This is a genomic window from Streptomyces sp. NPDC051909, from assembly GCF_040681095.1.
GTDB lineage: Bacteria > Actinomycetota > Actinomycetes > Streptomycetales > Streptomycetaceae > Streptomyces.
On record NZ_JBFAYA010000001.1, the window covers coordinates 555,677 to 596,418 of the forward strand.

Here is a 40,742-nt window from a genome sequence, read left to right on the forward strand (position 1 = left end):
CTGCGCCCCGCAGGTCGCCGGCGCCGGCCGCGACACCATGGCGCACGCCCGCCTGGTCGCCGAGCGCGAGCTCGCCGCCTCCGTCGACAACCCGATCGTGCTGCCCAGCGGAGAGGTCCGCTCCAACGGCAACTTCCACGGCGCCCCCGTCGCGTACGTCCTCGACTTCCTCGCCATCGCCGCCGCCGACCTCGGCTCCATCGCCGAGCGCCGCACCGACCGGCTGCTCGACAAGAACCGCTCGCACGGCCTGCCGCCCTTCCTCGCCGACGACGCCGGCGTGGACTCGGGCCTGATGATCGCCCAGTACACGCAGGCCGCCCTGGTCAGCGAGATGAAGCGGCTCGCCGTCCCGGCCTCCGCCGACTCCATCCCGTCCTCGGCGATGCAGGAGGACCACGTCTCCATGGGCTGGTCCGCAGCCCGCAAGCTGCGCAGCGCGATCGACAACCTCACCCGGATCATCGCCGTCGAGCTCTACGCCGCCACCCGCGGCATCGAGCTGCGCCACGGCCTGAGCCCGGCCCCGGCCTCCGCCGCCGCCATCGAGGCGCTGCGCGCCGCCGGTGTCGCCGGTCCCGGGCCGGATCGTTTCCTCGCGCCCGACCTGGCCGCCGCCGACGCCTTCGTACGGGCCGGCCGCCTGGTCGCCGCCGTCGAGCCGGTCACCGGCCCCCTGGCGTAACCCCGAGAGTCAGGTAAGGGCCGCCCCCGTCCGACGGGGGCGGCCCTTCGCCGTACGTCCACGCTCACGGCCTCAGGAGGCCCGGCCGCCCCGGCGCATCGCCAGCGTCACGAAACCGGCCCCCACGCCCAGGAACAGCGTCCCGCCGAGCAGATACGGAGTGGTGCTCGGGCCGCCCGTCTCGGCGAGCCGCGTCGTGGCCCCGGTCTCCTCCGCCGCGGCGGACTGCGTGGTGGCGCCGTCTCTGCCCTGCTCCCCGGTGGCGTTCGCGTTCGGCACGAACCACAGCGCGCAGAGCAGTGTCCCGGCGGCGGTGGCGGTGAGCAGCGGGCGTCGAGCGACGGACACGGGTATTCGATCCCCCTTGCGGAAACCGCGAATTGGTAGGTGCGCTGATGGTATTGAACACCGCGGGTCGCGGGAAACCCGAGGCCCTCCCGCGCTCTACGCTCCGCCCATGAGCACTTCCGAGACATCACGTTATGTACGTCTTCGGGTCGATCTCGTCCTGGAGATCGACGGGCCCGCCGAGGTCACCGAGGCCGCGCTCGGCCGGATCGACGCCGACACCTCCATGCCGGAGGAGGAGCGGACCCACGCCCGCGCCGCCGTCGCCGAGGACAGCGCGGAGGCCCTCGCGTATCTCGTCGAGCCCTTCGACGTGGTCGCCGGCGTGCCCGGCGTCGACCTCGTCCAGGCCTCCTGGAGCACCGAGGAGGTCGACTACGACCCCGATGCGAAGGAGTGGGACCTCGACGACGAAGATGAGGGGTGGGAAGACGACGACGAACCGGCGCGCGCCGACGACTGACCGGCGCCACGGCCGCCCCTGAGGGGCCCCAGGACGCCGGCGGCCCGGCGTCCCGGGGCCTTTTTCGCGTCCACGCACTCTTTTCCGGCCCTTTGCCGGGGTAGGGGAGCGGGTCGGGAACCGAACGCTCCGCCGGGACGTGTGGATCAGTGGGCGTGTGGATCAGTGGTGTTCCCCACATACCCGCCGGTTATGGAACCGGACGGGTTCTCATGGGTGTTTCAGTGGGAAATGGCAGGTAGTCGGCGACGATGGAGAAGCGTGTGATGACGGACGGCAAGCGCCGTAAGAGCCTGGCGGCCGCCGCCGCGGTGCTCGGCGGCGTGCTGGTGCTCTCGGCGTGCAGCGACAGCGACAAGGGCGGCAGTGCCGCCGACGCCTCGCAGAGCGCCCAGTCGCAGGCCCAGGTCGACGAGGCCGCCGCGCAGAAGACCTCCAAGGCGCAGATCACCATCACGCCCAAGAACGGCGCCCAGAACGCGTCGATCAACGACGACGCCAAGGTCGCCGTCACCGACGGCAAGCTCACCGAGGTCACCATGACCTCGGCCGAGGGCAAGACCGTCGAGGGGCGGATATCGGCCGACGGGCTGAGCTGGAAGCCCACCGGCCAGCTGGAGCGCGGCACGGTCTACAAGATCGCCGCCACCGCCCAGGACGCCGACGGCCTGGAGGCGCACGAGAACGCCTCCTTCACCACCGTCACCAAGGCCAACAGCTTCATCGGCAACTTCACGCCGGAGGACGGCTCGACGGTCGGCGTCGGCATGCCCGTCTCGATCAACTTCAACAAGGCGATCACCGACAAGAAGGCCGTGCAGGGCGGCATCACCGTCAGCTCCAGCTCCGGCCAGGAGGTCGTCGGCCACTGGTTCAACTCGACGCGGCTCGACTTCCGCCCGGAGAGCTACTGGACCGAGGGCTCCACGGTCACCCTGAAGCTCGACCTCGACGGCGTCGAGGGTGCGAACGGCGTCTTCGGCGTCCAGCAGAAGACCGTCACCTTCAAGATCGGCCGCAATCAGGTCTCCACGGTCGACGTGAAGACCAAGACGATGACCGTCACGCAGGACGGCCGCACGATCAAGACCATCCCGATCTCCGCCGGTTCCCCGGACAACACCACCTACAACGGCCAGATGGTGATCTCCGAGAAGTTCAAGGAGACCCGGATGAACGGCGCCACCGTCGGCTTCACCGACGACGACGGCAAGGGCGAGTACGACATCAAGGACGTGCCGCACGCCATGCGCCTGTCCACCTCCGGCACCTTCATCCACGGCAACTACTGGGGTGCCCGCTCCATCTTCGGCAGCGTCAACACCAGCCACGGCTGTGTGGGCCTCGCCGACGTCAAGGGCGCCGGCGACCCGAACCAGCAGGCCGCCTGGCTGTTCAACAACTCGATCGTCGGTGACGTCGTCGTCGTCAAGAACTCCGCCGACAAGACGATCGCCCCCGACAACGGCCTCAACGGCTGGAACATGAGCTGGTCGGCCTGGAAGGCCGGTTCCGCGGTCTGATCCGCCCGTACAGCACGCGAAAGGCGGCCCCCTCGTTCCGACGAGGGGGCCGTCGCGTCATTCCGGCCTTCCCGTCATTCCGGCCTTCCCGTCATTCCGGCCTTCCCGTCATTCCGGCCGTCGCGTCATTTCCGTACGTCCACGGGCTCGTCCACACCCCACTGCGCGAGCAGCCGCAGCGCGTCCGCCGACGGCGAGCCCGGCTCCGCGTGGTACGTCACGAGCACCAGGTCCGGGTCGTCGCCGGACACCTTCAGCGACTCGTACTGCAGCGTCATCTCGCCCACCAGCGGATGCCGCAGCCGCTTCATGCCGTGGCCCTTGTCCGTCACCGTGTGCGCGGCCCACAGCGAGCGGAACTCCTCGCTCCTGACCGACAGTTCGCCCACCAGGGACAGCAGCTCCTGATCGTCCGGGTGCAGCCCCGCGTACAGCCGCAGGATGCTCACCACCTCGACCGCCTTGCACTCCCAGTCCACGTACAGATCACGGGCGTTCGGGTCGAGGAACACCATCCGCGCCATGTTCCGCTCGTGCGGCTCCCAGGCCGGGAAGTCGCCCATGAGCGCCCGCGCCATCCGGTTCCACGCCAGGAGGTCGAGGCGTCGGCCGACGAGGAAGGCCGGCACCCCCTCCAGCGCGTCGAGCAGGTGCGCGAGGCCCGGCCGGACCTGCTGCGGGCGGTTGGCCGCCCGCTGCCGCTTCTTCACGGTCGGCTTCGCCAGGTGGGTCAGATGCGCCCGCTCGGTGTCGCTGAGCCGCAGCGCCCGCGCGATCGAGTCCAGGACCTCCATGGACACGTTCTTGCCGTTGCCCTGCTCAAGACGCGTGTAGTACGCCACCGAGACCCCGGCCAGCTGCGCCAGCTCCTCCCGGCGCAGGCCCGGCACCCGGCGGTGCCGCCCGAACTCCGGCAGCCCGACGTCCTGCGGCTTCAGCCGGGCCCGGCGGGTGCGGAGGAATTCGCTGAGTTCGGAGCTGAGGTCCATACCTCCCCAGTATTCCCGTTCGCGGCCGGGACCGGACATCCGTTCCTGACCCTGCCAGTGGTAGGCACACGGGTCGTAGGCAGAACAGTGGTCTGGGTGAGTCCGGAATCCTTCGGCAGTCTTGCCGGCATGACCACCCACGTTTCCGCCATCGCCGCCCCCGCCCCCGACGCCCCGCTCGCGCGCACCACCGTGCCGCGCCGCGCCGTCGGCGAGCACGACGTGCTCATCGAGATCAGGTTCGCGGGCATCTGCCACTCCGACATCCACCAGGCCCACAACGGCTGGGGAGAGGGCATCTTCCCGATGGTGCCGGGCCACGAGATCGCCGGCATCGTCACCGAGGTCGGCCCCGGCGTGACCAGGCACCAGGTCGGCGACCGGGTCGGCGTCGGCTGCTTCGTCGACTCCTGCCGCGAGTGCGAGTACTGCGAGCAGGGCCTGGAGCAGTACTGCGTCACGGGCGGCACCGCCACGTACAACAGCATCGACAAGGACGGCGAGCCGACCTACGGCGGCTACTCCACCCACATCGTCGTCGACGAGAACTACACCCTGCGCATCCCCGAGGGCATCCCGCTGGACGCCGCCGCCCCGCTGCTGTGCGCCGGCGTCACCCTCTACTCGCCGCTCGCCCACTGGCAGGCCGGCCCCGGCAAGAAGGTCGCCATCGTCGGCCTCGGCGGCCTCGGCCACATGGGCGTCAAGATCGCCCACGCGCTCGGCGCCGAGGTGACCGTGCTCAGCCAGTCGCTGAAGAAGCAGGAGGACGCCCTCAAGCTGGGCGCCGACCACTACTACGCCACCAGCGACCCGGAGACCTTCACGGCCCTGCGCGGCAGCTTCGACCTCGTGATCTCCACGGTCTCCGCGCCGCTGAACTTCGACGCCTACCTCAGCCTCGTCAAGACCGACGGCGCCCTGGTCAACGTCGGCGCCCCGGAGGAGCCGGTCAAGGTCGGCCTCTTCTCCCTCATCGGCGGCCGCAAGACGCTGGCCGGCTCGATGATCGGCGGCATCAAGGAGACCCAGGAGATGCTGGACTTCTGCGCCGAGCACGGCCTGGGCGCCGAGATCGAGCTGATCACCGCCGACCAGGTCAACGAGGCGTACGCGCGCGTGGAGGCCTCCGACGTGCGGTACCGCTTCGTGATCGACGCGTCGACGATCTGATCGTCCTCCGCTGTGCCGTCGCCGGGGCATGACCTCCGGGGTAATCGACCCCGGAGCCGTGCCCCGGCACGCTGTTCCCATGACCGCATACGCCATCGGAAACCTGCACCCGAAGCCCGTCCTCGACGAGGAGGTCTTCGACTACATGGAGCGCATCCAGGACACCCTGGACCCCTTCGGCGGGCGCTTCCTCGTCCACGGCGCGCCCGAGCGCGAGGTGCGCGAGGGCAGCTGGCCCGGCGCCGTCGTGATCATCGGCTTCCCGACGTACGAGGACGCCCGCGGCTGGTACGACTCCGCCGCCTACCAGGAGCTGATCCCGCTGCGCACCCGCCACATGAACGGCGACGTGCTGCTGATCGACGGCGTGCCCGAGGGATACGAGGTCGCCGCCACCGGAGCCCGGCTGCGCGCCGCGGCCCGGCCCTGAGGGCTCAGCGCTCCCGGGGCTCCCGCTGCCGGCGCCGCTCCGCGCGCTGCCGCCGCTGGATCTCCTCGGCGACCTGCCAGCCGTCCGCCACCGGCCCGACGTGGTCGAGCTTGTCGGGATTGGTGATCGAGCGGACCGTCCGGACCTGCCCGTCGAGCACGTCCAGGGACCAGATGAACAGCACCCGGCCGTCCCGGTCCCGGAACACCGCGCCCGGGCGCCCGTTGACCTCGCGCGCCTCGAAGGACGCGTCCACCAGGGACAGCCGGCCGATGTACGAGGTGAGCAGCCGGGCCACCGGCTCCGCGCCGACCAGCGTCCGCGACAGCGCCGGAGCCTTGCCGCCGCCGTCCCCGACGAGCTGGACGTCGGCGGAGAGCAGCGCCCGCAGCCCGTCCACCTCGCCCGCCTGCAGGGCGTCGAAGAACCGCGCCGCCAGCTCCTCCCGCTCGACCCGGTCCGCCTCGAACCTGGCCTGCCCGGCCGCCATGTGCCGCCGCGCCCGCACGGCCAGCTGCCGGCAGGCCGCCTCCGAACGGTCCACCGCCTCCGCCACCTCGGGAAACCCGAAGCCGAACACCTCGCGCAGCACGAACACCGCCCGCTCCAGCGGACTCAGCCGCTCCAGGAGCAGCAGCGCCGCCATCGACACCGAGTCGGCCAGCTCGGCCGCGCGCTCCGGATCCTCGTACGGATCGGACAGCAGCGGCTCCGGCAGCCAGTCCCCGACGTACTGCTCGCGCCGCACCCGGGCCGAGCGCAGCACGTCGATCGAGATCCGGGTGACGGTCGCGGACAGAAAGGCCTTGGGCGAGACGGGCGGGTTCGGCGCGGTGGCATAGCGCAGCCAGGTCTCCTGCACGGCGTCCTCGGCCTCGCCGACACTGCCGAGGATCCGGTACGCGATGGAGAACAGCAGCGGCCGCAGTCCCTCGAAGACCCGTACCTCCTCGGCCTGTGCCGCCGGCTCCGTGCTCCCGCTCGCCCCGCTCATCCCGGCTCCTCCTCGCCCACGCACACCGTTCGCCCCCACTCTTCCCCAGAGGTGACGAGACGGCCCGGCGGTCTGTGACATCCCTCCGGGAGCGGGCGCCGCCGACGACGGCCCTGGTGCTGATGCGCCGGTCAGCCGACCCGGCCGACCACCGCGCCTTCCGCGCGGTCGTCGCCGTCGCGCAGGAGGCCGGATTCCCGGCCGCCTGCTCCGCCTTCGTTACTCCGCCTTCGCCACCCCGATCGGGCACGACACGCCCGTGCCGCCGATGCCGCAGTAGCCCGCCGGGTTCTTGTCCAGGTACTGCTGGTGGTAGGCCTCGGCCGGGTAGAAGGGGCGGTCGTCGGCGGGGAGGACGTGGGTGGTGATCTCGCCGTAGCCCGAGCCGGTCAGGACCTGCTGGTAGGCGGCGCGGGAGGCCTCTGCGGTCGTCTGCTGCCCGGGGGTGTGGGTGTAGACGGCCGAGCGGTACTGGGTGCCGACGTCATTGCCCTGGCGGAAGCCCTGGGTCGGGTCGTGGGACTCCCAGAACAGCTTGAGCAGGCGCTCGTACGACACCTTCGACGGGTCGAAGACCACGCGGACGACCTCGGTGTGGCCGGTGAGCCCGGAGCACACCTCCTCGTACAGCGGGTTCGGGGTGTAGCCGCCCTGGTAGCCGACGAGGGTCGTGTACACGCCCTCGGTCTGCCAGAACTTGCGCTCGGCGCCCCAGAAACAGCCCAGGGCGAAGTCGGCGACCTCCAGGCCCTCCGGGTAGGGGCCGAGCAGCGGGGTGCCGAGGACCGTGTGGCGCTCCGGGACGGCGAAGGCGGGCTCGGGGCGGCCGCCCAGGGCCTGGTCCGGGGTGGGGAGGACGGGGGTGCGGGACAGGAACATGCGGCATCTCTCCTCGACGGTGGCCTCAAGAAGAACGCGGCGGGCCCCGGGGGGATTCCCCCCGGGGCCCGCCGCGTCCCGTCCCGGGAAGCGCGCTCAGGAGGCGTTGGCCACGCACTCGTCGCGCGTGAAGCAGTAGTGCTCGGCCGGGTTCGCCCGGTACGACCACGGCAGCACCCCGACGTGCCCGTCCACCTGGCGGAACTGCTCCACGGCCTCGTCCCACCGGCCCTGCAGGTTCAGGAAGTACGCCGCCAGATGACGGGCCTCGGGAAGGCGCGGGTGCGCCGGATCGGCGGCGGCGATGTCCGCGAGCAGCGCGTCGACCGCCGCGTACATCTCCGGCGTCCGGTCCACGTCCGTGGTGTCGGACTTGTCGTGCTCGAAGTGCGCGATCAGCGGGAACACCGTCATCAGGCTGCCCGTCGGCGCCTCCGCCGCCGCCCGCACGGCGAACGCCCGGGCCAGCTCCTCCGAGCCGCGCCACTTGGCGCACCAGAACTGCAGTGCCGTCCAGTGCGCCTCGTAGTGGTGCGGAGCCCGGCCGGTGATCTCCTTCCAGATCCGGTGCATCTCGTCGTGGCCGCGGCCGAGGCCGATCGCGCTCCACATCTCGCCGATGTACGGCGTCGGGTCGTCCTGCGGCGCCAGCGCGGCGGCCCGGACGTGCTGCTCGTCCGCGAGCGGCAGCGTGCGGTGGAAGCCCGCCGCCTGCTCGGCGGTGGTGTACCGCGCCCGCTTCGCGCCGCGCAGCTTCCAGGCGAGCTGGACGGTGCCGCGCGCCCGGACCAGTGCCGCGCCCGGGTCGTCGGGGCGGGCCGACTCCCAGGCCGTCAGCCAGGCGTCCTCCTCGGCCGCCGCAATGCCCAGCTGCCCGGCGAGGAAGGAGCGCCGCTCCCAGTCCCGGGCCGCGGCCGTCTCGTCGAGGAGGGCGGCGGCGGGCTTCCAGTCCCCGGCCCTGGCGTCGGCGAGCGCCACCGTGAGGGCCGGCTCCAGCGGTGCGGCGAGCTCGGTGTTCTGGCGCTCGGCGGGCAGCAGGCCCAGCGTGCCGAGACGCTCGGCGAGCAGCGCGGCGGCGGCCTCGTCCTCCGGAGACACGGAGCCGGACCGCCAGCCCTCGATGGTGCCCTGCACGATGGCCTTGAGGAAGTACAGCCCGAGGCCGAGCAGGCCGAGGACGAGGGGGGTCAGTACGACCCACAACAGGATGATCACGGTGCCCCACGGAATTTCGATGCGTGCTTCGATGCGTGTTCGATCGGCCCGATCGGTTCGATCGGTTCGAACAGTGTGAGGGGAGCGGCCGGCGCTACTCCCCGCGGGTCTTCAGGACCTGCGCCGCCGTGTAGTCGCGCACGTTCGTGTAGCGGGCCTTCGGGTCGCCCGCGTAGCTCCAGGGCGCGGTGCCGATGTAGCCGTCGACGAGCCGGAACTGGGCGAGGGCCGCCTCGTACCGGTCCTGCCAGTACAGCATCCAGGCCACCATGTGCCGGGTCTCCGCGAGCCGCGGGTCGGCCGGGTCGAGCAGGCTCTCGGCCGCCGCCAGGTCGACGAGGGCCGCGTCCGTGGCCGCCACGACCTCGGGCCGGTTGTAGAACTCCTGCGGTTCGAGGTCGGAGTCGTACGACTCCTGCTCGAAGTACGCCTCGAGGACGAAGTTCGTCAGCAGCTGCCCGGGCTGCGCGCGCTCGGCCCCGCGCCGGGCGAACGCGAGCGCCGCCTCGTGCGAGCCCTGCCACTTGGCGCACCAGTACTGCAGGGCGCTGGAGTACGCGAGGTAGTTGAGCGGGTCACGCTTCTCGATCTCGGCCCAGATCGCCTCGACGGCGTCACGCGGGTAGCCCAGGCCCATCGCCAGCGGCAGCTCGCCGATGAACGGGCTCGGGTCGTCGCCCGCGAGCTCCTGGGCGTGCGCGAAGGTCTCGCGGGCCTGCTTCAGGACCCGGTGGAACGAGGCGAACTGCTCGTCCGTCGTGTACTTCGCCTGCTTCGAGCCCCGGATCTCCCAGGCCAGGTACACCAGCGAACTGGCCTGCACGGCGGCCGCCGCGGGGTCCTCCGGCCGCGCCGCCCGCCAGGCGAGCAGCCAGGCGTCGTCCTGCACGGCCGCGTCCGCGAGCCGGCTGATCCGGCGCCGCCGCTCGTACCAGTCGCGCCCGGCCTCCTCGACGTACGCGGCCCCGGCCGCCCAGTCGCCGGCCTGCACGGCCTCCTTGGCGGCGGTGTGCACGGCGGACGGCGGGGTCAGGTTCTCGGTGTCGAGCCGGTCCGCGGGCAGCAGGCCGAGCCGGGCGGCCGCCTCGGCGTTCTTGGCGCGGGAGCCGCCCGAGCCGCCCGAGCCGCCGCCCTTGGCGGCCCGGCGGTTCTTGATCCAGAAGTAGAGCGCGATCGCGATCACGATCAGCGGGATGAGACGGGCCATCGGCGGTCGGAGATCCTTCCGGGGGTACGGGGGAGGGGAAGCGCGGGCGGTACGGGCGTCAGCGCGCCGCGAGCGGTGCGAGCAGGGCCCGCAGCGGGGCCGTGTCCGGGAGGTCGGCGGTGGCCGCGTCCAGGGCCGCGGTGAGCTGCTCGGGGGTTCCGTCCGGCAGGTCGAGGGTGGCGGGGCCGGTCCAGGAGAGCTGCCAGCGGGCGCGCCCCGAGCGGAGGAGTTCCTCGGTGACCATGGCCGACAGGCCGCGGCGCAGCCCGGGGCGGGCGAACTCGCGGGCCGCGCGGCCGGTGGCGGCCGAGGCCTCCTCGGACCGGGGCAGCCGGCCGGCGATCTCCCAGGCCCGGCCCGCGTCGATGGCGTCGAGCAGGGCCGGGAGGGCCGCCCCGCCGGCCGCCGCGCGCAGCTCCTCGGTGCCCTGGGAGACCCGGGCACTCATCGACTCGTGGACCAGGTCCGGCCACGCCAGGCGGCGCATCCGCCGGGCCTCGGGGGTGAGCGAGACGTCCTCGACGGCGGCGAGCGCCGTGTCGGGCGCGGTGAGCAGGGCGAGCGCGGGCCCGGTGCCCTCCGCCGAGCGCCCGTCGTCGGGCAGTGCCTCGATGCGGGCGACGCGCTCGGCCATCGGCGGGTGGGAGTCGTACGGCGAGGCGGGCTCCTGAGGCAGTTCCTCGCGCAGTCCGGCCAGTTCCTCGGCGCGGGCGGCGAGCAGATGCCGTACGCCGCCGAAGACCTCGCCGCGCGCGGGCAGCAGCCCGAACTCGGTGCCGAGGGTGGCGTAGGAGGAGAGGTAGAAGTCGTGGGCCGCGTCGAGCGCGGGGATCGCGCGCAGCGCCCGCGCGGTGGCGTCGCGCCCCGCGATCCCGGCGGCGGCCAGGTCGGCGGCGAGCTCCTGGCGTCGGGCGCCGGACAGGGTGGCGCGCAGGTAGAGCTTTCCGTAGGCGGTGTAGATCTTCGCCATGGTGCGGTAGGTGATGCCGGCGCCCGCGGTGTCGATCTCCTTGGCCGTCCTGCCCTTGGCGAGCCGCTTCTCGGCCTTCTGCTCCTGGCGGGCCCGCTCCTGCGCGACCTTGGCGTCGGCCTTCGCGTGGAACATCTCGATCATGCGCGCGACCTGCACGCGCCCGCGTGCGGTGAGCGCCGAGAGGCGGGTGTCGGCGTTGCTGTAGTGGCCCAGTTCGTGGGCGAGGACCGCGCGCAGCCCGGCCTCGTCGAGGCCGGACATCAGCGGCAGTCCGATGTACATCCGGCGCCGTCCGCCGATCAGTCCGAGGAGCCGGGCGTCCTCGGAGACGGCGGCGTTGACGTCGGCGGTCAGCCGGATCTCGTCGGGGGCGCGGGTGCCGATCCGCTCGGCCAGCTCGCGGACGGTCGCCCACAGGCGAGGCTCGTCGGCCTCGGTGACCGGGAGCCCGCCGGGCTCGCCGTCGCGCGGGGTGCGCAGCATGAACAGGCCCTGGACGACGGGGATCGCCAGGACCACGGTGACGAAGAAGATCTTGAGCCGGGCGGCGCCCGGCGCCCACACCCAGGCGGCCCAGTCGATGCCGCCGAGAGCCGCGAGCAGCAGCAGACCGAGCAGATAGAAACCGGACAGCAGTACGAACGCGCGCGCAGCGCGCAGAGTCGCGCCCATCGGGCAGAGTCCCCCCACGGGAAATACGGAACGTCGAGCTCCGAGCCTCGGGCTCCGAGCTTCGAATTTTTCGATGTCTGTTCGAACAGTGTGGGGGGAAGCGGAGTATCACCTACGCGCGGGTACGGCGTCCAGCGGATTCCGTACCGCCTGTCAGACCGCCTACCCCGGCAGCGTCGCCGGGCTCCCGCCGTCCGACTCGTACCCCGCCACCACCAGGTTCCGGTGCACCGTGTACGCGAGCGCCGGGTCCTCGCGCAGCGTCCACGGCAGCGCGCCCACGTACCCGTCCACCTTCAGGAGCAGCTGCATCGCCTCGGCCCAACGCTCCTGCCCCATCAGGAACTCGACGAGCAGATGGCGTACGTGCGCCAGCATCGGGTCGTCCACGCGGGCCGAGTGCACCGCGTACATCGCGCCCTCGACCGCCTTCGACACCACGGCCGTACGGTAGAAGTCCACGCCGACGACGATCTCCGGCCGGTTCTCGAAGACCGCGAACAGCGGCAGCGCCGCGAGCAGCGAACCGCGCGGCGCGCGCGCCGCGGCCGTCGTCGCGAAGTGGTCGGCCTCCACGCGCGAACCGTGCCACTTCTCGCACCAGTAGTGCAGCGCGGCCAGATGCGCCCCCATGTGCTCCGGTGCGCGGTCGATCACCTTGGCCCACACCAGATCGAACTCCTCGTGGGAGTAGCCGAGTCCACGGGCCACCGCGAGCTGCGAGATGTACGGCACGGGGTCGCCCGGTGCGAGCAGCGCGGCCTCCTCGCACGCCTTGCGGGCCTCCTCCAGGATGACCCGGAAGTCGTCGGTGCCGGCCGTCGAGGACCGCCAGGCCTGCTGCACCAGGAACTCCGCGTACACCTGCGCGCCGCCCGCGTCCTTCGGCGCCTCGGCATGCCAGGAGCGCAGCCACGCGCCGCCCACGCCGGGCCGCTCGGCCAGCTCGAGCGAGGCCGCGCCCGCGAAGGCCTGCACGCGCTGCCAGCGCAGCTCGCCCTGCTGCTCGGTGCCCTTCAGGAGCTGCGCGGCGGCCCGCCAGTCCTGCGTCGCCTGCACCACGTCGAGCACGTCCAGGAGATCCCGGTCGGGACCCGGCAGCCGTACGTCCTGCTCCTCCTGGCGCAGGAATCCGTACGCCGCCGGATCCGCCGCGTCCGGCGAGCCGGGAGCCACCTGCCGGATGCCGCCGGCCCGCCGGCGGAACACGAGGGGGCCCAGGACACCGAAGATCATGCCGAGGGCGATCAGGAACCACAGAATCTCCATGGCCCCATTGTCCAGGACGCCCCGGGACACCTGCTGAGACGGCCCGTCCCATCAAGCGGCGACAGCGGCGCCACCGGACTACGCTCCTGCCTCATGAGCGACCAGCACTCCCACCAGAGCTTCGAGACCCGCGCCATCCACGCGGGCAACACCGCCGACCCGCTGACCGGCGCGGTCGTCCCGCCCATCTACCAGGTGTCCACCTACAAGCAGGACGGCGTGGGCGGGCTGCGCGGCGGCTACGAGTACAGCCGCAGCGCCAACCCCACCCGGACGGCCCTGGAGGAGAACCTCGCGGCCCTGGAGGGCGGCCGCCGCGGCCTCGCCTTCGCCTCCGGCCTCGCCGCCGAGGACTGCCTGCTGCGCACCCTCCTGGCCCCCGGCGACCACGTGGTCATCCCCAACGACGCCTACGGCGGCACCTTCCGGCTCTTCGCCAAGGTCGTCCAGCGCTGGGGCGTGGACTTCTCCGTCGCCGACACGTCCGACGTGGCCGAGGTGCGCGCCGCGATCAACGACCGCACCAAGCTGATCTGGGTGGAGACCCCCTCCAACCCGCTGCTCGGCATCACCGACATCGAGGCCGTCGCGGGCGTGGCCCGCCAGGCCGGCGTGAAGCTGGTCGTCGACAACACCTTCGCCTCGCCGTACCTCCAGCAGCCGCTGTCGCTCGGCGCGGACGTCGTCGTGCACTCGCTCACCAAGTACATGGGCGGCCACTCCGACGTCGTCGGCGGCGCCCTGGTCGCGGCCGACGCGGAGCTCGGCGAGGAGCTGGCGTACCACCAGAACGCGATGGGCGCGGTCGCCGGGCCCTTCGACTCGTGGATCGTGCTGCGCGGCATCAAGACCCTCGCCGTCCGCATGGACCGGCACAGCGAGAACGCGGGCAAGGTCGTCGAGATGCTGACCCAGCACCCGAAGGTCACCCAGGTCCTCTACCCGGGCCTGCCGGAGCACGCGGGCCACGAGGTCGCGGCCAAGCAGATGCGCGCGTTCGGCGGCATGGTGTCGTTCCGCGTCCAGGGCGGCGAGGAGGCGGCGGTCGGCGTCTGCAACCGCGCCAGGCTCTTCACCCTGGGCGAGTCCCTCGGCGGCGTCGAGTCCCTGATCGAGCACCCGGGCCGGATGACCCACGCGAGCGTCGCGGGCTCCGCCCTGGAGGTCCCGGCGGACCTGGTCCGTATCTCCGTCGGCATCGAGAACGCCGACGACCTGATCGCGGACCTGCGCGAGGCGCTGGGCTAGTCGCCCGCGTCGTACGAGTACGGGGTCGTACGAGTACGGGCCGGGCCCCCGCTGCGGGGGCCCGGCCCGCGCGCGTTCAGGAGCCGGGCACCGGGTCCTTCATGCTCGCCTTGACGTCCTCCCTCAGCTGGGGGCTGTCGGTGTGCCCGTGCACGGCGATCACGTGCGCGACGGCCGCCTTGAGAAGTTCGTCCTCCTCGCCCGCCATGTACATCGAGCAGTTGGAGACGCTGGGAAAGTCCCGGCAGTCGGTTGCCTTCCTGGCCATGTCGACCTCCCATCAAGCCCCCCGCAGGCTCCTGGTTCCAGGCTAGGCCGGTTCTCAGAAGCCTTCGAGCGGGGGCGGCACGTCCACCGGCGGGGCCTCCCAGGGGCGGGCCACCGAGGCCCAGACCAGGAAGGCGACGACGGCGAGCGCGAACAGCGTCCAGCCGATCCGGCGCAGCACCCGGGCCCGGCGCAGCAGCCGTACGCCGCGGGCCACGGCCCGGGCGGTGAGGTCGCCGGGGACCTGCGGATGACCCGCCGAGAGCAGCCGGCGGACCTCGTCCTCCTTGCGCTCGTGCCGGTTCACGAGGCGGCCCGCAGCGCGCTCACGGAGCGGGCGCAGACGGCCCGCACCCGGTCCTCCGGCACCCCGAGCAGCGCCGCCGTCTGCTCCTCGGCGACGCCCTCGTACAGCCGGAGCACCACGACCAGGCGTTCCTGCGGGGTGAGCGCCGAGAGCACCCCGCCGCGGCCCTTGTGGTGGCGCCAGGCGGTGCGGGCGAAGCGGGTGGCGAGCTCGGAGCGGGTGAACTCGTACGGATCCTCGCCGCGCAGCCGGTCCCAGTGGGCGTAGGTGTGCGCCAGGGCGGCGGTCAGCAGGGCCTGGGCGAGTGGATTGCGGCGCTCCCGCTCGGTGGTGAGCAGCGTCGCGGCGTGCAGCAGCCGGCCCGACGCCCCGGCCGCGAACGCGTTGAACTCCCGGGTGCGACGCGCGTGTTCGCCGGTCTGGCCGTCTGCGGGGTCTCGCACGCCCCCAGTTGAGACCGGCGCGCGGCCCCGGTCAAGCCCCGTGGACGGGGTGCGAGGTCACGACTTGGCCGCGACGGGTCGCGACCGGCCGCGACGGGTCACGACGTGGACGCGGCCGGGTCGGCGGGGGCGGGCAGCCCCGACTGGCGGGCCGAGAGGGCGGTGTTGAAGCGGGTGAGCAGGGCGCAGAAGGACTCCCGCTCGGCGGGCGTCCAGCCCTCGGTGACCTCGACCATCAGCTGGCGGCGCGAGGCCCGGACCTCCTCCAGACGGGCCTGGCCGCGCGGCGACAGCTGGAGCACCACGGCGCGCCCGTCCTCGGGGTGCGAGGTGCGCTTGACCAGGCCGGTGTCGACGAGCGGGGCGACCTGCCGGGTCACCGTCGACGAGTCGATGCCCATGCCCGCGGCGAGCGCCTTGACACCCATCGGGCCCTCCCGGTCGAGCCGGTTGAGGAGCAGGTAGGCGGCGCGGTCCATGGAGTTGCGGAGCTGACCGGTGCCGCCGAGGCGGGTCTGCTCGGCCCGTCGGGCGAAGACGGCCACCTGGTGCTGGAGGGCGTCGAGGAGACCGGGGTCGAACTCACTCGTCATGTCCTGAGATGTGGGCATGGCTGTGGGGGCTCTCTCGTGCGACGGGCGGTTGGTGGGGGACAGAGTACGCGGCCCCGCCGGGGTCCGTACCGGCGCTGCGCAAACCCGTCCGGCGGCCCGCCCGCCGGGCGGCCACGAGGGCTGTGAGCTGGGAGACTTGCTGTCATGAGCTTCCGTACGCCACACCCCTTGCACCCGCTGATGCTCGACGACGTGCGCGGGGCGCAGAAGATGCTGGCCGGGGTGGCCAGGGTGACCGCGATGGAGGGCAGCCGCCATCTGTCCGCGCTGCTCGGGGCGCCGGTCCACCTCAAATGCGAGAACCTGCAGCGCACCGGTTCCTTCAAGCTGCGCGGAGCGTACGTGCGGATCGCCGGACTGCGCCCCGAGCAGCGGGCGGCCGGGGTGGTCGCCGCGTCGGCCGGCAACCACGCGCAGGGCGTGGCGCTGGCCTCGGCGCTGCTCGGCGTGCACGCCACGGTGTTCATGCCGGTCGGCGCCCCGCTGCCGAAGGTGGCGGCGACCCGCGAGTACGGGGCGGAGGTGCGGCTCCACGGCAGCGTCGTGGACGAGACGCTGGCGGCGGCGGAGGAGTACGCGCGGGAGACCGGCGCGGTGTTCATCCACCCCTTCGACCACCCGGACATCATCGTCGGGCAGGGCACGGTGGGCCTGGAGATCCTGGAGCAGTGCCCCGAGGTGCGGACGATCGTGGTGGGGGTCGGCGGCGGCGGGCTCGCGGCGGGCATCGGCCTCGCGGTGAAGTCGGTGCGGCCCGATGTGCGGGTGATCGGCGTGCAGGCGGAGGGCGCGGCGGCCTACCCGCCCTCGCTGGCCGCCGGGCACCCGGTGGCGATCGAGTCGCCGGTGACGATGGCCGACGGCATCAAGGTGGGGCGGCCGGGCGATGTGCCGTTCGCCCTGGTCAGGGAGTACGTGGACGAGGTCGTCACGGTCTCAGAGGACGCGCTGTCCTCGGCGCTGCTGCTCTGTCTGGAGCGGGCCAAGCTGGTGGTGGAGCCGGCCGGGGCGAGCCCGGTGGCGGCGCTGCTCGCCGACCCGGCCGCGTTCCGGGACCGGGGCCCGGTGGTGGCGGTGCTGTCCGGCGGCAATGTCGACCCGCTCCTGCTGCAGCGGATCCTGCGGCACGGCATGGCGGCCGCGGGCCGCTATCTGAGCCTGCGCCTGAAGGTGACCGACCGGCCGGGCGCCCTCGCGACGCTGCTCGCGGTGCTGACGGTGGTGGACGCGAACGTCCTGGACGTCAGCCACGTACGGACCGACCCGCGGCTCGGGCTCACGGAGGCGGAGGTCGAGCTGCACCTGGAGACCAAGGGTCCCGAGCACTGCGAGGAGGTCACGGAGGCGCTGCGGGACGCGGGGTACACGGTGCTGGGGTGAGTGTCCTCGCGGCCCCTGGCCGGGTTTCCGACACGGTCCGGCGCAAAACAGTTGTGTGTCGCGATGTATCGCGTTAGCGTGTGGTCCAGGTCACTCGGACGCCGGGCGCTGCCGTCCCGGCGTACCTAAACTTGGACAGAAACTCTCAAATCCTCTGGGAGAACGCATGCCAGGCGCGATTCACGCCGAAGGTCTGGTGAAGACCTTCGGCGACGTACGAGCCCTGGACGGGGTGGACCTCGATGTACCCGAGGGCACCGTCCTGGGCCTGCTCGGCCCGAACGGTGCGGGGAAGACCACCGCCGTCCGCGTGCTCACCACCCTCCTCAGACCCGACAGCGGCCGCGCCGTGGTCGCCGGGATCGACGTGCTCAAGCACCCCAACGAGGTGCGCCGCAAGATCGGCCTGTCCGGCCAGTTCGCCGCCGTCGACGAGTATCTGACCGGCCGCGAGAACCTCCAGATGGTCGGGCAGCTCTACCAGATGAACGGCAGGGCGGCGAAGGCCCGCGCCGCCGAGCTCCTGGAGCGCTTCAACCTCGCCGACGCCGCCGACCGCACCGCCAAGACCTACTCCGGCGGCATGCGGCGCCGGCTCGACCTGGCCGCCGCGCTCGTCGTCTCCCCGCCCGTGATGTTCATGGACGAGCCCACCACCGGCCTCGACCCACGCAACCGGCTGGCCCTGTGGGAGATCATCCAGGAGCTCGTGGCCGGCGGCACCACGCTGCTCCTCACCACGCAGTATCTGGAGGAGGCCGACCACCTGGCCCACGACATCTGCGTCATCGACCACGGCAGGGTCATCGCCCACGGCACCTCCGACCAGCTCAAGGCCCAGACCGGCGGCGAGCGCGTCGAGGTCGTGGTCCACGACCGCGAGACCATCCCGGCCGCCCGCGAGGTCCTCGCGCGCTACGGGACGGCGGGCGTCGGCCGCGGCGACATCGGCGTCGGCGACATCAGCGTCGAGGAGCACACCCGCAGGCTGACCGTCCCGGTCACCGGCGGCGCCAAGCTCCTCGCCGAGGTCATCCGCGACCTGGACGCCGTCGGCGTCGAGATCGACGACATCGGCCTGCGCCGCCCCACCCTCGACGACGTGTTCCTCTCGCTGACGGGCCATGTGGCCGAGCAGGCCGAGGAGAACGGCGGGAACGGCGGGAACGGCGGCGGCGGGGCGAGCGGCGAGGGCAGGCCGGCCAAGGGGGCCAAGGGGGCCAAGGCGGAGAAGCGGAAGGAGGCCGTCAAGTGACCGCGGTGACCGACACCCTGGCCAAGCCGCAGCAGCGCGGCGCCCTGGCCCAGTCGATCAGCGACTCGCTGGTCGTCACCAAGCGCAATCTGATCCGGATGACCCGCATCCCGGAGATGGTCATCTTCGGCCTCATCCAGCCCGTGATGTTCGTGATCCTCTTCACGTACGTCTTCGGCGGCTCGATGAAGATCGGCGACACCACCGACCCGGAGGTCTACAAGAACTTCCTGATGGCCGGCATCTTCGCCCAGACCGTCACCTTCGCCACCGCCGGCGCGGGCGCGGGCATCGCCGACGACATGCACAAGGGCCTCATCGACCGCTTCCGCTCGCTGCCCATGGCGCGCGGCGCGGTCCTCACCGGCCGCACCCTCGCCGACCTGGTGCAGACGGCGCTGACCCTGCTCGTCCTGGCGATCGTCGCGCTCCTCGTGGGCTGGCGCCCCGGCTTCGCCGAGCCCACCAACTTCGCCAGGATCATGGCCGGCTTCGGCCTGCTGCTGCTCCTGGGCTACGCCTTCACCTGGATCGGCGCCCTGATCGGCCTGTCCGTCCGCACCCCGGAGGCGGCCACCTCGGGCGGACTGATCTGGCTCTTCCCGGTCACGTTCATCTCGAACGCGTTCGTGGACTCCAGCCAGATGACCCCATGGCTCCAGCACGTCGCCGACTGGAACCCCTTCAGCGCCACCGTGCAGGCCTGCCGCGTGCTCTTCGGCGACCCGGGGGTCTCCCAGTCCCAGGCCTGGCCGATGCAGCACCCGGTGTGGGCCTCGCTGATCTACTCGGTGCTGATCATCGTGGTGTTCCGGACGCTGTCGGTGCGGAAGTACCGCTCGGCGACGGCCTGACCGGCGGGCGGGAGCCTGTCCACGGGATCGCGGAGGTGGACCCGCGGACAGTCCTGCGGGTCGGTCGGCGGGGCCGCCAGGGGCAGCGCGGCGACAAGGCCGCCATTCAGCACGGGCATGACGAAGGGCCGGGCCCCTTCGCGGGGTCCGGCCCTGTGCTCGGGGAAGAGCGGGCTCAGCCGGTGTACGGCGTGGCGCTGAGGATCCTCACCATGGCCATCTTGCCGTTCGGCAGCTCGTACTCGGCGTCCTCGCCGGCCTTCTTGCCGTTGACGCCCAGGCCGAGCGGCGACTGCGGGGAGTACGTCTCGATGTCGCCGCTCGCGTACTCGCGGGAGGCGAGCAGGAAGGTCATCGTGTCGTCCTCGTCACCGTCGAAGGCGATGGTCACGACCATGCCGGGCTCGACGATGCCGTCGTCCGCCGGGGCTTCGCCGACCTTGGCGTTCTGCAGGAGCTGCGTGAGCTGGCGGACCCTGAGCTCCTGCTTGCCCTGCTCCTCCTTGGCCGCGTGGTACCCGCCGTTCTCCCGCAGGTCGCCCTCCTCGCGCGCCGCGGCGATCTTCGCGGCGATCTCGGTACGCGCGGGACCAGACAGGTAGGCAAGCTCCTCCTTGAGCTTGTTGTACGCCTCCTGGGTGAGCCAGGTGACGTTCTCGCTGGTCTGGGTCACAGGTGCTCCTCGTAGGTACTGGGAATACAAAAGCTCGCCCTGACGGAAAGCCGTGTTTACAGCGTGCGCCTTCCGAGCGGGCGAAACCACGAGCCTAACAATGAGTGGCGAAAAGCGGGAGGACATAACCGCAGGCTTTACGTCACCCCAGGTCACCGGGGCGACCTGGCGGGGGCTCTACCCCCGCTCCCTACCCACCGCTACCGCGCCGTACACCCGATGAGCTCGGCGGTGGTGGCCCGGGCGGTGGTGCGGATCGTGTAGACCTTGTCGACGCGGTCGGCGGACTCGTCGACCGCGACGTCCTTGCGGCCGACCTCGGCCCCGTCCTCGGAGCGCGAGCGCAGCGTGCACACGCCCTTGGTGGCGGCGTCCTTGCGGATCTCCAGGTGCACCTGGACCTCGCTGTCGCTCACCACGGCGAACCGGATCACCTCGGCGCTGATCTTGCTGCCGACGACGTAGTGCCAGCCGAACCAGCCGAGCCCGGCCAGCAGGAGGCTGCCCAGCACGACGGCGGCGATCCTGAGCTGGCGGTCGGCCCGCGCGTCCGCGGAGCGCCCGTAGCGCCCCTCGGGCAGCCGCTCTCGCACCGCGCCCATGATCGATCCTCTCGCCGCCGGGGTACCGGAATTTTCCCTCCCCCGATTCCGTCACTATAGAGACCTCCCTAGGCGACGAATGACTGAGGACCGAGTCTTGACTGAGCAGCTGCGACTGATGGCCGTTCACGCCCACCCCGACGACGAGTCGAGCAAGGGCGCGGCCACGATGGCCAAGTACGTGTCCGAGGGGGTGGAGGTCCTGGTGGTGACCTGCACGGGCGGCGAGCGCGGCTCCATCCTCAACCCGAAGCTCCAGGACGACCCCTACATCGAGGCGAACATCCACGAGGTGCGCCGCAAGGAGATGGACGAGGCCCGCGAGATCCTCGGCGTCCGGCAGGAGTGGCTGGGCTTCGTCGACTCGGGCCTGCCCGAGGGCGACCCGCTGCCCCCGCTCCCCGAGGGCTGCTTCGCCCTGGAGGACGTGGACGCGGCCGCGGGCGAGCTGGTCCGCAAGATCCGCGCGTTCCGCCCGCAGGTCGTCACGACCTACGACGAGAACGGCGGCTACCCCCACCCCGACCACATCATGACCCACAAGATCTCGATGGTGGCCTTCGAGGGCGCGGCCGACACCGAGAAGTACCCCGAGGACGAGTTCGGCCCGGCCTACGCGCCGCGCAAGCTCTACTACAACCAGGGCTTCAACCGCCCGCGCACCGAGGCGCTGCACCAGGCGCTCCTCGACCGGGGCCTGGAGTCGCCGTACGGGGAGTGGCTGAAGCGCTGGGACGAGTTCTCGCGCAAGGAGCGCACCCTCACCACCTTCGTGCCCTGCGCGGACTTCTTCGAGATCCGCGACAAGGCGCTGATCGCCCACCGCACCCAGATCGACCCCGACGGCGGCTGGTTCCGGGTCCCGATGGAGATCCAGAAGGAGGTCTGGCCCACGGAGGAGTACGAGCTCAGCAAGTCGCTCGTGGACACCTCCCTCCCCGAGAGCGACCTCTTCGCGGGCATCCGGGACAATGCCTAGCATGAGCGCACACCTGGCACTGACCGAGCTCGTCCCCTTCGCCGTGAAGGACCTGGACGAGAACAAGGTGACCCCCGGCGTCCTCGGCTTCGTCGTCTTCGCCGTCCTGGCGCTGGCCGTCTGGGGTCTGATGAAGTCGATGAACCGCCACATGCACAAGGTCGACTTCGCCGAGGCCCCGGACCCGGCCGCCGCCGGCGCGGCCCCGGCCGCCGAGGGCCCGGCGAAGAAGTAGCGGCGGTACGTTCAGGGCCCCGGCGCCGCCGGGGCCCTGCGAGCGCTACCCGGGCCCCGTCCGGAGGCCGGCCCGGCGCGGACGGCCTACCCCACCGGCACCCCCATCACCTCCCGCGCCTGCCGTCCCGGCACCATGCCCAGGTCCCAGGCCTGCCAGGCCCCGTCCGGGGCGGTGCCGCGGTCGAGGACGAGGGCGTAGGACTCGGCGCAGTCGGCGAGGCGGGGGTCGCGGGACGGGTGGGCGTCCGCGGTCAGCGCGGCGAGTTCCGCGCGGGCCTCGGCCGGGTCCGGCAGCAGGGTGCAGCGCAGGAAGCGGGCCCAGTCGGCGCCCCGGCGGTCGCCGTACGCGTCGAAGAGGCCCGCCGCCTCCGCGCACAGGCCCAGGGCCTGCGTGGTGCGCCCGTTGCCCGCGTCGACCACGGCCAGCTCCAGACAGGTCCAGGCCTCGCCGTGGGCCACGCCGATGCGCCGGAAGTCGGCCCGGGCGTCCATCAGGAGCTGGCGGGCGAAGCCGGAGTTGCGCAGGTTGCCGGTCTGCGCGGCCCGCTGGTCCCGGGTCACCCGGCCCGAATGATGGCGGGCGCATGCCAAGCCGTAGACATCGCGCATCCGCGAGAACATCGTCCGCGCCCGTTCCAGCTCCCGCACCGCCTGGTCCCGGTCGCCCCGCTCCTCGAGCGCGTGCCCCAGGTAGTAGAGCGTCCACGCCTCGCCGCGGGCGTCCTCCTGCTCACGGTGCCGGGACAGCGCCTGCCGCAGCCCGTCCACCGCGGGCCCCACGTCACCGGCGACCAGGCGCGCCCGGGCCAGCTGGGTCAGCGCCCACGCCTCGCCACGCCCGTCCCGGGTCCGCCCGTACTCGTCGAGCGCGAGCCCCAGCTCCGCCTCGGCCCGCTCCACCTCGCCCGTCCGCAGCCGCACCTGGCCCAGCTGGAAGTGCGTCCAGGCCTCGCCGTGCAGCGACTCGTGCTCCCGGTGCAGCGCGAGCGCCCGGTCGAGCAGATCGAGCGCCTCCGCGAGCCGGCCCCGGTCCCGCTCGACCGCCCCGAGCGCGTGCAGCGTCCAGCCCCGGTCGGCCGCAAGCGACTCCGGCTCCTGCAACTCCAGCGCCTCCCGCAGCCGGGCCGCCGCCTCCGCCAGCTGCCCCTGGTGGTGCAGCGTGATGCCCAGCGAGCACAGCGCGAGCGCCGCGCCCGCGTCCTGGTGCGCCTCCTGATACAGCGACACCACCGAGGTCAGCGTCGTCCGCGCCTTGTCCAGCTCGCCGAGCTGCCGGGCCGCGATACCCGTACGCCACTGCACCGACCGCGAGAGCAGCCCCTGCCCCACCGCCTCGGTCAGCTCGTTGATCTCACCGAGCCGGTACAGGTCGCCGCGCAGCAGGCAGTAGTCGCACAGCGCGCCGAGCAGATCGAGCACCGTCTGCTGGTCCACGCCCTCGGCGTGCCGCAGCGTCGCCGTGATGAAGCTGGACTCCTCGTCCAGCCAGCGCAGCGCCGCGTCCAGCGAACCGAAACCATGCCCGTCGAACCGGGCAGTGCGGCTGACGCGGGTCGACATCTTGCCGTCGACCATCCGGATCACCGCGTCCGCCAGCTCCGCGTAGTTACGGATCAGGCGCTCCTGCGCCGCCGCGATCTCCGCCTGGTCCTCCTCCTCGACCAGGCGCGCGGCCGCGAAACCGCGCACCGCGTCGTGCAGCCGGTAGCGCTTCCCGCGCACGTGGTCGAGCAGCCCGGCCCGGGCCAGCTCACCGAGCAGCCGCGCCCCGTCCGCCGCGCTCCCGCCGAGCAGCGCCGCCGCGGCCGCCGCACCCAGCGAGGCCCGCCCCGCGAGCGCGAGCCGGCGCAGCAGCCGCCGCCCGTCCTCGTCCAGACCTGTCGCGTACCCCGCCGCGAGCGCCCGCTCCACCGGCCCCGCGTCCCGACCGGCCGCCGCGAGCAGCCCCGCGACCTCCGCCGCCGGCCGCCCGTCGAGCAGCGCGCCCGCCGTACGCAGCGCCAGCGGCAGCCCGCCGCACAGCTCCCGCGCCCGCTCGAAGCCCTCCGCGTCGTACGGCCCCCGCGCCCCCGACGAAGCTCCCAGCAGCTCCTCCGCGCCCGCCGCGTCAAGGGCCGCCACCGGCAGCACGTGCACCGCGGCCGGCAGGTCCGGGCCCAGGTCCAGCGGCTCCCGGCAGGTCACCAGGACCAGGCTGTCCGAGCGCTCCGGTAGCAGCGTGCGCACCTGCTCCGGATCCACCGCGTCGTCCAGGACCACCGTCACCGCGAGCCCGGTCAGCTGCTGGTGGTACAGCTCCGCGAGCCGCCGCACCTGCTGCTCCGGCGAGGACCGCTCCCGGAACAGCAACTGCTCGCGCGGCGCGCCCAGCCGGTTGAGCAGATGCAGCAGCGCCTCCCGGGTGCTCAGCGGCTGCTGCCCACGCGTCGCCCCACCGCGCAGGTCCACCACGCACGCCCCGCGGAACTGGTCCCGCAGCGCGTGCGCCGCCCGTACCGCGAGCGTCGTACGGCCCGAGCCGGGCGCACCGGGCAGCAGCACCACCGTCGGCCGGGTCGTGGTCGCCGCCCGGCCCGCCTGCACCCACCGGGTGATCTGCGCGAGCTCGGCCCGCCGCCCCGTGAACGGTGCGTCCGCGTCCGGCAGTTGCCCGAAGGACTGCTCCAGGACCGCCCGCCGCCGGGCCGCCGCGCTGCGGTTCGCGCCGCGCAGCCGGTCCACCGTCCGCTGCGCCGGCTGCCCCGCCGTCCGCAGCAGCACCTTCTGCTGGTCCAGGAACGGCCGCACGCCCCGCACCTCCAGGGCCGTCAGCCACTGCAGCCGCAGCTGCTCCACGCCGCCCGGCCGGCCCGCATCCCCGGCCCTGCGGTGCGCGGCGGCCCGCCGGCCCGCGCCGACCTTGAAGGCGGTGGCGGCGGCACCCGCCACCGCGACCACGGCGCCCGCGCCCAACGCGGTGCCCGCCGCCGTACCGAGGGCCAGGTCCCCGCCGACCGCCGCCGCGGCCGCGACCGCCGTCACCACGGCCGGTGTCGCCAGGTCCGCCGGGGACGCGGGACCGGCCTCCGCCGCCTCCACGGCCCGCAGATAGTCCGCGTACTCCTCGGCCGCGGGCGCCGCGATCGAGTCGAGCGCCGCCTTCCCGCGCGACAGCAGCACCGCCCCGTCGAAGCGGCCTCCCGAGCGCCGTACCTCTTCCTCCACGGCCCGTGCCAACAGCCCCTCGGCCTCGGCCCGATGGCTGTCCCGCATCGCGTTCCCCCTCCGCTCGCGACGCCGGGTCGTGTCAAGTCCCCGGCGCACTCCGCCTCGAACAGTCCGGTCCCCAGTGTCCCCGGAGACATGCGCCGACGCGAGGGACAGGCGTCACCGCCCGGTGTTCCCAAGGGTCCGCGCCCCGCACGGGAACTGACCGAACGACTGCCCGTCGACCTCCCGTCCGATGGCGTTCATGTGCCGAATACCGCGTCCGGGTGATGCACCGGAACCAATCCTTCCCGGGGCAGTTGATCAGGACGCTTCGGTCAACGGAGCAGTTCCGGGCCATCGAGCTCCGGGCCATCGAGCTCAAGAAGGAATACTCGTGATCAAGAAGGTTCTTGCTACCGCTGCTGTCGCGGCCACCGTCGCCGGCATGTCCGCGACCACGGCGATGGCGGCCGGCAACGACGGCGGCAGCGCCAACATCATCGGCAACACGTCGAAGCAGTCCATCGGCAGCAACTCCACCGGTGGCTACATGAGCCCGAACTTCGGTCTCGTCAACGGTGGCGTCCTCCACTGCTTCGACGTCCAGAAGATCGAGGCCCAGGTGCCGATCGGCGCCCTCATCGGTGTCCCGATCGCCGTCCAGGACGTCCTCGGCAACCCGGTCGCGAACCAGACCTGCACCCAGAACTCCGTGCAGCAGAAGGGCGACGACGCTCTGTCGCACATCCTGGGCGAGGTCCTCTCCCAGAACGGCAACGTCGGCGGCTGATCTTCCGAGCCCCGCTGAAGCGGCCCCGTTCCTCGCAGAGCCAGTGCGAGGAGCGGGGCCGCTTCCCCGTCATCCCTGCCCCGCCCGCGCCCGGTCCACGCCGGGTCCACCCATGGCGCAGGGGCGGTTCCACCGAGCGGTGTTTCCCCGCCCGCCGCCGCCCCGGGTGCGCGAGGATGGGGCCATGCCGAACAGACTGGCCCAAGAGACCTCGCCCTATCTCCTCCAGCACGCCGACAACCCGGTCGACTGGTGGCCCTGGTCGGCCGAGGCCTTCGAGGAGGCCCGCCGCCGCGACGTCCCGGTGCTGCTCAGCGTCGGCTACAGCTCGTGCCACTGGTGCCACGTCATGGCCCACGAGTCCTTCGAGGACGAGGCCACCGCCGCCCTGGTCAACGAGCACTTCGTCGCCGTGAAGGTGGACCGCGAGGAGCGTCCCGACGTCGACGCCGTCTACATGGAGGCCGTGCAGGCCGCCACCGGGCAGGGCGGCTGGCCGATGACCGTCTTCCTCACCCCGGACGCCGAGCCCTTCTACTTCGGCACCTACTTCCCGCCCGAGGCCCGGCACGGCATGCCCTCCTTCGGCGATGTCCTCGAAGGCGTCTCGCGCGCCTGGACCGAGCGTCGCGAGGAGGTCTCCGAGGTCGCCGGGAAGATCGTCAAGGACCTCGGGGCCCGCTCGCTCGCGTACGGCGGCGAGGGCGTCCCGGACGACTCCGAGCTCGCCCAGGCCCTGCTCGGCCTCACCCGCGAGTACGACGCCAAGGACGGCGGCTTCGGCGGCGCCCCCAAGTTCCCGCCGTCGATGGTCCTGGAGTTCCTGCTCCGCCACCACGCCCGTACGGGCTCCGAGGGCGCCCTCCAGATGGCCTCCGACACCTGCGAGGCGATGGCCCGCGGCGGTATCTACGACCAGCTCGGCGGCGGCTTCGCCCGCTACGCCGTGGACCGTGCCTGGGTCGTGCCGCACTTCGAGAAGATGCTCTACGACAACGCGCTGCTCTGCCGGGTGTACGCACACCTGTGGCGGGCCACCGGCAGCGACCTGGCCCGCCGGGTCGCCCTGGAGACCGCCGACTTCATGGTCCGTGAACTGCGCACCCCCGAGGGCGGCTTCGCCTCCGCGCTCGACGCCGACTCGGATGACGGGACGGGGAAGCACGTCGAGGGCGCCTATTACGCGTGGACGCCCACGCAGCTCGAAGAGGTCCTCGGCGCGGAGGACGCCCGGCACGCCGCCCGCTACTTCGGTGTCACCGAGGAGGGCACCTTCGAGGAGGGCGCCTCGGTGCTCCAGCTGCCGCTGGACGGCACCCTCGCCGATGCCGACCGCGTCGCCTCCATCCGCACCCGGCTGCTCGCCGCCCGCGAGCAGCGCCCGCGCCCCGGCCGCGACGACAAGATCGTCGCCGCCTGGAACGGCCTGGCCGTCGCCGCCCTCGCCGAGACCGGCGCGCTGCTCGACCGCCCCGACCTGGTCGAGCGCGCCACCGAGGCCGCCGACCTGCTCGTCCGGGTCCACCTCGACGACGGCGCCCGCCTCACCCGTACCTCCAAGGACGGGCGCGCCGGTGCCAACGCCGGGGTCCTGGAGGACTACGCCGACGTCGCCGAGGGCTTCCTCGCGCTCGCCTCCGTCACCGGGGAGGGCGTGTGGCTGGAGTTCGCCGGCTTCCTCCTCGACATCGTCCTCGACCGCTTCACCGCCGAGGGCGGCGCGCTCTACGACACCGCGCACGACGCCGAGCAGCTGATCCGCCGCCCCCAGGACCCCACCGACAACGCCGCCCCGTCCGGCTGGACCGCGGCCGCCGGCGCGCTGCTCTCGTACGCCGCGCACACCGGCTCCGAGGCGCACCGGACCGCCGCCGAGCGAGCCCTCGGCGTGGTCAAGGCGCTCGGGCCGCGCGCCCCGCGCTTCATCGGCTGGGGCCTGGCCGTCGCCGAGGCGCTGCGCGACGGGCCCAGGGAGATCGCCGTGGTCGGCGCCCCCGACGACGAGGGCTTCCGCGCCCTGCGCCGTACCGCCCTGCACGCCGCCACGCCCGGCGCGGTCCTCGCCGCCGGGCTGCCCGACGGCGAGGAGTTCCCGCTCCTGAGGGACCGGCCGCTGGTCGACGGCCGCGCCGCCGCCTATGTCTGCCGGCACTTCGTGTGCGACGCGCCGGCCACCGACCCCGAGCTTCTGGCCCGCGGGCTCGGCCGCTAGCAGTCGGCCGCCGGCAAGCGGAAGGGGAGGGGAGGGGAGGGGCGTCCGTCACTTGCAGAGCAGCGAGGCGCCCTTCACCGGCTTGTAGTCGCCGAGGCCCTGCGGGATCTCACTGGTCGGCTCCGGCCGGGCCTTCGGCAGCGCCTTGTCGGAGCGCATCGCCGCGAACACCTGGTCCGCGTGCTCCTCGTCCCAGGCCAGGGTCGAGCCGACGCCCTCGATGTCCTGGTTGAAGCCCCCGACCGGGACGACCGCGAACTCCGTACGGGCCGGGGTGAGGTTCTTCAGCCGTCCGGCGAGCGCGACCAGCTCGGTCACCGAGATCCCGCGCTCGGCCTTGCCCTTGCCGCGCATGGTCGAGGCGAAGGCCTTCAGTGCCTTCGGGCTCCTGAGCAGACCGTCGCGCAGGTTGCGGTGCAGATTGGCGATGAACAGCTGCTGCTTCTGGATGCGTCCGAAGTCCATCTTGCCGTCCGCGCGGCGTGAGCGGACGTACTGCAGTGCCTCGCCGCCCCGCACGGACCGTGAGCCAGCCTTCAGGTCGATCCCGGTCACCGGATCCTTGAGCCGCTTCTTCGTGCAGACGGGGACGCCCTTGTCGAAGACGTTCACCGTGTCCATGAAGCGACGGAAGTCGATCTCCAGATAGCGGTGCACCTCGACCCCGGTCATCGCCTCGACGGTCTCGATCGTGAAGGCCGGACCGCCCTCCGCCCAGGCGCCGTTGATCTTCGCCGGATGGCCCTCGTGCTCCTCGCCGGTACGCCGGTCGACATGCCCCTCGGGGAACTCGGTGAGCGAGTCGCGCGGCAGGCTCACCACGCTCACCCGGTCGTTCTTCGCGGACACGTGCACCAGCATGATCACGTCCGTGCAGGCGCACTCCCGGCTGCCGAGCCGGTACTTCTTCTTCTCGGTGGCGGTCACGGCCTTGCGGCCGTCGACGCCGACCACCAGCAGATTCAGGCCCTTCCCCGGCGAGGGCAGGTCCGACGGCGCCGCGGCGAGGACGCCGGTGCCGAGCGCGACCAGGGCGGTGGACAGGAGCAGCGTACGTCTCCGGCGTGCGCGCGGGCGGGGCCCCGGGCGCCGGAGGGAGTGGGGGGAATTCATGAAGGAACGTTAATTCGGACGCACTCGTACACAGGTGCGCGACGCGACATCGGCAGTTCGAATCACTCTCCTGCGACGGCTGTGCCATGATGCCGGAATGACGCCGGAACATTGGTGAAAGGAGCGAATATGGCCCCCGATCCAGGGAAATGGGAGCGCATGGCCTTCATTCCGAAGAGCCGTTACGTTCCCGACCCGCCGCCGGAGCGGGAGCCCTTCCCGCTCTATTCCTCGCTGGCCCGCCAGTGGGAACAGGCAGGTCGGGTGGTGCCCGGAGTGCCCGACCGCGAATGGGAACGGCTGATGAGAACACCTATCTGGCCGCGTTGACCATTCGGGTGCCCGGCAATGGAGTGAAGGAAGCCGGTCGGACCATCCGACGGTTTCCTTTTCGTGGCAGTGTCGTTGAGAACCGTGCAGCGGAAGGCGGGAGTCCGATGGGCGCCCGTAATCACGAAAGCCGTGAATTCTCTTCCGCCGCAGAAAGGATCCAGACGAAATGAAGTGCAAGAAGGCCGCGGTCGCCGTTGCCGGTCTGCTCATGGCCCTGGGTGCCGCCGCTCCCGCGATGGCCGACTCGCACGCGGAGGGCGTCGCCGTCGGCTCGCCCGGCGTGCTGTCCGGCAACGTGGTCCAGGTCCCGATCCACATCCCGATCAACATCTGCGGCAACAGCCTGAACCTGATCGGTGCGCTGAACCCGGCCTTCGGCAACGTCTGCGTCAACCACTGACGCAGCGGTACCGCGGGTCCCGGCCGGCCCCGGGGAGTGTCCACCACACTCCCCGGGGCCGGTCTTCGCCGTCGTACCCGTACCGGCATCCGGTGGTGCGACGGGGGCGTCCGGTACGTCAGGACGCCGGCGCGGTCACCCGCTCCTCGCCCGTACGGGGCCGGCCGAGGACTCCGTCGCCCCGCCCGGCGCCGGCCCGCAGCCGCTGCCGTACGCCCTTCACCAGGCGCCCCGCCGTGTAGTCCGCGCCGAACACGAAGCGCATCGACGGCCCGTACGAGGGAGCCGTGAGCAGTCCGGCGAGGAACAGGCCCGGCCGTGAGGACTCGAAGAGCGCCCCGACCTCCGGCGCCCCGCCCGCGCCCACCCGGCGCAGCCCGTCGCGCAGTTCGGGCGCGAGCACGTCGGCCCGGTCCAGGCTGGGCACGAAGCCGGTCGCCGCGATGACATGGTCGGTCTCCACGACCTCCGCGGTCCCGTCCGGACCGCTCACGTCCAGCCGCACCCGCTCGTCCGCCGTGACCGTCGCGCGGGTCACGTGCTGCCCGAGCCGCACGTCCTTCACCCCGGCGAACCGCTCGCGCAGCCACCAGGCGCCGGCCGGGCCGAGCGCCGAGCCGAAGAGCCGCTCGCGGGTGGCGGCCGGCAGCCGCCGGAAGATTCCCGGGGTGTCCGCGTACAGCTTGTTCTGCCAGCCGCAGCCGAGCCCGGTGTGCGGGGCCCGCAGCGACCGCCAGGGGCCGCGGTCGAGCGCGGGCGGCACGGTGTTCCAGTTCAGCCGGTCGGAGCGGGCCAGGATCCGTACGCTCGCGGCGCCCTGCTCGACGAGGATCGCGGCGGTCTCCAGGGCGGCCTGCCCGGCGCCGATCACGGTGACGTCCCGTCCGGTGAAGCCGTCGAGCTCGCCGTGGTGGCTGGAGTGGGTGACGTGACGCCGGGGGAGCCCGCGCAGCGGTTCGGGGATCTCCATGAAGGGCAGCACGCCCACCGCGAGCGCGACCGTCCGGGCCCGGACCGTCTCGCCGTCCTCGGCGGTCACCGCGTAACCGCCGCCCGCGTCCGGCGCCACCGTCGTCACGAGCCGCTCGTCGAGCGCGGGCACCGCCTGCCGGGCGAACCAGTCGCCGTACGCGGCGAAGAAGCCGACCGGCAGCGGCACCCCGTGCTCGGCGCGCACGCCCCGGGTGGCCGCGTAGGCGTCGAGCCCGTACACCCCCTCGGGGTCGGAGAGGTGGGAGGCCCACGGCTCGGACTTCAGGAACATCCCCGAGGGCATGGCGTGCCAGGACTCCATGGTGCGGCCGAAGATCCGCAGGTCCAGACCGTGCGCCGCCGCGTGCGCGGCGACCGAGAGCCCGTAGGGGCCCGCTCCCACAATCACCAGGTCGTACATCGTGCGTTCCGCCTTCGAAGTCGTCGTTCTCACAGGTCTGATGGGGGTCATCGCCGCGTCACCCGGCCGGTGGGGGCCGTACGGGCCGAGGGCTGCGGCGGTACGCAGGCCGGGCGCCGCAGGATGCGCGGCCCGCCGCCGATCAGCCGACGCAGCGTCAGCAGCCCCTTGCGCAGGACGTGCGCGCACCAGGCGCGCAGCATCGCGAGCGCCGGCCGGAGGTCGTCGGCGGCGAACCAGGCCGCCTCACGGCCGCCGGACCCGCCGACCGGACCGACCGGCTCGGGCACGTACCGGCGGCGCGGCGAGACGAGGTACGACAGGGTCGCGTAGTTCTCGACGACGAAGCGGCGCCCGTACCCGGGCAGGTGCGCGGGCACCGGCCGGCCGGTGAGGTCCAGGTGCATGGCCCGGACCACGTCGAGGCCGTTCCGGTCGGCGAACAGCCGGAACTGGGCGCCGGGCCGCGGGTTGAAGTCGAGCAGGTGGTACGCGCCGGTCTCCCGGTCGAGCCGGAAGTCGAGGTCGCACACGCCCCGGTAGCCGAGCGCGCCGAGCAGCTCCCGGGCCGTCGCGTCGACCGCCGGGTTCGCGGTCCACCGGCCGACCGCCGTGAGCCCGGCCCCGTCGGGCCAGGAGCGCTCCTTGCGGCCGGTGGCGCCGGTCGCGCAGCCGCCGGCGGAGTCCACGTACCCCTGGAAGAACCAGTCGAGGTCCCGCCCGGCGGGCAGGAGTTCCTGCAACAGCAGCCGGCTGCCGGCCTGCGGGGTGCGGGCGTAGAGCTCGCGGACCTCGGTGAGCGAGCCGAGGATCGTGGTGCTACGCAGTCCGCCGCCGGCCGGCAGCAGCCAGGGGCGGCTCCACTTGGCGACCACGGGCAGGCCGAGCGACCAGGCCATGGCGGCGGCCTCGTCGGCGTCGGCGGGGAGTTCGGTACGGGGGTGGGGGAGGTCCAGGGTCCGGCAGGTCTCGGCGAGCTGGGCCTTGTCGGCGACCCGGGCGAGCTGCTCGGGGGACTGGTCGGGCAGCAGGAAGCGGCCGGCCAGCTCGGGCCGGCACTCGGCGAGCAGCAGTGCGGTGATGTCGTCGAGGGGCACGAGCAGGGCGGGAGGTGACGTGCCGTCGGTCGGGCTGGGGTCGTCGCCGGCCAGTACGTCGGAGATCCGGTGCAGAAGGCGGGTGAGCTCGGCGGGCGAGGGCTCGTCGGGGCGGCGGTGCGCGCCGCGGAGGTAGCGGGAGCGGGCGACCGGACTGGCCGGCGACTCGACCACCGCGTGGACCGCGATGCCCGCCCGCCCCAGGGAGCGCACGGCGCCGAGGGTGCCGTGGTGAAAGGGGTTCGGGTCGAGCCGCACAAGTACCGCGGGGACACGGGTGTCAAAACTCGGCACGGCATTCCTTCGTCTCGGGGGCCCAATCGGGCGATGAGGAATCCTCTAACGGACTATTGATCGGAGCGGGGCGGAGTTCTCGGTCGGCGCATTAGGAATACATTCGGAAGATCCGACTGACGGATCATCATGCGGCGTGCGAGCGAAGGAGAAGCTGCCATGGTCAACCGAAACCGCAGAACTTCGAAGATGTGGCTGGGGGTGTTCACCGCCGGTCTCCTTGCGTCAGGTTCTGTCGTGCTGTCGTCTCCCGCTCACGCTCACTCCGCCGCATCCGTAACGACCCGGGACCCCCAACCGACTCTCTCCAGCGCCATGGGCGCGTTCCTCGAATCGGGCCCCGTCGGGGTCGCCCGCATCGCCCAGCTGCAGCGCTGGCTCGGCGGGCACGAACTCCGCGTCGGGCACACCTATCTGCCCGGCGACCTCTGGTCGAACATCGAGGGCCCGCCCGGCTTCCTCGACTCCTGGGCGGCCTGGCGCAACGAGCGGGCCGACCGGATGTTCGTCCTCAACGTGCCCATGCTGGAACGGAACGAGGCCGGGGTCTCGGACTACGAGGTCCGCCGCCGGCTCCAGCTGGGCGCCGCCGGCTACTACGACGAGCACTTCCGCACCCTCGCCCAGCGCCTGGTCGACCTCCGGGCCACGGACACCGTGATCGTGCTCGGCTGGGAGATGAACGGCACGACGTACACCAGCCGGTGCGCGCCGGACCCGACGGCGTGGAAGAAGTACTGGAACCGGATCGTCGGCGCGATGCGCTCCGTGCCGGGCCAGAAGTTCCGCTTCGACTTCAACCCGAGCCGCGGCCGCGACGCGATTCCGTGGACCGAGTGCTATCCGGGTGACGACGTCGTCGACGTCATCGGCATGGATTCCTACGACCAGCCGCCGGGCTCCAGTTTCGACGATCACGTCAAGGAGCCGTACGGACTCCAGGCGCAGGTCGATTTCGCCGCCGAGCACGGGAAGCAGATCTCCTATCCGGAATGGGGCCTGTTCCGGAACGGAGACAACCCCGCGTACATGCGGCAGATGCTGGAATGGATGAAGCTGCACCAGCCGCTGTACCACACGATCACCGATTACTGTCCGCACGGCGTCTGGCAGTGCGACGACAACCCGCAGTCCTCGCTGGTGTTCCGGCAGATGCTGTACGGCGTGGAGCCGGAGGTCCCGACGGAGCCGACGGAGCCGACGGAGCCGACGGAGCCGACGGAGCCGACGGAGCCGACGGACCCGACCGAGCCGACGGACCCGACCGAGCCGACGGAGCCGACGGAGCCCACGGACCCGACCGAGCCCACTGAGCCCACCGAGCCCAAGGACCCGACCGAGCCGACGGAGCCGACGGAGCCCACGGACCCGACCGAGCCCACCGATCCGACGGTGCCGGTCCCGAAGCCCGAGCCGAAGCCCGAGCCCAAGCCCGAGCCGAAGCCCGAGCCGAAGCCTGAGCCCAAGCCCGAGCCGAAGCCGGAACCGAAGCCGGAACCGAAGCCCGAGCCGAAGCCGGAACCGAAGCCCGAGCCGAAGCCGGAACCGAAGCCCGAGCCGAAGCCGGAACCGAAGCCGGAACCGAAGCCTGAGCCCAAGCCCGAGCCGAAGCCCGAGCCCACCAAGCCCGAGTGCTGGAAGCTGAACCTCGGTTCCTGGGTGGAGAGTTGGATCGGCGGGCCGGTCTGTGTCCCGAAGGACACGTCCTGGAAGCAGTCCTGGAAGGACTCCCTGAAGGAGCCCGCCATGCCCGCCATGCCCGCCATGCCCGCCATGCCCACGATGCCCGCCAAGCCGCCGGCCAAGCCGGCCGTCGGCTGGCAGAACGGCCTGAAGATCGACTGGAAGGGCGCCCTGAACGGGGTCTGGCCGTTCTGACGACGCCCGCCTCGGCGGCGGAGGAACTCATCCTCCGCCGCCGCTCGGCGTTCCGCGCAGTCGCCCGACCGCGCGGCCCAGCCACTCCCGCTCCCGCGCCTGCTCCGCCGCCCAGCGCCGTCCGTTCGCGGCGCCCGCGCGCAGCCAGAGCAGCGGCGCGGCGCCCGGCCCCGCCAGCATCAGACGCTGGTTGGGCACGGTCTCGGGCCGCCAGTGGTGCTTGTACGACTCGGTGCCGCGCAGCATGCTCAGCGTGGCCCGGCCGCTCGCGCTGGTCTCGCGCGCCCCGTGCCGCAGCAGCATCGCCGCCACGTCGACCTTACGGGCCCGCAGCTCGGGGTCCGCCCCGTACAGGTAGCCGCCCGCGAGGCGCGGGGACATCAGGGTCAGGTCCGCGCACACCACGTCGCCGCCGAGCCGGAACTCGGTGACCATCGCGTCGCCGCGCTCGACCATCGGGCGCACCGCCCGCGCCAGGTGCTGCGCGAAGCGCTCGCTGGTGTGCTCGGCGGTCACGCCCCGGCCCTGCCACTGGAGCCGGTGCAGACGGAGGAGCCGCTCCAGGGCGCCCGGCACCTCGGCCGCGGGCACGATCCGCTCGTCGATGCCGAGCGCGTCCATCTTCCGCAGCTTGGCCCGTACCCGCTGCGCCTTCCCGGAGGGGATGCGTTCGAGCAGCGCCTCCATGGGTACGGCGGGCAGTTCCAGGCACAGCGAGTCGGCGAGCCGTCGCCGCGGGCCGTGCCAGGCCTCGTAGACCCGCTCCGCCGCGGCCCCGGGCCGTACCTCGCGCAGGTCGATCACCGTGCCGCGGGCCGCCCGGGCCAGCGCGCCCGCGAGCGCGGACGCGGCCTCCGGGCAGGAGTCGTCGAGGAGCACGTCGGTGAAGTCGGTGATGGCGCCGCCGAGCGGGCTCAGCGCGGGCAGCGGGCCGGGCGCCCGCATCAGCGCCGCCGCGCCGACCGGCGTCCCGTCGGCGCTCCGCACCACGACCACCCGCAGGTCGCCGGGACGCCCGTACGACAGCCACCAGGAGTGCAGCCACGCGTACGACTGGAACGGCGTGGCCGTGGCGCACCGCCGGTACAGCGCCGTCCACTCGGGGCCGAGCCGCCCGAACTCGGCGCAGTCGCGGACGATCTCGGTCAGGAAGGATCTGCCGTTCAATCTGTCGTTCAGTCCGCCGTTCACACCGCCTCCGGTTCCGGCTGGTGCGCGGCGCCCGCCGGACCCGGCACCTGGGGCTGCCGGGAGTGCCGGGCCTCGGCGCGCGCCGAGCGCTTCGGGCGTACGAGCAGGGCGAGGCCGCCGAGCAGCCCGCCCGCACAGCCGCCGACCAGCGCGGACAGCGGCGCCGACGGCGAGACGGGCTGCTGCGGCTTGGTCGCGCGGGAGAACTGGACGACCTTCACGCCGGTGTTCGCGGCGACGTGCGTGCTGTTGGTGACGAGCGCGCGGGCCACGCCGTCGGCCATCGAGACGGCCGTCGCCGGCTTCGCCGACCGGGCCGTGATCGAGATCATCGGGGCGTCCGGGGAGGTCGCCGCCTGCACGCTCTGCCGCAGTGTGGCGGCGGAGACGCCCGCCCACACCTGGGCGTCCCCGGTCACCGCGATGTCCGTGGCGACCCGCCCGTACGCCTGGGCGAAGCCGAGCGCGGCCGCCGGGTCGGACTTCTCGCCGGGCACGACGATGACGTAGCTGGTCGCCGCGTACTCGGGGGTCTTCAGGGCGCCGTAGCCGCCGCCGAGGACGGCGCCGGCCAGCACGGCGGCCGGCAGCACCATCCAGCGGGCGGGGGTGAGCAGGGAGGAACGTGGCGGGGTGGTGGTCATGACACAGCTCTCACTTCACGGGGCGGGGGCCGTGGACGGCCCGGTGGTAGAGGGACAGCAACTGCTCGGCGCTGTGCGCGATGTCGTAACGGCGGACGGCCTCGGGCGGCGGCAACCGGTCGCCCCGCCCGCCCCGCGTCCGCAGCACCTCGTGCAGCGCGCCGACCAGCTCGGGCACCGACCCGCCGACCCGCCGCGCCCCTGGCGCGGCCTCCGCCGGCAGGTCGTCGATCGCCGGACACGCCACATAGAGCGCGGGCAGCCCGGCGGCCAGCGCCTCGACGACGGCGAGCCCGAAGGTCTCGTCGGGAGAGGCGGACACGAAGACGTCCATGGCGGCGAGCAACGACGGCAGATCGGGCCACTCGCCGGGTCCCCCTGGCGGATCCGCCACCGCGCCCGCCAGGAGCACCCGGTCGGCCGCCCCGCACTCCGCGGCGAGGCGCGGCAGGGCCTCGCGCTGGTCGCCGTCGCCGACGAGCAGGAGGCGGGCCTCCGGGACGGCGGCCACCGCGCGGACGAGGCGGTCGAAGTGCTTGCCGGGGGTGAGGCGGCCCACGCCGCCGACCACGAAGGCGTCGGCGGGCAGGCCGAGGGCGGTCCGGGTGCGGGCGCGGGCGGCCGGATCGTGGGCGAAGCGGGTGGTCTCGATGCCGTTCGGGACGACGTCGATGCGGGCCGGGGGGACGCCCCAGCGGGCCAGGCGGCGGGCGACGCTGGGGGAGACCGCGACCGTGGAGGTGCCGAGGCGCTCCGTCGCCAGGTACAGCGCGCGGGTGCCGGACGACAGCGGGCGGCCCTCGATCTGGGCGTCGCCGAGGGAGTGTTCGGTCGCGATGACGGACCGCACGCCGGCGAGCCGCGCCGCCGGGCGCCCGTACACGCAGGCCCGGTAGAGGTGGGTGTGCACCAGGTCGTAACCGCCCTGCCGGATCAGCCGGGTGAGCCGGGGCAGCGCGCCGACGTCGCGGTTGCCGGTCATGCCGAGGTGGGTGACGGGGGTGCCGTCCGCCTCGATGCCGTCGGCGACCGCGCCCGGGTTGGTCAGGGTCACCACCCGGCTCCGTACCGGGAGATGGCGCAGCAGCAGCCGCAGCTGCTGCTCGGCGCCGCCGATGCCGAGGCCGGTGATGACGTGCAGCACCTTCAGGTCAGGGCTCTTCAGGTCAGGGTTCATGACAGGACCGACCGGGCCGGGCCGCTCCGCGCGGGGAGCAGGTCGACGGGGCGGCGCCGCCGCAGCGGGTGCAGGAACCGCTTCGCGGTGAGCCGCCACGAGGTGTCCTCCTCGCCGACGTGCACGCGCGGCAGGGCGTACGTGCCGGACAGCGGGCCCGGGTCGATCGCGCAGCCGTACGCGTAACCCGCCTTGCGGACCGCGCGCGTGACCCGGGCGTCGACCGTCCCGTACGGGTAGCAGAAGCCGTCCACCGGGCCGCCGGTGATGTCCTCGATCAGCTCCCGGCTGTGCCGGGTCTCGGCGGCGAGCGTCGCGTCGTCGGCCTCCGTCAGCGACACGTGGTGCAGTCCGTGCGAGCCGATCTCCATCCCGGCGGCGGCCGCCCGGCGGATGCCGTCCTCGTCGAGCAGCGGCTTGCGCGGCCCGTGCGCGTCCCACGCGTTGTCGCCGCCGAGCCGGCCCGGCAGCACGTACACGGTCGCGGTGAAGCCGTGCCGCCGGAGCAGCGGCACCGCCGACTCCAGGAAGTCCGCGTAGCCGTCGTCGAAGGTCAGGCCGACGAGTCCGCGCTCCCGGCCCGCCGCGGTCGCCGCGAGCAGTTCCCGTACGGACACCCCGCGCAGCCCCCGGTCGCCCAGCCAGTGCAGCTGGCGGGCGAAGCGCACGGGGGAGACGGTCACCCGGTACGGATCATCGGATGCGTCCGCGATCGAGTGGTACATCGCGACCCACAGGGGAGGCTTCGGCAGCAGACGACGCAGCACGGCTGGGGCGGGCATGGGGGGTCCTTCGGAGGGTTCGACGGGGGGAGCGGGGCAGGGGCGGGATCTCGGGCGCCTTGGCGGCGCACGCGACGAAGAGCAGGAAGACGCCGACGACGACGAGCGCGGCGACGGTGAGCGAGAGCAGCTGCGGGCCGATCGCCACCGAGCACAGCCAGCCCGCGCCGGTCGCCCACGCGCCGGCCGTGGCGAGCCGCAGCAGGCCCTCGCCGAGCCGCCGTACGTCGACCGGCACGGACTGCCGGTGCGCGCCGAGCAGCAGCATCACGGCCGTCAGGGTGATGCCGAAGGCGTTGGCGCCGGCGATGCCCGCGGCGCCCCACAGCTGTGCGGCGGCCGCCCCGGTCACGGCGGTCGCGGCGAGCCCGGCGCCCATCGCGGCGGCCGGGTACCAGAGCGGGCGGACGGCGGAGAAGTAGCAGCGGACCAGGGCGCCGACCATCGTCTGGCCGAGCAGCCCGAGCGCGTACACCCGCATGACGGCGGCGGTGGCGGCGGTGTCGCCGGTGTCGAACGCGCCGCGCTCGAAGAGGAGTCCGACGATCTGCGGCGCGGCGGCGATCACCGTCGACGCGCCGACGAGCACGACGACGGCGGCGAGCAGCAGATCGCGCTCGACCCGGCGGCGGGCCGCCTCCGCGTCGCCGGAGGCGAGCGCCCGGGCGACCACGGGGAAGCTGACCGTGCACAGCATCAGGGAGAGGATCATCGGCATCTGCGCGACCTTCTGCGCGTAGTTCAGATGCGAGATCGCGCCGGCCGGGAGCGGCGAGGCGAGGAAGCGTTCGATGAGGATCTGCGACTGGCGGGTCAGCGCGAAGACGACGACCGGGGCGATCATCCCGAGGACGAGGAGCCGGCCGTCGCCACCGGCCGGTGCGGGCTTCGGCTCGGACTTCGGGACCGGCCGGGAGCGCAGCTCCCGCAGCAGCGACGGTGCCTGGACGAGCACCATCAGGACGCCGCCGACCGCGACCCCGGCCGCCGCGGAGCGCACGCCGAGCGGTTCGCGCAGCACGAGCGTGGTGCCGATGATGCCGACGTTGTACGCGACGTAGATCGCCGCCGGCGGCAGGAAGGAGCCGTGCGCGCGCAGCGCCGCCGAGCAGTACCCGGCGAGCGCGAACGACAGCACACAGGTCGCCGTCAGGCGCGTGCAGTCCACCGCGAGCTGCGGGTCCGGAAGGCCGGGCGCGAGCGCGGCGACGAGCCACGGGGCGAGGAAGACGAGGAGCGCGGAGGCGGCGGCCACGCCGAGGACCAGCCGGGGGAGGGTGGCGCGTACGAGGGTGCGGACGGGGTCGCCGAACAGGCTGCCGGCGCGGCGGGCGAGCGCCCGGGCGAACGCCGGCACCAGGATCAGCGCCATCGCGTCCTCGATGAGCAGCGTCGACGCGAACTCCGGCACCGTCCAGGCCACCAGGAACGCGTCGGTCTCGGCGCCCGCGCCGAAGTACCCGGCGAGGATCTGGTCCCGGACCAGGCCCAGGATCGCGCCGACGGCGGTCAGCGCCGCCGTGACGGCCGCCGCCCGCAGCAGGAACCGCCCCGAGGGCGACCACTTCATCCGGCGCCGCGCGTGCCGGGCCCGTACGGGCGGCGCCTCCGGCGGTTCGACGGGCCGGGCGCCGTGGCCGAGCGGCCGGCCGCCGAGCAGCGGCGGCCGGGTCGCCTCGCCCGGCACGGAGCGGCTGGTGATCACCACCGGACCGCGCCGCACCACCCGGCTGCCGCCGGCCGGGGACGGCCCGTCGGTCGCGCCCGCGACGTCCCACGGGTCGCGCGGCGGGCGCCCGGGGTCCAGGACCGGCTCGGCGACCGGGCCGCCGCGCGGCTCCACCCCGCACAGCAGATCGGGGCCGCTGCCGGCCGCCCACGGATCGGCGGGACCCGTGTCCGGCCGTCCCGGCCCGCCGCCCCGCTCGCCCTCCCCGCCCGGCACGACCGCCGGCAGGTCGCACAGCGGGTCCTCGGGTGCCAGGAGCGACCAGGGGTCGGCGGACCCGACCGGGGGAGTGCGGTCGGCGCGGCCGTACGGAAGGCGCAGCTGCAGGGTGGTGTCGGACGCCCACGCCCCGTCGCGGACGGCACGGCCGGGCACACCGTCGCCCGAAGCGCGCTCGCCGGTCGTCCCGCCCGCCCTCTCGCCGCCGGGCGCCCCGGCCGCCCACGCCCCGGCCGCGCCCAGGTCCAGACCGTGGGCGGGGGTGTCGGCCGGGGGCCGGGAGGCGGACCGGGGGTCAGGCATCGCGCACCTCCGCCAGCGACCACCAGGCCGCCAGACCGAGCACGACGGACATCAGGACCGTGGAGGGGCCGCCGATGTCGGCGTAGAAGAAGTCGATGAGCTGCCACGACAGCAGACCGACCGCCACCAGCGCGCAGTCCGCGCCAGGGTCCTGCCCGGCGGACCAGGGCCGGGTCCGCGACGCCTGGCACGGCCCCTCGCCGCGTTGCCGGAGCGTCTCGATAGCTCCGCTATCGAGTAGGGGCGGCGGCGTGGGGTGGGAAGCCCCCGACCCCCCCGGCGGGGCGGCCCAGGGGCCCCCGGCCGATAGGGAGAGGGG

The 40,742-nt window shown here is 73.2% G+C and carries 39 protein-coding genes and 1 pseudogene (1 of these 40 cut by a window edge); 16 read left to right on the forward strand and 24 right to left on the reverse strand.

The window, feature by feature from the left end; genetic code table 11:
* A protein-coding gene (gene hutH, locus AB0M18_RS02835; protein WP_365755041.1) for a histidine ammonia-lyase crosses the window boundary here: on the forward strand, window positions 1-685 show its 3' portion. Its footprint begins 857 nt before the window's first position; 685 of the gene's 1,542 nt are visible here — the last part of the coding sequence; its start codon lies off the left edge, out of view; its stop codon occupies window positions 683-685.
* Between the two features lie 72 nt (window positions 686-757).
* On the opposite strand, the gene AB0M18_RS02840 is transcribed toward hutH, so the two are convergent.
* On the reverse strand, window positions 758-1,033 hold the full coding sequence (locus tag AB0M18_RS02840; protein ID WP_365754934.1) for an LAETG motif-containing sortase-dependent surface protein: 276 nt from the start codon (window positions 1,031-1,033) through the stop codon (window positions 758-760).
* Between the two features lie 109 nt (window positions 1,034-1,142).
* On the opposite strand from AB0M18_RS02840, the gene AB0M18_RS02845 reads away from it, so the two are divergent.
* Window positions 1,143-1,496: a hypothetical protein gene (locus tag AB0M18_RS02845; RefSeq protein ID WP_365754936.1), complete on the forward strand. Its 354-nt coding sequence runs from the start codon at window positions 1,143-1,145 to the stop codon at window positions 1,494-1,496.
* A gap of 251 nt (window positions 1,497-1,747) precedes the next feature.
* Window positions 1,748-3,019 carry an Ig-like domain-containing protein gene (locus AB0M18_RS02850; protein ID WP_365754938.1) on the forward strand — a complete coding sequence of 424 codons (1,272 nt, stop codon included), beginning with the start codon at window positions 1,748-1,750 and terminating at the stop codon, window positions 3,017-3,019.
* Window positions 3,020-3,144: 125 nt separating this feature from the next.
* Here AB0M18_RS02850 and AB0M18_RS02855 read toward each other — a convergent pair whose 3' ends face one another.
* Window positions 3,145-4,008 carry a helix-turn-helix transcriptional regulator gene (locus tag AB0M18_RS02855; RefSeq protein ID WP_365754939.1) on the reverse strand — a complete coding sequence of 288 codons (864 nt, stop codon included), beginning with the start codon at window positions 4,006-4,008 and terminating at the stop codon, window positions 3,145-3,147.
* Window positions 4,009-4,137: 129 nt separating this feature from the next.
* On the opposite strand from AB0M18_RS02855, the gene AB0M18_RS02860 reads away from it, so the two are divergent.
* Window positions 4,138-5,181, forward strand: coding sequence for an NAD(P)-dependent alcohol dehydrogenase (locus AB0M18_RS02860; protein ID WP_365754941.1), 1,044 nt, complete (start codon window positions 4,138-4,140; stop codon window positions 5,179-5,181).
* Window positions 5,182-5,260: 79 nt separating this feature from the next.
* Window positions 5,261-5,611, forward strand: a complete 351-nt coding sequence (locus AB0M18_RS02865; protein ID WP_365754943.1) for a DUF1330 domain-containing protein — start codon at window positions 5,261-5,263, stop codon at window positions 5,609-5,611.
* Window positions 5,612-5,615: 4 nt separating this feature from the next.
* Here the strand turns inward: AB0M18_RS02865 and AB0M18_RS02870 are convergent, their stop codons facing one another.
* The 6 genes from AB0M18_RS02870 to AB0M18_RS02895 all read right to left on the reverse strand — a co-directional run bounded on the left by AB0M18_RS02870 (window position 5,616) and on the right by AB0M18_RS02895 (window position 12,820).
* Entirely contained in the window at window positions 5,616-6,605 is a 990-nt protein-coding gene (locus AB0M18_RS02870; RefSeq protein WP_365754945.1) for an RNA polymerase sigma-70 factor, read from the reverse strand.
* A gap of 219 nt (window positions 6,606-6,824) precedes the next feature.
* The gene (gene msrA, locus AB0M18_RS02875) at window positions 6,825-7,484 is read right to left on the reverse strand and encodes a peptide-methionine (S)-S-oxide reductase MsrA (protein WP_365754947.1); all 660 of its coding nucleotides are present in this window, start codon (window positions 7,482-7,484) and stop codon (window positions 6,825-6,827) included.
* A 96-nt stretch (window positions 7,485-7,580) separates the two neighbouring features.
* The gene (locus AB0M18_RS02880; protein ID WP_365754949.1) at window positions 7,581-8,699 is read right to left on the reverse strand and encodes a hypothetical protein; all 1,119 of its coding nucleotides are present in this window, start codon (window positions 8,697-8,699) and stop codon (window positions 7,581-7,583) included.
* 94 nt (window positions 8,700-8,793) lie between these two features.
* On the reverse strand, window positions 8,794-9,906 hold the full coding sequence (locus AB0M18_RS02885) for a hypothetical protein (protein ID WP_365754951.1): 1,113 nt from the start codon (window positions 9,904-9,906) through the stop codon (window positions 8,794-8,796).
* Window positions 9,907-9,964: 58 nt separating this feature from the next.
* Window positions 9,965-11,551, reverse strand: a complete 1,587-nt coding sequence (locus tag AB0M18_RS02890) for a M48 family metallopeptidase (RefSeq protein WP_365754953.1) — start codon at window positions 11,549-11,551, stop codon at window positions 9,965-9,967.
* A gap of 162 nt (window positions 11,552-11,713) precedes the next feature.
* The gene (locus AB0M18_RS02895; protein WP_365754955.1) at window positions 11,714-12,820 is read right to left on the reverse strand and encodes a hypothetical protein; all 1,107 of its coding nucleotides are present in this window, start codon (window positions 12,818-12,820) and stop codon (window positions 11,714-11,716) included.
* Between the two features lie 93 nt (window positions 12,821-12,913).
* Between AB0M18_RS02895 and AB0M18_RS02900 the strand changes: the two genes are divergently transcribed.
* The gene (locus AB0M18_RS02900) at window positions 12,914-14,068 is read left to right on the forward strand and encodes a cystathionine gamma-synthase (RefSeq protein WP_365754957.1); all 1,155 of its coding nucleotides are present in this window, start codon (window positions 12,914-12,916) and stop codon (window positions 14,066-14,068) included.
* Window positions 14,069-14,144: 76 nt separating this feature from the next.
* On the opposite strand, the gene AB0M18_RS02905 is transcribed toward AB0M18_RS02900, so the two are convergent.
* The 4 genes from AB0M18_RS02905 to AB0M18_RS02920 all read right to left on the reverse strand — a co-directional run bounded on the left by AB0M18_RS02905 (window position 14,145) and on the right by AB0M18_RS02920 (window position 15,696).
* Window positions 14,145-14,336 (reverse strand): DUF1059 domain-containing protein, encoded by a 192-nt coding sequence (locus AB0M18_RS02905; RefSeq protein WP_365754959.1) that lies wholly within the window; start codon window positions 14,334-14,336, stop codon window positions 14,145-14,147.
* A gap of 54 nt (window positions 14,337-14,390) precedes the next feature.
* Entirely contained in the window at window positions 14,391-14,642 is a 252-nt protein-coding gene (locus AB0M18_RS02910; RefSeq protein ID WP_365754961.1) for a hypothetical protein, read from the reverse strand.
* Window positions 14,639-15,085 carry a sigma factor-like helix-turn-helix DNA-binding protein gene (locus tag AB0M18_RS02915; RefSeq protein ID WP_365754963.1) on the reverse strand — a complete coding sequence of 149 codons (447 nt, stop codon included), beginning with the start codon at window positions 15,083-15,085 and terminating at the stop codon, window positions 14,639-14,641. Before AB0M18_RS02915 ends, AB0M18_RS02910 begins: the two co-directional genes overlap by 4 nt.
* Window positions 15,086-15,183: 98 nt before the next feature.
* On the reverse strand, window positions 15,184-15,696 hold the full coding sequence (locus tag AB0M18_RS02920) for a MarR family transcriptional regulator (protein WP_365754964.1): 513 nt from the start codon (window positions 15,694-15,696) through the stop codon (window positions 15,184-15,186).
* Window positions 15,697-15,843: 147 nt separating this feature from the next.
* Between AB0M18_RS02920 and ilvA the strand changes: the two genes are divergently transcribed.
* From ilvA to AB0M18_RS02935, 3 genes are all read left to right on the forward strand, one after another.
* Complete coding sequence (gene ilvA, locus AB0M18_RS02925) at window positions 15,844-17,079, forward strand: threonine ammonia-lyase (protein WP_365754966.1); 1,236 nt, start codon at window positions 15,844-15,846, stop codon at window positions 17,077-17,079.
* Window positions 17,080-17,245: 166 nt separating this feature from the next.
* The gene (locus tag AB0M18_RS02930) at window positions 17,246-18,334 is read left to right on the forward strand and encodes an ATP-binding cassette domain-containing protein (RefSeq protein ID WP_365754967.1); all 1,089 of its coding nucleotides are present in this window, start codon (window positions 17,246-17,248) and stop codon (window positions 18,332-18,334) included.
* Between the two features lie 5 nt (window positions 18,335-18,339).
* On the forward strand, window positions 18,340-19,188 hold the full coding sequence (locus AB0M18_RS02935) for an ABC transporter permease (protein ID WP_365755042.1): 849 nt from the start codon (window positions 18,340-18,342) through the stop codon (window positions 19,186-19,188).
* Window positions 19,189-19,363: 175 nt separating this feature from the next.
* On the opposite strand, the gene greA is transcribed toward AB0M18_RS02935, so the two are convergent.
* Both greA and AB0M18_RS02945 read right to left on the reverse strand, forming a co-directional pair.
* The gene (greA, locus tag AB0M18_RS02940; protein ID WP_365754969.1) at window positions 19,364-19,861 is read right to left on the reverse strand and encodes a transcription elongation factor GreA; all 498 of its coding nucleotides are present in this window, start codon (window positions 19,859-19,861) and stop codon (window positions 19,364-19,366) included.
* A 200-nt stretch (window positions 19,862-20,061) separates the two neighbouring features.
* On the reverse strand, window positions 20,062-20,463 hold the full coding sequence (locus AB0M18_RS02945) for a DUF4307 domain-containing protein (RefSeq protein ID WP_365754971.1): 402 nt from the start codon (window positions 20,461-20,463) through the stop codon (window positions 20,062-20,064).
* A gap of 97 nt (window positions 20,464-20,560) precedes the next feature.
* Between AB0M18_RS02945 and mca the strand changes: the two genes are divergently transcribed.
* Both mca and AB0M18_RS02955 read left to right on the forward strand, forming a co-directional pair.
* Window positions 20,561-21,442 (forward strand): mycothiol conjugate amidase Mca, encoded by an 882-nt coding sequence (gene mca / locus AB0M18_RS02950; RefSeq protein WP_365754973.1) that lies wholly within the window; start codon window positions 20,561-20,563, stop codon window positions 21,440-21,442.
* Entirely contained in the window at window positions 21,435-21,677 is a 243-nt protein-coding gene (locus AB0M18_RS02955) for a hypothetical protein (protein WP_365754976.1), read from the forward strand. Before mca ends, AB0M18_RS02955 begins: the two co-directional genes overlap by 8 nt.
* Window positions 21,678-21,763: 86 nt before the next feature.
* On the opposite strand, the gene AB0M18_RS02960 is transcribed toward AB0M18_RS02955, so the two are convergent.
* Complete coding sequence (locus AB0M18_RS02960; protein WP_365754978.1) at window positions 21,764-24,931, reverse strand: tetratricopeptide repeat protein; 3,168 nt, start codon at window positions 24,929-24,931, stop codon at window positions 21,764-21,766.
* 331 nt (window positions 24,932-25,262) lie between these two features.
* On the opposite strand from AB0M18_RS02960, the gene AB0M18_RS02965 reads away from it, so the two are divergent.
* Together AB0M18_RS02965 and AB0M18_RS02970 are read left to right on the forward strand one after the other, a co-directional pair.
* Window positions 25,263-25,658, forward strand: coding sequence for a rodlin (locus AB0M18_RS02965; protein WP_362534821.1), 396 nt, complete (start codon window positions 25,263-25,265; stop codon window positions 25,656-25,658).
* 184 nt (window positions 25,659-25,842) lie between these two features.
* Window positions 25,843-27,870 (forward strand): thioredoxin domain-containing protein, encoded by a 2,028-nt coding sequence (locus AB0M18_RS02970; protein ID WP_365754980.1) that lies wholly within the window; start codon window positions 25,843-25,845, stop codon window positions 27,868-27,870.
* A gap of 48 nt (window positions 27,871-27,918) precedes the next feature.
* Here the strand turns inward: AB0M18_RS02970 and AB0M18_RS02975 are convergent, their stop codons facing one another.
* On the reverse strand, window positions 27,919-28,983 hold the full coding sequence (locus tag AB0M18_RS02975) for an LCP family protein (RefSeq protein WP_365754982.1): 1,065 nt from the start codon (window positions 28,981-28,983) through the stop codon (window positions 27,919-27,921).
* A 129-nt stretch (window positions 28,984-29,112) separates the two neighbouring features.
* Here AB0M18_RS02975 and AB0M18_RS02980 point away from each other — a divergent pair, with 129 nt between their 5' ends.
* Entirely contained in the window at window positions 29,113-29,313 is a 201-nt protein-coding gene (locus AB0M18_RS02980) for a hypothetical protein (protein WP_365754984.1), read from the forward strand.
* A gap of 169 nt (window positions 29,314-29,482) precedes the next feature.
* Window positions 29,483-29,716: a chaplin gene (locus AB0M18_RS02985; RefSeq protein WP_365754986.1), complete on the forward strand. Its 234-nt coding sequence runs from the start codon at window positions 29,483-29,485 to the stop codon at window positions 29,714-29,716.
* Window positions 29,717-29,834: 118 nt separating this feature from the next.
* Here AB0M18_RS02985 and AB0M18_RS02990 read toward each other — a convergent pair whose 3' ends face one another.
* Window positions 29,835-31,109, reverse strand: a complete 1,275-nt coding sequence (locus tag AB0M18_RS02990; protein ID WP_365755043.1) for a SidA/IucD/PvdA family monooxygenase — start codon at window positions 31,107-31,109, stop codon at window positions 29,835-29,837.
* A gap of 47 nt (window positions 31,110-31,156) precedes the next feature.
* Window positions 31,157-32,500, reverse strand: coding sequence for an ATP-grasp domain-containing protein (locus AB0M18_RS02995; RefSeq protein WP_365754988.1), 1,344 nt, complete (start codon window positions 32,498-32,500; stop codon window positions 31,157-31,159).
* A 315-nt stretch (window positions 32,501-32,815) separates the two neighbouring features.
* Between AB0M18_RS02995 and AB0M18_RS03000 the strand changes: the two are divergent.
* Window positions 32,816-33,658 (forward strand): annotated as a pseudogene (locus AB0M18_RS03000) (glycosyl hydrolase); the annotation flags it as partial.
* A 747-nt stretch (window positions 33,659-34,405) separates the two neighbouring features.
* Here the strand turns inward: AB0M18_RS03000 and AB0M18_RS03005 are convergent.
* The 6 genes from AB0M18_RS03005 to AB0M18_RS03030 all read right to left on the reverse strand — a co-directional run bounded on the left by AB0M18_RS03005 (window position 34,406) and on the right by AB0M18_RS03030 (window position 40,550).
* On the reverse strand, window positions 34,406-35,545 hold the full coding sequence (locus tag AB0M18_RS03005) for a GNAT family N-acetyltransferase (protein ID WP_365754990.1): 1,140 nt from the start codon (window positions 35,543-35,545) through the stop codon (window positions 34,406-34,408).
* A gap of 20 nt (window positions 35,546-35,565) precedes the next feature.
* Window positions 35,566-36,213, reverse strand: coding sequence for a lipopolysaccharide biosynthesis protein (locus tag AB0M18_RS03010; protein WP_365754992.1), 648 nt, complete (start codon window positions 36,211-36,213; stop codon window positions 35,566-35,568).
* Between the two features lie 10 nt (window positions 36,214-36,223).
* Window positions 36,224-37,363, reverse strand: a complete 1,140-nt coding sequence (locus AB0M18_RS03015; RefSeq protein WP_365755044.1) for a glycosyltransferase — start codon at window positions 37,361-37,363, stop codon at window positions 36,224-36,226.
* Window positions 37,364-37,386: 23 nt separating this feature from the next.
* Entirely contained in the window at window positions 37,387-38,172 is a 786-nt protein-coding gene (locus tag AB0M18_RS03020; RefSeq protein ID WP_365754994.1) for a polysaccharide deacetylase family protein, read from the reverse strand.
* Window positions 38,084-39,742: a lipid II flippase MurJ gene (locus AB0M18_RS03025; protein WP_365755045.1), complete on the reverse strand. Its 1,659-nt coding sequence runs from the start codon at window positions 39,740-39,742 to the stop codon at window positions 38,084-38,086. The genes AB0M18_RS03020 and AB0M18_RS03025 overlap by 89 nt, the downstream gene beginning before the upstream one ends.
* Window positions 39,743-40,415: 673 nt before the next feature.
* Window positions 40,416-40,550 (reverse strand): hypothetical protein, encoded by a 135-nt coding sequence (locus AB0M18_RS03030; RefSeq protein ID WP_365755047.1) that lies wholly within the window; start codon window positions 40,548-40,550, stop codon window positions 40,416-40,418.
* Window positions 40,551-40,742 lie beyond the last annotated feature (192 nt).

Coding starts and splice junctions, on each gene's coding strand:
- AB0M18_RS02845 (WP_365754936.1), top strand. CDS start 1,143: ATGAGCACTTCCGAGACATCACGTTATGTACGTCTTCGGGTCGATCTC.
- AB0M18_RS02850 (WP_365754938.1), top strand. CDS start 1,748: ATGGAGAAGCGTGTGATGACGGACGGCAAGCGCCGTAAGAGCCTGGCG.
- AB0M18_RS02855 (WP_365754939.1), bottom strand. CDS start 4,008: ATGGACCTCAGCTCCGAACTCAGCGAATTCCTCCGCACCCGCCGGGCC.
- AB0M18_RS02860 (WP_365754941.1), top strand. CDS start 4,138: ATGACCACCCACGTTTCCGCCATCGCCGCCCCCGCCCCCGACGCCCCG.
- AB0M18_RS02865 (WP_365754943.1), top strand. CDS start 5,261: ATGACCGCATACGCCATCGGAAACCTGCACCCGAAGCCCGTCCTCGAC.
- AB0M18_RS02870 (WP_365754945.1), bottom strand. CDS start 6,605: ATGAGCGGGGCGAGCGGGAGCACGGAGCCGGCGGCACAGGCCGAGGAG.
- msrA (WP_365754947.1), bottom strand. CDS start 7,484: ATGTTCCTGTCCCGCACCCCCGTCCTCCCCACCCCGGACCAGGCCCTG.
- AB0M18_RS02885 (WP_365754951.1), bottom strand. CDS start 9,906: ATGGCCCGTCTCATCCCGCTGATCGTGATCGCGATCGCGCTCTACTTC.
- AB0M18_RS02890 (WP_365754953.1), bottom strand. CDS start 11,551: ATGGGCGCGACTCTGCGCGCTGCGCGCGCGTTCGTACTGCTGTCCGGT.
- AB0M18_RS02895 (WP_365754955.1), bottom strand. CDS start 12,820: ATGGAGATTCTGTGGTTCCTGATCGCCCTCGGCATGATCTTCGGTGTC.
- AB0M18_RS02900 (WP_365754957.1), top strand. CDS start 12,914: ATGAGCGACCAGCACTCCCACCAGAGCTTCGAGACCCGCGCCATCCAC.
- AB0M18_RS02905 (WP_365754959.1), bottom strand. CDS start 14,336: ATGGCCAGGAAGGCAACCGACTGCCGGGACTTTCCCAGCGTCTCCAAC.
- AB0M18_RS02920 (WP_365754964.1), bottom strand. CDS start 15,696: ATGCCCACATCTCAGGACATGACGAGTGAGTTCGACCCCGGTCTCCTC.
- ilvA (WP_365754966.1), top strand. CDS start 15,844: ATGAGCTTCCGTACGCCACACCCCTTGCACCCGCTGATGCTCGACGAC.
- AB0M18_RS02930 (WP_365754967.1), top strand. CDS start 17,246: ATGCCAGGCGCGATTCACGCCGAAGGTCTGGTGAAGACCTTCGGCGAC.
- AB0M18_RS02945 (WP_365754971.1), bottom strand. CDS start 20,463: ATGGGCGCGGTGCGAGAGCGGCTGCCCGAGGGGCGCTACGGGCGCTCC.
- AB0M18_RS02955 (WP_365754976.1), top strand. CDS start 21,435: ATGCCTAGCATGAGCGCACACCTGGCACTGACCGAGCTCGTCCCCTTC.
- AB0M18_RS02960 (WP_365754978.1), bottom strand. CDS start 24,931: ATGCGGGACAGCCATCGGGCCGAGGCCGAGGGGCTGTTGGCACGGGCC.
- AB0M18_RS02970 (WP_365754980.1), top strand. CDS start 25,843: ATGCCGAACAGACTGGCCCAAGAGACCTCGCCCTATCTCCTCCAGCAC.
- AB0M18_RS02975 (WP_365754982.1), bottom strand. CDS start 28,983: ATGAATTCCCCCCACTCCCTCCGGCGCCCGGGGCCCCGCCCGCGCGCA.
- AB0M18_RS02980 (WP_365754984.1), top strand. CDS start 29,113: ATGGCCCCCGATCCAGGGAAATGGGAGCGCATGGCCTTCATTCCGAAG.
- AB0M18_RS02985 (WP_365754986.1), top strand. CDS start 29,483: ATGAAGTGCAAGAAGGCCGCGGTCGCCGTTGCCGGTCTGCTCATGGCC.
- AB0M18_RS02990 (WP_365755043.1), bottom strand. CDS start 31,109: ATGTACGACCTGGTGATTGTGGGAGCGGGCCCCTACGGGCTCTCGGTC.
- AB0M18_RS03010 (WP_365754992.1), bottom strand. CDS start 36,213: ATGACCACCACCCCGCCACGTTCCTCCCTGCTCACCCCCGCCCGCTGG.
- AB0M18_RS03020 (WP_365754994.1), bottom strand. CDS start 38,172: ATGCCCGCCCCAGCCGTGCTGCGTCGTCTGCTGCCGAAGCCTCCCCTG.
- AB0M18_RS03025 (WP_365755045.1), bottom strand. CDS start 39,742: ATGAAGTGGTCGCCCTCGGGGCGGTTCCTGCTGCGGGCGGCGGCCGTC.